Below are 56,880 nucleotides of genomic sequence, written 5' to 3' on the forward strand. Positions count from 1 at the left end.
AGCTCCGACGAGACGAGCGCTACCGCCAAACCCCGCCGCTCGAAGGGGTCAAAATTGGACGCCGATGAGGGGTCAAATTTGCAAGCCGATTGACAGTCCGTCTTCTCGTTTCAGAGATTTTGAACGCCGGCAGCACTTGGGTTGATCGGCAGGGTGTTGAGCGTCAAGTTCGGCTCGACGACATCCTGATCGTCGCCCCGTATAATGCGCAAGTCTTCGAGTTGCTTGAGCTCATTCCGGGCGCAAAGGTCGGCACTGTCGACAAATTTCAGGGCCAAGAAGCGCCGATTGTCATCTATTCCGTGACGACATCGAGCCACGCAGACGCTCCACGTGGAATGGAATTCCTCTACAGCGCGAACCGCCTCAACATCGCTACTTCGAGAGCGAAGTGCGTCTGCATCATGGTCGCTTCGCCCCGGGTTTTCGAGGCCGAGTGCCGCACTCCTGGGCAAATGCAGCTCGCTAACGCTTTTTGCAGGTATCTCGAGATGGCAGTCGAATTGCCATGTCTTTAAGCGTATCGGTGTCATCCGTCATTCGGCGTGTCGTCTAGCGGATCACCGCTCCTCCAAACTTAAACGCTTAGTCCGTTGATCCGGCATGAATTTCTTGCTGAAATTAGATCTCCTACCATCGCAGCTACGGTTGTCAGCTACGTTTGCGTCTTGACTGAGGGCTATTTCTCATACCCCTGGTTGCTCGCGAGAAGGGCGGATTGTCGTGACCCATTGGGTCCGCTACAGCCAAGAGCGAACTTGCATCCCAACTGATTTCGAGCCGGCAATCAATCTATCGCTCCCCATTAGGGGTTGCGGACTGAGGTCCGAAGTCGGGGGTAAAGCGGAAGGGCCCCACCGCTGGCCAAATCGACGCTATTGACCCGGGGCGGTCGTGGCGGAGCTCATATTGATGAGGGACATCCGCCATTTCCGGTGGTGGGAAAATCAGTCTTCGCGACTGGCCAGCCTGCGGTAAACCGCGAAATCGTCAAAGGTGGGTGCTTCGCCGCGCCGGACCTTGGAAACGATGTCGGGTCCGAGGACGATCGACGTGCCGAGCCCGGCATAGAAATATTGCGTGCCGAACGCCTTCTTCAGCGCTGTAAACGTCGGTTCGCCCGTGCAGTGTCCGGGGGCAATGTTCTCGACCTTGAACTTGTCCTTGAGGGCGGTCACGATCTTCTCAATCGCATCATCGGTGGCAACAACAAGGTGGAAGCCCCCGGCTATGAGATGGATTCTGGGGTTGATCGCTGTTGCGGCCTCTACAATGCGTTCGATTCCCGGATGCGAACAGCCGACGACAAGAACAAGGCCATCCGGCGTATTCACTGCGAGCGAGAGTTCTTTGAGTTCCTTAGTGCCGGGAAGATCGGAAACCAGGGCGATCAAGGTAATGCCGGGTGCGATCTCCGTCGTCTGATCGATCAGTTCGAATTTGGTATTGGGCCATGCTGCGCCGAACTCCATCATTTTCGGCGGTTTGCCGTCAAAATAACGCATCTCGTCAGGCAGGGAATCGTCCTTGCGATAGAAGGTGGATGGAAGCGACGAACCGTAGATCCCGAATCGTTCTTTGGGCGCGTATATCTTGACGTTCGGATTCACACTCAGCACATAGCTCAGTCCAGCCATGTGATCGGAATGCCGATGGGAGAGAACCACAAAGTCAAGCGTGGTAAGATCTACTCCCTTTGCCTTGACATTTTTCCCGAAGATCTCCGCGTTGTCTCCGGTATCAAACAGAATGCGCCTTCCTGCGACCTCCACCAGCGCGGAGAAACCCCAGTCCTTTGTCATTTCCGGGTCCGCGCCAAACGCGTCATAGAGGATCGTAATCTTGCCGTTCGGCTCGGCCGCGATGGTCGCGCAAGAACTCGCTGCTATGGCGCAGGTGACCGCGGCGGCGATGAAGCTCCATTTTCCGAATGTCATAGATGTATCTCCTTTTCGGTTGGACTTCCGCTGAAGACTGAGTTGGCGCAGTCCGAATTGACGGCCGGTGCTGCGGTATTGAGCCACCTGGGACAGTCGTGGATTACCAGGCATCCAGGGTACGCGCCCAGAGAGATCATCGGCATTTCTCTCCGCCAACGGCAATTCACTGAAATCTCCTTTCGATAGAAAGAAATCCCGACGTGGGCTGTCTGAAGATTGGGCCGCGACTAATGAGAATTGGCCCAGGACGCTATCCGTAAGATGCAGACCAACTCCTAGATTCATTTTGTCGATGTGAGCGAGTTCACACGCGCTCCACGCGTTCGGGCGTCAACTTGGGCCTTACAGAATAGATGACACTACCACATCGACAACACGGCCGGAGGTAACATGCTTCACTATTCATCCCAGACGGCAGCGTTTCTCAGAGCAAAATCGGAGAACCACGAGATCACTCCGCCACCTGTTTTGGACGAACAGGCCTACGCCAAGGCGTTAGCCGAAGGCTTGCGCGTTTCCACGAAGTTCGGACGCGTAGATGTGCTTGGACCCCGAGCGCTCCGGGAGCCAATCGACGGCGTCTATTCGTTGGCGCAATGGCAATCGGGATTCAAGCTACAGAACGACCGCGGTACCTGCTGGGCGTTTGCGGGTGCCGCGGCGCTGGAGGCGGCATACCGACGCAAGTATGGTCTGCTCATCGACGTATCCGAAGAATATATCTTTCATATGGGCAAAGCCTTTGCTTTGAACCGAGACAGCGGGGGGGCGGCAGCGCGACCGGTAGAGAACAACTCCTCTCTGACCGGATTCCAAGGAAGTGGCGATATCGCGGAGAAGATCTCAGAGAATGCTTCGCCTCCAGAGGACGCTGCGCCATACTTGCAAAATCAACAGACGCTGTTGGACATCTTGCCCGTGCTGGGATTTGCCGGCGTGGAAGCACTGGCGAGCCAAGAGGACTTCGACGCCGTCGAGTTTTGCGAGCAACACATTCCGCTCCTGGCGCGGGTGAACGCTCGCTATAGGGCGGCGGGTTGGGGTTCTCTCGGCAACAACCCGAGTATCACTGCGCTCGAGAATACCATTCTCGCGGACCGCGAAGTAATCTGCGATGTCTTTCACAAGACCCCGAACATTGGAGGTCACGTGCTTTTGCTGATCGGCTTCGACCGCAATCGGCAGGTGTTCTTCGCCAAGAACCACTGGGGCGAAGGCAAATTCATCGAGATCGCCTATAACAACGATCCGAACTGGCAGATCAATTCGGGCTGGTACATCACGGATGTCGTCGATCCAACGTTTGTGCAGAGCGAGGCTTGTTGGCTTGGCAACTGGCGTGCAAGCGTGGGCGACGCATCGTTTCGGCTGCTCCTGCGGAGGTCAGAGGATTTTCCCAACCCAGGGGCGCCGACGAAGCTTGGCACGGCATACTTGAGCGATGGGCCCCATGACGTGAACGGATTATTCCTAAACGCGGGCGCACATCTGCGTATGTTCATTGCGCCGACAACCGCCCCAGTTCCTATTGGAACACTGAGCGGGTGGCAGCTCGACGCCGATCTGAACTTTTTCGACATCTACAACGCGGCTGGGCAGGCCGGAGGGGAACCTGCTGCGCTCTCTCGCTTCAACACACGGTTCGCAGCTCTGTTCGACAAGGGCGACGGCTCGGCATGGCAAGCTCGGCACGGGATCACCCCAGAGGCTTATCAGTCGATTTTTGATTTGCTGGTCGGTCAGGGCTACCGGCTAACCAACGTATGCGGATACAGCGAGGGGACAGCCTCCCGGCTTAACGCTGTCTGGCAACTGCGCGATGGCCCCGCCTGGGAGGCCCGCCACGGCCTGACCAACGACCAGTACCAATCGACATTCGATGATCTCGTCGCGAAAGGGTACCAGCTCGTTTGCGTTAGCGGGTACGCCGAGAACGGTCAGGCTCGATATGCAGCGATCTGGGAACAGCGGGCGTCTTCTGATTGGCAAGCGCGGCACGGGATGTCGCGGAGCCAATACCAGCAGACCTTTGACCAGATGGCTGCTGACGGCTTCGCGCCCGTGCAGGTTTGCGGCTTCCGGGTCAACGTTGACGTGCGTTTCGCAGCGATCTGGGAACGGCGCCCTGGCCTCGAATGGGTGGGGCGGCACGGGTTAACGGCCAGCGAGTATCAAAAGGCCTTCGATGAGCAGAACGCTGCAGGTTTTCGTCTTGTTTCTGTGAGCGGGTACAGCGACACCGGGATCGCTCGCTATGCCGCAATTTGGCACAAGGACCAGGCAGGTGAATGGCAAGCACGGCACGGTCTGGATAGCGCCGGATATCAGCAAGCCTTCGACGATCTGTCGGGGCGAGGATTCCGTCCGGTGCAGATATGTGGATACGGTGATGGATTCTATCCTGCCTAGATCGCGGGCTGTCGCTAGTTCGGAGTAAGCAAGCTCACAAACTGCGCGGCTCGTTTTACCGATCAGAGGGGGGCGAGGTATGTACCCTCGCTCGGCTCTGATAATCACGCTGCCTGCGAGGCGGGCGGCTCTGGCTGCGATGGGTTTGGATTGGCGGCCGGCGACGGCGGCGCGAGTACCTCGGAGAACGCGCCAAAAAAGCCATTCCCGGTGTCCTGAACCAGGTTCGTCTTCGCGCAGGAACCAGCGCCGAGTAGCGGCCTCTCAACATTTGCTGGACCATCGCCGGCGTTAACCCTGTCGGCAAATGATCCGCGCGCGGCACGTCCGCTGCCGACAGATTGCCTCATTGGAGCGGAGACATTTTCAACAGCACTATCCTTGGTTAGAGCGCATCATGCTGAAACCGAGCTTCCTGGGTCTCCTCATCGTATTGGGTGTAGGAGTCCTGTCAGTCATGGAGCTGCGAGCTCCCCCGCGCCACACGGTCGCGATCGTCCAGTCGCCTGCCGCTCCGGACGCTGGCTCATCTGGCTCGCCTGATACACTGGCGAGGCGATCGCCTTGACGTCGCGCCGGAGAGCAGCGTGACACCGACCCAGGTTGCTTTGGCCGAAGCGCCTGTTGCTCTCCCAAACGATGACGGTGTCGCGTCGCCCGAGCCTTCAAGGCCGATCGCCCGCCAACGTCACAATTCGAAGACGGCCGCAGGCGCCGTACGTCCCAAACCAAAGAAGATAGCCGTTATCAAGCAAACTGCGGTTGCCGAGCGTTCAAAGCTCGCCAGCGAGATCGTGTCCTGTAGGCTCGCGGCGTTTGGCGGCTTGCGCAAGGCTCTGAATTTATCCGGCTGCGAAATTTGAAGAGGTGCGGGCTTACGCTTTACGCTACAGGACAGCGCTTCAGAAGCTGAAGCGTTGGCATGACTACACGCTCACGCGGCTCGTGAATGACGTCAGTGAACGAGCACTTCGTTCCCAGTTCGCGGAACGCACTGTTGCGGCGCAGCAAGATTGACCTGTGTCAGATTGCCATGCCGCGAAGGCGCAATCTTACAAGGCATGGCCCATCTCGTTTTCAAATGTCCCGATACATCGTTTAACGTCCAGCATTGGATCGAGGACGACGAGGACGATGCACCTGGCAACAGATATGAAAGCGTGGCCTGCCTGGCCTGCACGAGGGTGCACTTCATCAATCGAAAGACCGGGAAGTTGCTGGGTGAAAAGTAACGCGGTCAGCCTGACAAGAGGCTCTCACCTGGCGACCGCTAGAATCAGACTGAGAGTTCTGAAAGAGATCAGCGAACGCGAGCAGATTGACAGGGTTTATCAATCAAGGTGTACACCGTGCACCTCTAACAGCATTTTGGCAGACTCGAGCTGACGTCGCAGCACGCGAGACTGATAGTAGCGCAACGCATAACCGCTCAAAACGCCGGCCGTAAACACGCCGACGACGACAACTTGTGCGAAGTCTTCGCCCATCACGACCCTCCAAGCGGCGATCCGGAGCGTGTTAACAAGGCCGCCTGACGCAGGCCTTACGTCGCGCTGCTCGCACCCGCACCGTCATATGCCCTCGTTTGTTTGGTCACCCCAGAAACGCGCCAGACAATGCCAACCCATCGTGGCTCGTTGCCACCGGACTGGCGGAGGCCGGCTATGAGACGGGTATCGTTGGTAGCGCAGAGGACGCGCGCGAGGTGAGCAGAAACTTGCCCGATGTTCAGCGGGTGGAGCGCTGTCTTCGCGGTACCACGATATTGCCGTCACGATATTGCCGTCCAGTGGGCGAGCTAGGACTCGCAAGCGAGTTGAGTAGAGACATGGGGTTCTAAGCGATATGTAAGGTCCATGTCAGCGGATCCATGGCACATAATCGAAGCCCTCGGTTCAGATGCTGGATCCTTTGCCTACGTTGCCGGACACCATTCTCTTGGCGCAAGTGACATTGCCTACGAGGATAAAAAACGTCCTCACCTTCTATGGTTTCGAGACGGTGGGGGATGTTCGCTCAGCCTCAGACAGAACTTTACTAAGCCTTCCCGATTTGGGTCCAAAGTCTGTAACCTACCTTCGTGAGGTTTTTGGCCTGGTGATAGACGATAGGTAGATTGCAATGCGTCTCGTTCTTTTGCTCGCTCTTTCATTGTCGTTGATGGCGTGTCACGACGAGGAAGCAACGGGTGCAATCAACGTTCGCTGTGCAGAGAAGCTTTACTCTCCCTACAATCCTAAAAACCTAGAACAGTGTATCGCCGCTTGCAAATCATGTGAGCGAGGGACAACCGCTACTTGCACAACATCTTGCAGACTGAGAGGTGCGCGGTAAGGCGTACCAGAATGTCGCCAGCGGCCAATCTTGGATCTGGCTAGCCGGCGCCAGCAGGAGATTCAACCGCGCTACGCTCTCAGGGAAGACTGAGATTACGAGCAACATACGGGTGTTGGGAAACCGATTTCATGCGGCTTACGCCTGATCCTCAGAAGAGATTTAGCGCCTTCGATCAGGCATTTTTCTTCCTGATGTATGCGGGGGAAACGGCTGTCCTTTGCAAGGTCCCACGAAACGCACTCTATGCTATCGGAGATGCCGAGAATGCAGAGGAAATATTCGTAAGGCGACGACCGGAAATCGAACGCGTCGCGAGCGCAAAATTCCACAGCGAGCAGCTCGACGTCACAAGCGTGGTCACTGTTGACACTTGGGATTGGGATCGTTGAGTGTGGCCGTTTTTCGGATGCTGGGGGCGGCGCGCGCCAGCCTTTCGCAATTCTTCGAATTGCGAGTTAATGCGCAATGTGCTTTGGGAGGCTGCCCGCTCGTGACCGCGAAGGGTGTCTGACGAGGCACACATGCGTTTTCCGTTGCCAGCCGCTGCGGCTGCTTTGATTACCTTCTCCACCGCTGTCAATTGCCAAACCCCAGAAAACGAGTCGCTGGGCCTATCGGAGGTGATTGATGCGAGCTCCTTCGTTGACCTGCTGGCCCTTATGTCAGGGGAATGCAAAACGCTGAAGATTGCCGGACAGGACTTTGGCTGCAGGACGATCGCCTACGCGCATGCCGATAAGGGGCGCGTCAATTTCGCGGTCGTCGTCGATGATCCCTATGATAATAACCACGTCGTGTCGTTCTCCGGCGAGAACGGCAAGCGCGCCGACGACAATTCCTACGAACTGCCGATTGACCGCATGCTGCTCAACTCCAAGAACCGGCCGAAGGTCGACGGCCTGCCGGTTCCGGCTGCGCAGACCTCTACCGGCAGTTGCCGCCAGACCGGCAATTTCGCCGCCAAGAAGGTGAACGACGTCACCTGCTCTGCGACCGACAACGAAGGCCGGAAGTATGAACTCCTGTTCGTCTCCGACGGCACGCCGGTGAGCGTGCGCCGGATCCGCCAGTCGGCACCGTCTAACCAGGATCCGTTTTAACTGGCTTTGGCAGCCAAATGCCCGAAGAACGAAGGCCGCAGCGGGGGACCACTGCGGCCTCATTCTTGAAAAAATCCGGGTGAAAACGATCTGAGTGAAATATGGAGCCAGCCCCGGTAAGCAGTAGCCTACCGCAGCTCTGCTGCAGTGCAATGTCATTTAAGACACACTTGAGAACGTATTTAATTCGGAACCGGTGAGGGAGAGCCCGCCGGGGCTGGCTGCTTGGCGGGCTCTCAACCACAAGCACAAGGCCACGTATGTCCCCCACGGCCCCGTCCCAAAATCTATCCTGACCGATTCTTACTAACGGGCAGCAAAGATCTCAGCCGAATGGTTGGGGCGAGGATTTGCCATCGGATCTGCGGTGTTGGGAGGGAGGGCGGGACGCTGTTCGCCAGTTTGGTCGCGGCCATGGCACGCTGACTCTCGCTTAAAAAGCTGGCGCCCGCGTCAATGTTGATTGCGCGCGATGGTGTCGTCACCTCGTGACGACCTATGCGAACGGTGTCGATGTCTATCGAAATTTGGCAATGCCCGGCGGTGCTTGCGTTAAATCATGAAGTCAGTTGCGTGCCGGCGCCATCGCGCTGCCAAAGATGACATCTTCTCGGACAGCGGCGGCTCAGTGTAACGATTTTGCAGCCAACTTACGGCTAGCTTGCGGCTTTCCTAGCCGCCGGGTTCGAGGATTGCCATGACCTCAAAAATCGAAGGTGAAGTAGCGCACATTAAGCGGGAAATCGAAGCCAGGGGACGGTATATCGACGACCAAGCAGCGCTGATCGATGTACTTGAGCATGAGGGATACGACGTGTTCGAACAAAGGAAGGCCCTCGCAAAGGAGCGCTCGGATCTAGCCGTGCGAATCGCGCGACAGTTTCGGCTGTTAGAGCAAATTGCGAACGATGATCCGCCGGTGCACGGATGAAGAGGTGACCTCATGGAGCGTCGCGGAGTAGAGCGCACAAACTTCGATGAGATCGCTTACATTTAGAGTTTGCCCTACGCGCTTCACGCTGGCGGATCGGGCCGCCCAACCGCACCGCATTTGTCATCTGAAGCTGTCAGCGACCCGCGTCATCGCCGGATGCGTCCGGTTCTTGACCTTGATCCAGTCCTTAGAGCGGCCGCCGCTGTAACAGCGGTCGCGGCGTTTCGACACCAGGCCCTCAAGTCCCATGCGGGACGCCGCGCCGAACAGGTCCGGGCCGATTGTGCCAGGCTCAAATGGTGCGACGAACATGCCGTCAGGGCGCCCACGCAGAAGGCGCGCGAGGTTGGTCTTGCGCATCGTCAGCGGCAGCTGGCGCAAATCCTCACTGCCGAGCGCGATAATGTCGAAAGCATAGAGCTGCACTTCGGCATCGTGCTGGCGCGAGTGCAAGGCGTTGAAATCCGATACGCCATCGACGCCGAGCACAACGGCCTCGCCGTCGATGATGAATTGCTGCTCGCGGTTCTTCAGCGCTGCCTCGACGATCCAGGGAAAGCGGCTGGTCCAGTTGTGACCGCCGCGCGTGATCAGCCGTACGTCGCGGCTGTCGCGCTCGACCCGCAGGCGATAGCCGTCATATTTTATTTCGTGGATCCAGTCGGGGCCGTCGGGTACGACGTTGGCGGCGGCGGGAAGGCAAAATTCGAACGTGCGGGTCATGCGCTTCGTTAGTTCAAGGTCGGCCGGCCGATCTCCTCGGCTTTTTCATCGAACCACGGGCGTTCATCGTCCGAGAGCTGCTCGTATAGGGCGTAAGCTTCGGCCATGAGAGTGTTGAATTGAGGTGTGCTGGCATGAGCTTCCGCATCGACCAGCTTGGTCAGAAACCTCTCCATCCGGTCGGAAGCTTGTTCTGGGTCGAGGCCGAGGAAGATCATCCGCTGCTGGTCCGACTAGACCAGCCGCAGCGCTAGCTGCCGGTGGTTACCTTCGTTCCGTTCCACAAAATCCTGTAGGCCTGACGGCACGTCAGCTAGCTGCAGGTCGAAGCGCCTGCGGATCTCGCGAGCAACGTCTTCGGAGACATCCTCCGACCAACGCTCGGTTGTGTTGAAGGCGATGACGCGCAATGGGTCGTTGTACTCGCCGGCCATCAGGTCGGTAATAACAGTCTCAAGATCGGTAATCTCAGCGTCGGCTTCGCGCCAAACGGCACCAAGGTGGCCGAGATCATCCTTGACCAAGTATACTGTCTGATCGTCGCCAGCGGGCACGATCGAAGGCATCCAGTTGCGCCTGTGCATACTCAACTCCACGCTTACCGACGTGGATAAGATAGTCGCGACCGGCTGGAATTGCGAATCGCTCGTCGGCGAAGTTCTCGGCCAATCTAAAAAAGACGGTCCCGGCGCACGCGAGTAACGCCGAGACCGGACAAGCCACACTGCAGAAGCGCGGGGTCATGCGGCCGTCGTGCTAAGCTACGGGCAGCATAGAAATAGTTTCACTTTCCTACTTCCCCGCTGCGGTTTTCTGCTTGGTGTCCTAAGTTCAATTTCTAACATTTGTTGAGGACTGCTTTGCCTTGGTATGCCACCGGCTTCCTCAAACGGGGTAAGGCCAATGGAAGACATGCAGGCGCACTTAGAAAAGCTGCGCACACAGATCGCCGAGTGCGAAATGATCCGCGATCTTGCGACCGGTAAGGCTAAGCGCGATTTATTTGCCAAGGTGGCCGATCATTACCGTGTACTGGCATCAGAAATCGAGCGCGCTATTGCCGAGGCCAAGCTGACCTAGGCCGCCTCAGACGCACAGTATTCAGGCGGGCTGATCTAAAACAAAAACCCCCGCCGGGCCGCGCACGGCATGCAGGGGCTTTGTCGTCTGGGAAAGATAACGCAAGGCGAGCTTTGGCTCGGTGTTGCTCCATGGACCCACCAGAGTAATAAGCGCGAGCGACAGATTTTCGGCAAGCCGATATTGTAGGCAAACGCAGAAGAAGCGAGGGTTTCACGCCGGGCGAGGCCTTTACCGTCGGGATTGAACGACCAAGGCCCGCCGGTTCACGCTGCTGGGCCGATCCGTTGGAATCAAGAAATGCGCAGACTTGAGTGCAGCCACGGAGTGGTCCGGCTTCCTTGAGCCTGTTCCCCGAACATAGGGTGCGGAAAAGCCCGGCTCGCCAAGCCGGGCTTTTCTTTTACTTCTGTTGCTGGCTCTTCGAATGAGCCTTCTCACTCTCTTGATGGGCAGTCTGAGAGTGTTGTTTTGCGGTGTTCGAGTGCTCCATACCCTTCGCGTGATCACCTTTTCCGTGATGCTCTGCGGCTGTGCGATGGGACTTTGCCGCGTTCTCGTGATGCTCCGCTGCCTTGTTATGTTCGTCTCGAGCCATTGGGTCGCCTCATGAGTGGTTGCCCTCAGCGCAAATATAAGCGAACAGCCAAATCCTTGTTCCTATTGTTCCGCCTCGGGTTTTGTGAGCTGGTTCACAACGTAGTGTCACGTCACGGCGCTATGGTCCCGCAGAAAACTGACTGGGGCGCCGGGCGTATGATTGATCGAAGCGAATTTAGAGAGCAGGCGGCGGAGATACTACGCCGCGCGCGGCGATTGCCCATCGGCTCCGAACGAAATGACCTGCGAGAACTCGCTACTGGCTTGCTGTGGTGGCACCGTCACCGAGCGGGTGCGCTCGCGCAGCTTTCGTTTACTGATCGCGGCGGGCCGAAGCTTAGAAGCCTAGTCCTCCCGTTGGAAGGCAACCAAGCACAAGATCGGCATGTTGGCTGACATTTGAAATCGTCAGTCTAATGATTCCGGGAAAAGGGCCCCAGCTTCACCAAAGGTCAAGTGAGCTGGGGCTAAGGTTACCTTCCGGCTCAGATCACGAGCCCGAGCCTTTGGGAAAACTTGGCAGGATGCTCATCGTTCCGCTAGGCTTTCTCCCCCAGGGGAGTAGGTGGCTGCGGGGCCCGGTTTGGATTCACCTCCATTTCCGGGCCTCGGTCATCCGCACTTGTAAGAGAGCGCTAGAAATACAGGGCCTGTTCTGGATGACCCGGTTGAGCTGCTTCTTCAAGCAAAGCCTATTAAAATTGCACGTACTCTCGATCATCGTCGGTAGGATTTTTCGCCTATTAGACCAGCATCGGGGTGCTGAGAGGCGTCATGGAAAGCCTGCCTTACGACTACAAGCCGGTAGCATCGATCGGTTGGGGAGCAGCGGCCCTCGCCCTCGCGGCAACTACGCTGCTCGGGCTCGACTTCGCCGATCTCGGCAACCCGTTTGGTGACGATAGCGCTGGCAGAGTTACATATTCCGCAATAGTTGCCGCAGGCGCGACGATACAGCCAACGGAGCCCACGAGCCTTCTCCAGATTGAAGAGCAAATGCCTCCCGCAAAAGTCGTAGCGCTGCTCGATGAGCGTGCAAAGCCATAGCCCGGAGCCCTGCTAGAGGGCGGAGAGTTCTGAAAGAGATCGGCGAACGCGAGGACATTGAGCGTGTTCGTCAATCAAGGTGTATAGGCTCGACGTCGAGTTCAGTCTCTGTCACGCTAATCGGGTAGCGTCACGCGCCAAGGCAAAAATCCAATTTATCAATTGGCTCATTTGGCGAGTGGCATGGGCCGATTACCCCAGCAACCCTCGCCGTGGCATCGCGCGCGGTGGCATCGTCGCATTCGTGCGCGCTAGAAGGCGGTGTGACCAATGAACCGCATCCGCTCGCAGCGAGAGCGCGCAGGCATGACGCTGACGCAACTCGCGATTAAGGCAGGCCTGACACCCGACTACCTACGGCAGCTTGAGGATGGCGAGGAGGAACTGTGGTTAATCCGGCTCAAGCCTATTGCCGACGCGCTGGGCGTAACCGTCGAAGATCTGCTCCCGTCCGCGAGCCCAAGGCCGGTCTGATTTCGATCGACATTTCCAGTCTCTCAACACTTCCCCCGTCACACTCGGCGCCGATCAACCGCAGCAATACGTCTTCGATCCGGGAACCCCTCCGTGAGTGAAGACGAACCCGTTCGTGTCATCACACGCGAGCTGGCCAGTTGAAGATGTGGCGACGAATCTCGCTGACGGTTGATGAGGTGCGCGGCGGCGTTGGGCTCGATAATTCCGGGCCAGATAAGCGAAATAACCGACCTCAGCTCTGGAAGCGTGATGAGCTGAGTCCGCTTACACTTCGGAACGGACGGTCTAAGCTAGACCCATTCTGAGAGAAACTAAGCATCTGATCCTGCTCTGCTGCCTCCCTGCCCAGTCGCGCCCATTCCCTACCAGCTTCCTGCCACTCGATCAGCGAGCGGACGTCAGAAGAGCGAAGCGCATTCTCCTTGCAGATTCGCGCAAAAGTAAAAAAGAGTTCGGATCGAGTTGACATACAACCAAGGTGACACAAAAGGCTTGGCGAAGCTTGATCCTGGTCAATCTCCGGCGACCGCAATCAACGCCGTGAACGTTGCGGCCAACAATGGAAGTCGCCGCGAGTTGCCGAATTTCGATAAGTGTCGGTATTTCACCGGAGGTGTCAGCAAAGCCAACCAAACCTATGTTGCCGCGCCAGTGAGTGTGCGTGCGTGAGCATGAAAAGCAGCGCCCCTAAGGACAACCCTCCAATCCTCATCTGCTCTAAGTGCAGGCGTCCCATGGACTACCTAGCGCTACTGCCTAAGATCGTAAGCCTGCCGGCGGTGTACGCTTACAGATGCATACCGTGTCATCGCGTGGATACGATCGATTTGGAGTAGAACCGAGAGGTGGAGGTCGGAGCTGGAGAATGCCATGCGGCGCTGATCGCCGCCCTCTTGCTAGGCTGGCGTTACGACGCTTTCAGATTGGAAGATTTATGGGTGAGGCCAACCCTTGATTATTCCGCGCATGATCCGCGCGAACATCTTTGCCCACCCGAGGGCTTGCTCGCGAGGCACCTGACCCGGCCGTAGCCGACGCGATGGGAGATCGTCGAAATAGAAATGGGCACTGCGGCGCCCATCAGTGAAGCGCACCTCGAAACTACCAGTACCAGGCACAGCTTCGTGCTTGATGAGACGGACGGTCATGACGTCATCGAAACGCGGCGCCGACGAGAGTCAAATTGTCGATTACATCCGTCTATCGCGCCCCTGTTTTCACCGCGGGCGGATGCCAGGCTTGCCAAGTTCCGGAAATATGAACTCGATGCCAGCTTGGGTAAGTACGCGCTCAACGGCTTCCAAACCCACTTCGAGTGAATTGATTGGGCCATCGATCTGCTCATAGCGTCGAATGGTCGTCGGTGAGATCTCGGCTCTCTCGGCAAGATCCTTCACGGACCATGCAAGCATTCCTCTCGCCCCTCTTATCTGAGTTCCGGTCAATTGCTTGGGCCGGGCCGAATTGGGCGAATAGCGCTTCTCGATCTCGATGTCGGTGGACAGGCCTACCAACTCCATCGGCTCACCTCTGCGGCTGAACACCTGGACGATGATCGTGCGCGCCCACCGATAGGAGTTATCGCGCTGGCGAATACGATGGTCGAACCGGAGCGGATTTCTCGAGATAGCAGCCTGCCGCCATAGTCCTTCGACCGAACCCTGTTCGTCGGGGTGAAAAATGTCCGCCCCGCCCTCCGATTGGCGGCCAATGGGCCGTTCGGCAACCGTGTCATCGGACCTCAGTATCTTGGTAATCCTCCCGTCCTTGTCTCCGAACCAAACGATACCCTGAGCAGCGCGGACCAGAGCGTCGTAGTGACCCGTTGCGATGTCCAGAGACTGAAGCGACTCGTGCTGCTTCGTGACGTCAAACGAAATGCCAATCGATTTGACCGGACGGCCATCGGAGTCCAGAAGCAATTCGGAGTGTGTCGCGACCCAGCGAATACGACCGTTCGGACGAATGATCCGAAACTCCCACTCCGCAGGCAGGCCTTCGTTGAGAGTCCGGTTGACGGCTTCGGAGGGAGGACGATCGTCCGGATGCACCATTTGCGAGAGAAGGGCAGACGAGGGCTTGGTAGAATTGGGGTCAACGCCGAGCAGTGCAAAGAAGCCGTGCGACCACTGCATATCGCCGCTTGCGAGATCCCAACTCCATATCCCCGCGTGAAGTTTTTCTTCGATGAAGCGAAGAGTTTCCCGGGCGCCGAGGTCTCCGTCGAACAATAAGAGCATTTGATAACCGGATCGCAGATTGCGCTATCGAAAAATACAACTTGCACTTTAGCTTATTGAAGCTCTAATTTTAAGACGCTACTGGCGCGCGGCAAGTCCGCAAAGGTATGCGGCTCCGCCCCAAAGAAAAATTGGTCGATCGGCCGATCACAAGACGCAAATTTTGCTGCGCCCACGCCAGTATTATTACGGCGACAAACCAAGAATTTGGTCAGACGATCAATTTTCCCATTAATTCTTCATTAACTCTTGCTCAACGCGCTCGGCCTAGAATTTGAGGATATTGCAATCCAATTTATTCAAGGGGCAAACAAATGGCCGGAGAGAGCACGATCCAGGAGCGGCTGCGCTTCAACATGATAGATCAGGCAACAATCGCCATATTGCGAGACGCGAAGTCTTTCATCCTTGCCGAGATGCCTGCGATTTTGGATGTGTTTTACGATCATGTCGGGCGCTTCGCGGAGACTGCCAGGTTCTTCAGGGGTCGCGACCACATGATGCATGCCAAAAAAATGCAGCTTCAGCATTGGGCGATCATCATGGACGGCCGGTTCGACGACACCTACGAAACGTCCGTCACCAAGATAGGCGAGGTTCACAACAAGCTCGGCCTCGAACCGCGCTGGTACATCGGTGGCTACAACGCCCTTGTTTCAGGGCTGGTCAATGCCATAGCCGATCGCATGCCAGTCGCCAGATTCGATCGTGGTGGGGCCAGGAAGAAGACGGAACTACAAACCGCCGTCATCAAGGCCTCCATGCTCGATATGGACCTGGCGATCGCCGTCTATATCGAGGCAGGTCGACGCGACCGACGTTCGGTGCTGGAACGACTGGCCGGTGATTTCGAAAAGACCATCGGGGGCGTCGTCCAGATAGTCGCATCGGCCGCTACCGAGTTGCAGGCCGCGGCACAGACCATGACGTCCTCGGCAAACGATGCCGCATCACAGTCGTTGGCGGTAGATGCCGCTTCAAAGGATGCATCGTCCAACGTTCAATCGGTTGCGGCCGCGACGGAAGAATTGACCGGCTCAATCCAGGAGATATCCCGTCAGGTCAACGAATCTGCACGCACTTCGAGCGAAGCCGCGCGCGACGCGGATCAAACTGCCGAAAAAATGCGTCGACTCTCGGAAGGTGCGCAGAAGATCGGGACGGTGATCGACCTCATCAACAATATCGCAGGACAGACGAACCTGCTGGCGCTCAATGCGACGATCGAAGCAGCGCGTGCCGGAGAGGCGGGCCGCGGCTTTGCGGTGGTGGCTTCCGAAGTGAAGTCGCTCGCCGAGCAGACGGCCAAGGCGACTGCGGAAATTGCAGGGCAGGTCGGGGATATCCAAGGCGCGACAACGGAATCGGTTGCCGCCATCAACGCAATTACCGGCGTCATCAAAAACATGAACGATATCTCGACCGCAATCGCCGCCGCCGTCGAGCAACAGGGGTCCGCAACGAACGAGATTTCCCGCAGCGTTCAACTTGCCGCAAAGAGCACCGGGCAGGTTTCAAGCAACATTTCGAAAATAACCCAGTCGTCTGGAGAAACCGGCGCTGCGGCCTCTCAGGTTTTGACGGCGGCTTCGGAACTTTCGTGTCAATCCGAGCAGCTTCGCGTTGAAGTCGACAAATTCCTTATGACGGTGAAGGCCGCGTAGAACGTGACAGGTATCGAGTAGAAACTGAGCGCGTGGGACCAAGGGTCTTGACATCAGCCGCGCCGGTCGACCCTCGGTGGCGGAGTTTGCCAACGTTCGTCGGCGCTTACTCCACGGTTATTCGACGACTTTTGGACGCAAGTTCTAAGTCGCTGAAATTTCCGGTGTGTCGCGAGTCGCGCAGCGTTGGCGCTTTTTGGAAAAAAGCCTCAGCCGGCCAGCCCCGGGCTGGGCTTTTTGCTTTTCGGAATCAAAAACGCCGCCTGCTTGAATGATCGCAGGCGGCGGTTATCCAGCCCCAAGGGGGATGAGGACAGTGAAACTATTCCTACGCTGCCCGTAGCTTATTGCGACGGTCGCTCGAAACCCCGCGCTTCCGCAGCGGCCGTCCGGTCTCGGCGTTACTCGCGTGCGCCGTGACCGTTTCTTCACACGCGAGGCGTATTAGGATCAACTCATATCGATGTGGCGGTCGCAATCTACACCCTCACGCCTGACGCTGCGGGGCTCACCGTATCGAGGCTCGCGCGCGTGGAAATAATGGTGGACCGAAGTGCTGCTGCTTACCCGGTGCTTACCGAAGCAAATAATTCGTTCCAAAAAGGACCTACTAAAATCCAATTTCTCTAGTATTTTCAATTTGGTGAGCGCGCTGGAGCTCGAACCCAGGACCCCGTGATTAAAAGTCAGATGGAACACCAACGATGCGACGGAGTTCGCCGGCCAAGATCGTGACTACAGCGCGCTTCTCCGCCAGCATGTCGTATTTGTCGTACACGTCAGTGACATCGCCATTGACGTGATCGAGCATCGCTTTGACGTCCGGGCGCGGCGCGCCGGCGCGCCTAGCGATCGTTGCGGCGGTACGTCGCAGATCGTGGGCAGTGAAATGTGCGAGTCCTAAGAACTCGCGGATGCCGATACGGTCCTTGCGCGTGCCGTCGCGCCGCTTCTCGTCTTTCTTGCCGTTGAGAGCCTGGGCGATGGCGTCACGCCTGATCGAGATGTCACCCTTCGAGAAGCGGGACGGGAACAGCACAGTCTGCTTCTTCTCGATCGGCTCGGGCGGATTGTTGTCGCCAACGGTGGTATACGCCGGCGGCGCCATCGCCCGGTCGATGATCTTCTGCGCGAGATCGGAGAGGGGCACCAAGGCCGGCCTGAACTTCTTTACGCGCAGCGGCGGGATGTCGTAGAGCGCATTCGACGTGCCGAGATTGGAGAGCTCCGCGACCTCGACGTGGGCGGATTGGTAGGGGCGGACCATCGTGACCAAAATGAACTTGATCGCCAGGCGGACGTGCAGGTCACACGGCACATCGGGATGCTCAAGGCCCCACCACAACGTGCGTATCTCTTCGTCGCTCAGCACGCGCTCGCGCTTCTTCTCCTTGCCGCCGCGCTGATGGAGACCCGCAACGGGATTCAATGGGACGTGCTTGCGACCGGGTTGACGTCCCCAATTGAACATCGTGTGGAGGATCGATTGAGTCCGGTTGGCTGACACCGGGGCGCGTTCCGCGATCTCGTCCAGCAACTCCGCAACATCGTCGTCGGTGATCGACGCCGCCGGCAGCTTTCCCCACGCTTCGCGCGCGGACTGCAGGTAGTTGACGTCGTTTCGCCAGGAGCGCTTGTTTGGATTTGAGAGCTTCGGCCACTTACCGGTCTCGGCAAATGTCCGCACGGCCTCCTTACCGGCTTTGCCGCCGATCACATATTCGCAGATGTAGATGTCGGCAAAGGCGTCAAACGTGAGCTCCTCCTGCTTCGCTACCTTCTTACGCTCTTCGCGGGCCTCACGGCGCGGGTCTTTGTCCTCGCCCATTGTCTCGCGATGCTTTGCTACCTTCTTGCGCGCGGGGCCGAGTTTGAGGGCAGGGTAGGTGCCGAGATTCAACCCAACCGGCTTCCCCAAGACAGGTGACCAATACACAAAACGGAATGTCTTCCTGCCGCGAGTGACCCGCAGGACCAAGCCTGGGCAGGCGCTGTCGGCGATTTCGATCCTGTCCCTGCCATCCGGGCACGTGGTGGCTTTGATCGCTTGGTCTGTCAGTTTCGGCACGAGGTCCCCTGTTCGCGAACCCCCTATACCACCTTACCCACCGGGTAAGGAATTGCCGGCATGCCCCGGAAAATCATGGGACGGCCTGAAACAATAAATACAGTTAAATCAGAGAGAAAGGCCGTCCCACGAAGTCCCGCAATCATCCTCAAGACCCGTTAACGCCAGTTTTGGGTACTGCAGGTCGTTGGTTCGAATCCAGCTGCCCCGACCAGTCCCGGGTCTCGGCCTTTCTCATCTCCTGAAAGTTTCGACGCGCGGGACGTCTCTCCGCTCTGGCTCTGATCAGGCCGGCCGTCCATTGCAGCGACCTCGGATCAGCCCGGTCGACGGCGTCACCGTGGCCCATCTCAAGGACACGATCCATGCCGCGACGATCGGCGTGAACTACCACTATTGATGCGATCGGGATCGGCCGGCACGTTACAGCCAGCCAGCTCGGTCTGTCAGAACAACAGCCAGTCGACGAAGTGCCAGGCGACCCAGCCCAGCGTGCAGATCCAGCCCAACATCACGCTCGCCAGGATCCCCAGCAGGCAGAGTGAAAACACTGACGTCCGGGGCTCCTTTGCCTCGGACAATTTCTCGGTCGTCTCAACTTGGCTCACAGCGTCCCCTTGGCCAACGGCCTGCTGTCTATTGGTCTCCGGTTGCTGCTGATAATTCACCGGCTGAACTCCAGCTCACACGGACGTGAGATGGGATGACTGTTCATTCACAGCAATCGCGAGCCGATCGCGATCAGCCCGCAGGCCATTCGGGAGAGTAGAAACAACATGCAACGCGTAGCGTGGTGATTGGCTGCAAGGTAAGGAGGCCGCATTTGGCGTTTTCTGCGCCTGCTTCGCGCATTCGCCGCGTTAAAGGAGAGAACAGGGCGAACAATCGTTGCTCCGCTCCTGCAGCTCCTTTCAGGCGAGGTCCCCATGTCGATCAGTGCGATTGCTTCTTCCGCCGCCGCAGCGACGGCGACGCCGTCGAGTGCCGCAAACTCGTCCGCGTCGACATCATCAACGTCAGCGACCTCGTCGGCTTCGGCGACCTCATCGACGTCGGCAACGTCGTCGACCTCGTCGTCGCAATCGGCCGGCGGCAGCTCGGGATCGAGTGGCGGTGGCAGCTCGTCAAAGACCATCGTCAGCGAGGTCTCGACCACCATCAACGGGATCACGACAACGACGATCACCTATTCCGATGGCACCACCGAGGTGGAAACCTCAGCAGCCAGCTCGCAGGCGAACCAAGGCAACAGCCAGGCAGGCCAGAGCTATAATGCACAGGGCGCGCTGAACGCCAGCGCCACCGGCGTGGCCGCTGCGAGCAGCGGCGTTTGAGCCGGGATCCAGCTCGAGGCCGCAGGTCCGGTCGAAGGCGACGCCGAACGCTCTGCGCTTATTCTTCGCGCCACACGATCTCTGCGTGATTCATACAGAGAACCAAACGGGTTAAGTGCGCAGCATTGCCAAAGATTCATCGAACCTTTGGGCGTCGTCACAGACACATCCTTGTTGGGGATTTCAGCGCCCAATGCCTAAACGGACGCCGCCAAGCGATGATACTCCGCTTGAGCGGCGTTGCGCTTTTGCAGGACTCAGTTCGACGCGCACCAGCCCGCCGGAAACGGCAGTAACGGCCAGACGGGATAATTGTCGTTGGCGGCCTTGTTGGCGAGCCTGGGTGACGTGCCGGCGATCGGTTGGCCCGGTGGTGTTGGGGGCGGCGAAACGATCGCCAGCTGCAAATATGCACATTGCAAATTCATGATCATCAACCTGCGCAGTCAGTCGTTTGAAAATTCAGTCCGAGCTCGAAATCGGTACGTGCGCACTCCACAAATGGCGCGCTCGGTTCTCAAATTGCGCAGGCATCCTAGGAAAAACGGGCATACGTTTCAACCGGCAACGCGCTGATCTGCACACAAAGTAAGGTTGATCGGTTAGGTTAAGGACGAGCCGTCGTTGCGGCCGCTTTGACGACTGGTATCAAATCGGTCCCGGCACGCGACGACGCCCCAGCAGCGGCTCACACGAGATCACATTCGTCGCGGCGTTTCGTTTCGCGCGAGTTGTCCGTCATGGCTTCCGATCTGACTACGAAAACCCCCCGCCAACGATCGAACTGGACCGAGATCTGGCATCTCTGGACCGTGATCGTGCCGCGCCGCTCAATCAATGGGCAGCTCGTCTACGGCAAGGTCTGGCGCCGTCATGACGGCCGCGACTGGATCTACAAGAAGTTCACCGAGTACGACGGCGAGGCAGCGGCCTGAGCCGGAGCGGATTTCCTCAACCCGTGTGTCGCTCGCCCGCGGCCGCTCCCGGCGTCTGCACACGCGGCAGCGGCAATTTGAAATGACGTTTTGCGTAAGCGACGATCTCGTTGTCGGAGGGATGATCGGCTGCTTCCACCGCAGCAATTCGCTTGGCTAGGTCGGGCGCGTGAGCGCGAATGTAGCTGGCGAGCTCCGTCTTCGCATTCGCCGGACCGATGATCAGGATCTCGCCGGCATCAGTGAGGGCCTTGGTGACCTCAGCATTGAACGCCTTGTCGGGTGCAGCGTGGCCGCTGCCGATCGTGTTGGCCTTGTGATGGAGGTGCCGTGTCGCCAGCTGCGGATGCAGCGTGACCTCGTCGGAGCCGGTCAGGCCAAGATGGAAGATCCGGGCCTGCGAATGATCGATCCAGACGACGGCGTGAAAGTGAGAGGGCATGTGCTTGGGCCTTGTCCGAGGGGAACGCCGCCCACATCAGTGCGACGGCGCGTATCTTTACAACACTAGGCCGATCGGCGTCGTCGCTGGTTGACGCAGGTCAATCCGATCCCGGCAATGCCGACCATGGCAGAGGACATCGAACGCCCGCTGGAATGAGCGGGCGTTCGGAGGCTCAGGCGGCTTTTGCGGCCGGCGCGGCCGCGGGCTTTGCCGGCGGCGGCTTCAGCGGCTTGTCCTGCCGCTTCGACCAGGAGATGTAGTAGGCGACCGTCGTCATGATCGCGATGCCGGCGATGGAGACGAACAGCTGCGCGAACAGCGAGCCCGAGCTCATCGACAGCTCGAAATGGCCGACGAAGGACAGGAACACGCCGACACAGAACACGGCGAGTGATTGCTGGCCGCATACGATCACCGGATCGAAGACCTTCCACTCAAGGCCCGGCCAGTCCTTCGGCAGGAAGCGGATCACCAGGATCACGATCACGACGAAGTGGATGAAGCGGTACGGCGCGAGATTGGTCTTGTCGTTCGGGTTGAAGGCCGAGAACAGCCATTCCGGCATCATGCCGCCGAGGGCCGGGAAGCGGCCCGCCATCGTCATCACCAGTGCGAACGCCAGATAGGCGAAGCAAAACCACAGCGTGATCGGTGAGTTGATCAGCTTGCCCGAGCGGCGCGCACCACCCATCGCGCACCAGGCGCCGAACACGAACAGCACCTGCCAGCAATAGGGGTTGAAGTACCACTGGCCGGCCGGATAGGCGGTCAGGTTCAGGCCGAAGTGGCGTGCGGTCAGCCAGAGAATGATGGACAGCACCATGGTGAGATCAGGCTTGCGCAGCATGAACCACAGCACCGGCGGAAACAGGCCCATCAGCACGATGTAGAGCGGCAGCACGTCGAGATTGAGCGGCTTGAAGCGCAGGAACAGGCCCTGACGCAGCGTCTCGGTGGCGTTGTCGACGAGGCCGGCGACGTTGAACTCGTTGATCATCTCGGAATCGCCGAAGCGCAGCGCCAGATAGCTGATCGAGGCGATGTAGATCACGAACAGGATGATGTGGGCGACGTAGAGCTGCCAGACCCGCTTGGTCAGGCGCGTGGCGCCGACGATGAAGCCGCGCTCCAGCATCATCCGGGCATACACGAAGGAGGCGGTGTAGCCGGAGATGAAGACGAACAAATCGGCCGCGTCGGAAAAGCCGTAATTGCGCGTCGTGATCCAGTTCACGACGTTGTCGGGGATGTGGTCGAGGAAGATCGCCCAGTTGGCGATGCCGCGAAACAGGTCGAGCCTGAGGTCACGGCCCTTTTCGGGAAGCGTGGCATTGATGTTCAGGAAGGCCATGTGACGGAAGCTCTCGAAGAGGACAGATACGCTGAAGTCGGCGAGGCGGATGTTGGCAAGCCTTGATTGCTGGGTGGGATCCCCGGGCGGGAGGCGGGTACGCAATTGTCACAGTGCAGCATAATGTCTATACCCATCGGCAAGGACCCGGGAGGGCCGGAATCACCGATCAGTTCCCGAAAGGTGTCTCTATACTATGCCCGCGGTTTCCACCAATCGCCACCATGACGCGCTAGAATCGAACGAAAAGACGAAGAGGCCGGACCGCCAATGACCGCACGCATTTTCAAGCCCGCCAAGAACGCGATGCAATCCGGCCGCTCCAAGACCAAGGAATGGCAGCTCGACTACGAGCCGGAGCAGCCCCGTTCGGTCGAGCCGCTGATGGGTTGGACCTCGTCCGGCGACATGAAGCAGCAGATCACGCTGCGCTTCCACACCAAGGACGAGGCGGTCGCCTATTGCGAGCGCAAGGGCATCGCCTACCAGGTGATCGAGCCCAAGGAATCGCTGCACCGCCAGGTCGCCTACGCCGACAATTTCTCCTTCCGCCGCGGCGAGCCCTGGACGCACTAATCCTCGACAAACTCTATCGGGACGTCATGCCCGGGCTTGTCCCGGGCATCCACGTCTTTGGGGCCGCGTGAAAGAACGTGGATGGCCGGGACAAGCCCGGCCATGACGAGGAGAGCGAACGATCGCTCGGACGGCCCCTTGGCACTCCTTCTGCCGCGTGCTTCGCTGGCCCGCATGACGGGACCATGACGAGGTGGGGGGATGGCCGGGCGCAACCAGCTCGACGGCGTCGATCTGAAGATACTCTCTGAACTGCAGCAGGACGGGCGCGTCCGCAACAACGAGCTGGCGCTGCGCGTCGGCGTGTCTGCGCCGAACTGCCTGCGGCGGCTCAAATCGCTGTTCGGCCGCGGCGTCATCCGCGCGGTGCGCGCCGTCATCGACGAGCGGCTGCTCGGCTACGAGGTGGTGTCGTTCGTCTCGATCCAGCTCGGCAGCCAGGCCCATCCGGTGCTCGAGGCGTTCGAGCGCTCGATATCGGCGATCCCGCGTATCCAGCAGTGCTGGCGCATTTCGGGCGACACGGACTATCTCCTCAAATGCGTTGCGCCGAGCGTCGAGAGCATGCGCCAGCAGCTCCTGCATTTCGCCGCCATGCCCAACGTGAAGAATGTCCGCAGCTTTCCCGTGCTCGGCGTCGCGAAGGATGTGCCGCTACCGGTGCAGGAGATCGCGGTGGCTGCTCCGGCAGGATAGGGTCGAGCGGGCGTCGACTGCGTCCCTCAACGATACCGGCCGCGAAACTCGCGCGGGCTGGCGCCGGTCCATGTGCGGAAGGCGCGGGAAAAACTCTTTTCATTGCGGAAGCCGGCGATCTCCGCGATCCGCTTGATCGGGGTGCGGCCGCGCATCAACTCCTGCTTGGCGAGTTCGAGCTTTGCTTCCTCCTTGAGGTCGCGCAACGAGGTGGATTCCTCGCGCAGGCGGCGATGCATGGTGCGGGTGGAGAGCGCGAGCTCGCTGGCGACGTCCTCGGCGCCGAGAATGCGTCCGCGCGCCTCGCGGAGCACGCGGCGAACGCGCTCCACCAGCAAACGATCGCGACGATAGGGCAGCACCGTCAGGCGCAGCGCGCCCTTGAGCATGCTGTCAAGATCGGCGGCACTACGTGTCAGCGGCAGCGAGAGATAATGCTTGTCGAAGACGATGCGTGCCGCCTCAGCATCGAAACGGACGTGCTTGCAGAAGATGGTCGGATAGACCGAGACGTGGCCGGGCTCTGGATAAGGGAATTCCGCGGCGCTGAGCGCGATCGCTGAATCCACCGCCCAGCAGGAGAAACCCAGGACATAGCGGAGCAGGGTGACGAGGCAGAATTCGCGGCAGTCGCCGAGATCGCGCTGCTCGCGAAGGGAGATGGTCGCGGTCTCGCCGCTGACCGCAAGCTCGAACAGCACATCCTCGGTCAGCAGGCGGTGATGCCGGCACCAGCGCTTCAATGCGACCTCGAGATTGGGCGCGGTGATCGACGCCCGGCACAGCATGCCGTAGGTGCCCCACGGCAGCTTTCGGGAGAACCAGCCGAGCGCCTCGTCGTCGAGCTCGCGCATGGCATGGCCAGCCAGCGCCTCGAATTGGGCGGCTGTGACCCGGCCATCGGTCGATCCGGCGAGATCGGACTGGACCTGTCCCTTGCTCAGGGCGTCGGCGGGATCGCGCCCATGGCGGGCATAGGCCGCAACCACGCCGCGGACGAAGGCGGCGGGGGTCATGGCGCGGCGGGGCGTGGCGGTTGCGGCCTGGAAAGGCATTGGATGTCCTTTGGAAAATCCTCGCCAAACTTGGCGGAAAATGCAACCTTTTCGACCGCCAGAACGCCCGGGCGGGGGTAGGTTCGGACCCGACAAGATCCAGGAGGAATCGCCTTGAACATCCCGAGCATCGACTTCGATCTGGGCGAAGACATCGGCATGCTGCGCGACACGCTGCGCGCTTTTGTCGAGGCGGAGGTGGCGCCCCGCGCCGCCGAGATCGAGAAGGCCAATCTGTTCCCGGCCGACCTCTGGAAGCGGCTCGGCGACCTCGGCCTGCTCGGCATGACCGCACCGGAGCAATATGGCGGCTCCAACATGGGCTACCTCGCCCATATCGTCGCTATGGAGGAGATTTCGCGCGGCTCAGCGGCCGTCGGTTTGTCCTACGGGGCTCACTCCAATCTCTGCGTCAACCAGATCCGCCGCAACGGCAATGACGCGCAGCGCCAGCGCTATCTGCCAAAGCTGATCTCGGGCGAGCATGTCGGCGCGCTCGCGATGTCCGAGCCGGGTGCCGGCTCCGACGTCGTCTCGATGAAGCTGCGCGCCGACAAGCGCGGCGACCGCTATGTGCTGAACGGCTCGAAGATGTGGATCACCAATGGCGGCGACGCCGACGTGCTCGTCGTCTACGCCAAGACCGATCCCGAGGCCGGCCCGCGCGGCATGACCGCGTTCCTGATCGAGAAAGGCTTCAAGGGCTTCAGCCACGGCCAGCATCTCGACAAGCTCGGCATGCGCGGCTCCAACACCTATCCGCTGTTCTTCGACGAATGCGAGGTGCCAGCAGAGAACGTACTGGGTCAGGTCGGCGAGGGCGTCAAGGTGCTGATGTCCGGCCTCGACTATGAGCGCGCCGTGCTCTCTGGCGGCCCGCTCGGCATCATGGCGGCGTGCATGGATGCGGTCGTGCCCTACATGCATGAGCGCAAGCAGTTCGGCCAGCCGATCGGCGATTTCCAGCTGATGCAGGGCAAGCTCGCCGACATGTATTCGACCTGGCAGGCCACGCGCGCCTATGTCTATGCCGTGGGCAAGGCCTGCGATCGCGGTGGCCACGCGCGCACGCTGCGCAAGGACGCGGCGGCGGCGATCCTTTATTCCGCTGAGAAGGCGACGTGGATGGCAGGCGAGGCGATCCAGGCGCTCGGCGGGGTCGGCTATACATCCGAATTTCCGGTCGGACGGCTCTGGCGCGATGCAAAACTCTACGAAATCGGCGCGGGCACCTCGGAGGTTCGCCGCATGCTGATCGGCCGTGAGCTGATGTCCGAGACGGCCTGAGAACCTTCACCTCATTGGAATCAACATGCCGCTTCATTCCAGCATCGACGTTTCTTCATCGGACTTTGCGCGCAATTCCGAAGCCATGCGCGGCCTCGTCGCCGATTTGCGCGAGAAGCTTGCCCAGGTCGCCGGCGGCGGCGGCGAGGCCTCGCGCAACCGCCACACATCGCGTGGCAAGATGCTGGCGCGCGAGCGCGTCGATCTCCTGGTCGATCCCGGCACGTCGTTCCTGGAACTGTCGCCGCTGGCTGCCCATGGCCTCTACGGCGGCGACGTGCATTCGGCGAGCATCGTCACCGGCGTGGGCCGCATCTCGGGCCGCGAATGCGTGATCGTTGCCAACGACGCCACCATCAAGGGCGGCACCTATTATCCGATGACCGTGAAGAAGCATCTACGCGCGCAGGACATCGCGCGGCAGAACAATCTGCCCTGCGTCTACATGGTCGATTCCGGCGGCGCCTTCCTGCCCTTGCAGGACGAGATCTTTCCGGACGAGCGCCACTTCGGCCGCATCTTCTACAATCAAGCGCAGATGTCGTCCCAAGGCATTCCGCAGATCGCGATCGTGATGGGCTCCTGCACCGCCGGCGGCGCCTATGTGCCTGCCATGTCGGACGAGAGCATCATCGTGCGCAATCAAGGCACCATCTTCCTCGGCGGCCCACCGCTGGTGAAGGCGGCGACCGGCGAGGTCGTCAGCGCGGAAGAGCTTGGCGGCGCCGACGTGCATTCGCGGCAGTCCGGCGTGACCGATCACTACGCCCAGAACGATGCCCATGCGATCGGCATTGCCCGGCGCATCGTCGGCACGCTGAAGCCGTCTACGCGGCCAAATCTCAACATGCACAAGCCGCGCAATCCGCTTTTCGCAGCGGAGGAAATCTATGGCGTGGTGCCCGTTGATGGCCGCAAGCCGTTCGACGTGCGCGACATCATCGCGCGTGTGGTCGACGGTTCCGAATTCGACGAGTTCAAGAAGCTCTACGGCACGACACTGGTGTGCGGCTTCGCCCATATCTGGGGCTATCCGGTCGGCATCATCGCCAACAACGGCATTCTCTTCAGCGAGAGCTCGCTGAAGGGCGCGCATTTCATCGAGCTGTGCTGCCAGCGCGGCATTCCCTTGGTGTTCCTGCAGAACATCACCGGTTTCATGGTCGGCAAGAAATACGAGGCCGGCGGTATCGCGCGCGACGGCGCCAAGCTGGTGACGGCGGTCGCGACCGCCTCGGTGCCGAAATTCACCGTGGTGATCGGCGGCTCCTACGGCGCCGGCAATTACGGCATGTGCGGCCGCGCCTACTCGCCGCGCTTCCTCTGGATGTGGCCGAATGCGCGCATCTCGGTGATGGGCGGCGAGCAGGCCTCGATGGTGCTGAGCCAGGTCCGCCGCGACAACATCGAAGCCAAGGGCGATAGCTGGTCGAAGGAAGAAGAAGACAAGTTCCGCAAGCCGATCCGCGACCAATATGAGAGCCAGGGGCATCCCTATTACGCGACTGCGCGCCTCTGGGACGACGGCGTGATCGACCCCGCCGACACGCGGCTTGTACTCGGCCTCGGCCTCTCGGCAGCGTCGAATGCGCCGATCGAGCCGACGAAGTTCGGCCTGTTCAGGATGTGATGCGATGGACCGTTCAAAGCTCTACCGCCGTTTTCGCACGCTCCTGATCGCCAACCGCGGCGAGATCGCCTGCCGTGTCATTCGCACCGCCCGCGCCATGGGCCTGCGCACGGTCGCCGTCTATTCCGAGGCCGATCGCGACGCGATGCATGTCGCGCTCGCGGATGAAGCCGTGCTGCTCGGGCCTGCGCGGGCCCGCGATAGCTATCTCAATGTCGAGCGGCTGATCGAGGCCGCGAAGAAGACCGGCGCTGAAGCCGTGCATCCCGGTTACGGCTTCCTGTCGGAGAATGCCGAGTTCGCGCAGGCCTGTTACGATGCAGGCCTCGTCTTCGTCGGCCCGACCGCCGCGATGATGACCGCGATGGGCTCGAAGTCCGGGTCGAAGGGGCTGATGGAGAAGGCGGGCGTGCCGTTGGTGCCCGGCTATCACGGCGAGGCCCAGGACGATGCGACGCTGTCAAAGGCCGCGGACAAGATCGGCTTCCCGATCCTGGTGAAGGCCTCCGCCGGCGGCGGCGGCCGTGGCATGCGCATCGTGCGCTCGGCCGCGGAGCTTGGCCCGGCAATCGTCAGCGCCAAGCGCGAGGCCAAGGCCGCGTTCGGCGACGATCGCATGCTGATCGAGAAATATGTCGACAATCCCCGGCATATCGAGGTGCAGATCGTCGGCGACAGCCACGGCAATCTGCTCTCGCTGTTCGAGCGCGAATGCACGCTGCAGCGGCGGCACCAGAAGGTGATCGAGGAAGCACCTTCGCCGACGCTCAATGCCGCCCAGCGAGAGACGGTCTGCGCCGCCGCGCGCAAGGCGGCGGGCGCGGTGAATTACGTCGGCGCCGGCACCATCGAATTCGTCTCCGACGGCAAGGACGTGTTCTTCATCGAGATGAACACGCGCCTGCAGGTCGAGCATCCCGTGACCGAGCTGATTACGGGCATCGATCTGGTCGAATGGCAGCTGCGCGTTGCCTTCGGTGAGGCGCTGCCGCTCAAGCAGGACGAGATCAAGCTCAACGGCCACGCCGTCGAGGCGCGCGTCTACGCCGAGAACCCGACCAAGAATTTCATGCCGTCGGTCGGCCGGATCTCGACCTGGCGGCTGCCGGCGGAGACCGGTGGCTTGCGCATCGATGCCGGCTACCGCGAGGGCGATACGGTCTCGCCGTATTACGATGCAATGTTGGCAAAAATGATCGCATGGGCGCCGACGCGCGATGTGGCGATCGACCGGCTCAATCGCGGGCTGGAAGACTCCGACGTCCGTGGCATCGTCACCAACATCCCGTTCCTGTCGGCGCTGATCACGCATCCGAAGGTGCGGGCCAATGCGATCGACACCGGTTTCATCGAGCGCGAGCTTTCGGCCCTGACCTCGGCGGCAGCAGCACCCGGCGAGCTCGAACTCTGTGCCGCGGTTGCCGCAATCGTCGCTGACGAGCGGCAGGCGGACGCGAGTTCACCGTGGCACACCTTCGGCTGGCAGCCGGTCGGCCGCCGCCAACGCAACTTTGCGTTCCGCGTCGGCCATGGTCCCGAGCAGAAAATCGCCCTGAACTATGGCAGCGGGCCATCTACGCTCGTGATCGGCGAGCGCGAGCTGGCGTTCGCGATCGTGCCAAAGGATGGTGGCTTCGACCTGACGCTGGATGGCATCAAATCGCCCGTCGCCGCCGTGATCGACGGTCACGAGCTGTACCTACGCACACGCAATGGCCGCTTCGACCTGCACTGGGTCGATCCGTTCGGCGGTGAGACCGAGGAGCAAACCGGCGCGGACAAGATCGCGGCGCCTCTGCCGGGTACGGTCGTCGCCGTGCTGGCCGAGGAGGGCGCTAAGCTCGAAAAGGGCGCGCCGATCCTCACCCTGGAGGTGATGAAGATGGAGCAGACGCTGCGCGCACCCTATGCAGGGGTGCTGAAGTCCATCAAGTGCAGGGTCGGCGACATCGTGCAGGAAGGCATCGAGCTTGCCGTGGTCGAGCCTTCGGAAGAATGACTTTTCGGAAGAATGGCTTTTCGGAAGAATGACTCGGGGAGAGTGACATGAGCGATCGCGTCCGCATCATCGAGATGGGGCCGCGCGACGGCCTCCAGAACGAGAAGACGCCCGTGAGCGTCGAGGCCCGTATCTCCTTCATCGAGGCGCTTGTCGCGGCCGGTCTCGATACGGTCGAGGTCGGCGCCTTCGTCTCGCCGAAGGCGATCCCGCAGATGGCGAGCTCGGATGCCGTGCTGCGCGGCGTCAGCCACGTCAAGGGTGCTGAATTCCACGTGCTGGTACCGAACGAAAAAGGCTACGACGCGGCGCGAGCTGCCGGCGCGAAGGTGGTGTCCGTGTTCGCTGCAGTGTCCGAAGGTTTCTCGCGCGCCAACATCAATTGCACGGTCGCGGAGTCGATCGAGCGGTTCAAGCCGGTGCTGGCACGGGCCAGGGCCGACGGCGTGCCGGTGCGCGGCTATATCTCTTGCGTGCTCGGCTGTCCCTTCGACGGCGAGATCAAGCCGAAGGCGGTCGCCGATCTCGCCAGGACGCTGTGGGACCTCGGCTGCTACGAGATCTCGCTCGGCGACACCATCGGCGTCGGCACGCCTGATAAGGCCAAGGAGATGCTGCGCGCCGTGGCCGCCAACATTCCCGCCGCAAAACTGGCGATGCATTTCCACGACACCTACGGGCAGGCGCTCGCCAATCTCTATGCCGGCCTGGAGGAGGGCGTTCGTGTGATCGATGCCGCCGCGGGTGGCCTCGGCGGTTGCCCCTATGCGCCCGGCGCCACGGGTAACGTCGCGACCGAGGACGTCGTCTACATGCTGGAAGGCATGGGCGAGAGAACTGGCGTCGACATGGACAAGCTGCTGGCCGCGACGAACGCGATGAGCGTCGTGCTCGGCAAAGCGCCCGTGAGTCGCGTCGCGACGGCGCTGAACGCAAAGAACAAGCGGGCGAGTTCGTAGCTACCGTAGGGTGGGTTACGCCCTGCGGTCGCGCTTTGCGCAGCCACAGGTCTAACCAACCTACGGTAACCGTGCTTGGCTCTACCTGCTCCCGTCCGGCCCCATCACCAGATCCGGCAGCCAGGTCGAGATGTCAGGCACCAGACACAGCAGCAGCACGGCGCCCATCATCAGGAGCACGAAGGGCAGCGTGCCCCAGATCACTTCGCTCAAGGGAATATCAGGCGCAACGTTGCGGATGACGAAGATGTTGAGGCCGACGGGGGGATGGATCAGCCCCATCTCCATCACGATGGTCATGACCACGCCGAACCAGATGATGTCGAAATTCGCAGCGCGGAGCGGCGGCAGGATGATCGGCGCGGTCATCAGGATGATTGAGACCGGCGGCAGGAAAAAGCCGAGCACGACGACCATGACCAGGATCGCAAACAGCAGCCCCCAGCGCGGCAGATGCATCGCAACGACGGATTCGGCTGCCGATTGCGAGATGTGCAGATAGCTCATCACGTAGGAATAGAGCAGCGACATGCCGATGATCATCATCAGCATGGTCGATTCCCGAATCGTCGATTTCATGATCGGGCCGAGGTCTTCCGGCCGCCAGACGCCGTAGATCGCCGCGATCAGCCCCAGCGCCAGGAGGCCGCCGAGGCCGGCCGTTTCCGACGGCGTGGCAAAGCCGCCATAGAGCGCCGCCATGACGCCGGTGAGCAGCAGCACGAACGGGATCACGCGCGGCAGCACGCTGAAGCGTTCGGCGAGCGTGTACTCGTCACGGGCGAGGATGGCCGCTTCCGGACCGCCGTTCTTGTAGATCGCTTCCGCCGCGGCATATTCCTTGCGGAAGCGGAACACCGCATAGAAACCGAACAGCGTGACCAGCAGCAGGCCGGGACCGATGCCGGCGAGGAACAGGCGTCCCAGTGACTTCTCGGCGGCAACAGCAAACAGGATCATGGTGATCGAGGGCGGCAGCAGGATGCCGAGCGTGCCGCCGGCGGCGATGATGCCGGCAGCAAAACCGCCAGAATAGCCGCGCTTGCGCATCTCGGGGATACCGGCCGAGCCGATCGCAGAGCAAGTCGCAGGCGAGGAGCCCGCCATCGCTGCGAACAGCGCGCAGGCGAACACGTTGGCGACGCCGAGGCCGCCGGGCACGCGATGCAGCCACGCATGCAGGGCCGAATAGAGATCCTGGCCGGCGCGCGATTTGCCGATGGCGGCACCCTTGAGGATGAAGAGCGGGATCGACAGCAGGGTGATCGAGGCCATCTCCTCGTAGACGTTCTGAGTCACCGTATCGAGCGAGGCCGAGGGCATGTAGATGCCCATGAACACGACTGCGACGGCGCCGAGCGCGAACGCGATCGGCATGCCCGAAAACATCACGAGCAGCGTTGCGACGCCATAAGCGATGCCGATCCCGAAAACGCTCATGAGCGCCTGGCTCCCGCGAAAGGCAGCGCCAGCTGCACGAGGATCTGGATACAGAGCAGGCTCATGCCGACCGCCATCAGGGAATAGGGAATCGCGAGTGGCGGCGACCACATCGAATTGGAGACCTGGCCGTCGACATAGGCCTCATGTGTCAGCGTCCAGGACTTCCAGGTGAAGAACGCGCAGAACAGGAACGTCACGGCGTCGACGATCCAGAGCCTGATCCGGTTCGCAAGCGGCGACAGCAGGCCGACAAAAGCCTCGATGCCGATATGGCCGCGGTTCTGCTGCACGTAGGCCGCGGTCATGAAGGTCGCGCCGACCAGCAGGAACACTGCGGCCTCGTCCTGCCAGTAATTGGCGGCCTTGAACAAGGCACGGCTGAGCACGCTGTAGCTCAGGATGGCGCAGGCCGCGACCAGCGCCAGCGCTGCGAATACGACGATGATGCGGTTGAGGATGGTGAGGCCGCGATCGAGCGCTGCCGCAAGGCCGGTCCTTGCGGCAGCATTCGCCTGACCGTCACGATCAGGAAGCGGACCGTGGCTCATGCAGCGACGTCGGAGGCGAGCTTGAGCAGGTTCGCGGCGGTTGCGGTCTTGGCGCCGTAATCCTTCCACGCGGTGTCGCGGGCGATGTCGCGCCATTTGCCGACGGTCGCGGCATCCAGCACTGCGACCTTGGCGCCGGCCTTCTCGTAGACCTTGGCGACCTCGACGTCGTCGTCCTGCGCGCCCTTGCGGCCGAAGGCCTCGAGCTCTTCGCCCACAGTGAGGAGGATGTCCTGCTGGTTCTTCGGCAGCTTGTCGAAGATCGCCTTCGACATCATCAGCGGCTCGAGCATGAACCAGTAGGATGCGCCCGCGCCCGAGGTCAGCGATTTCGCGACCTCTTCGAGGCGGAACGAGATCAGACTGGTGGAGGAGGTGATGCCGGCATCGCAGGCGCCGGTCTGCATCGCGGCGTAGATTTCGTTGGAAGGCACCGACAGTACCGAAGCGCCGGCGGTCTGCAGCACCATGTCCATCTCGCGCGAGCCGCCGCGCACCTTCATGCCCTTGGCGTCTTCAGGAGCAACGATGGCCTTGGAGCGGCTGGCGACGCCGCCGGCCTGCCATACCCAGGAGAGCAGGATAATGCCCTTGTCGGCGAGGAAGTCGGACAGCGCCTTGCCGACCGGCTCCTTCTTCCAGCGCATGCCCTGGTCGTAGGTCGTCACGAGGCCGGGCATCAGGCCGATATTGGTCTCGGGCAATTCGCCGCCGGCATAGGGCATCGGATACAGCGAGATGTCGAGCGCGCCCTTGCGCATCGCGGAGAACTGCGCGTTGGTCTTGATCAGCGAGGAGTTCGGGTAGATCTCGGCGGCGATGTCGCCATTGCTGCGCTTGGCAATCTCGGCGGCAAACATGCGGCAGAGCCGGTCGCGGAAATCGCCCTTGTCGATGCTGCCACCCGGGAATTGGTGCGAGATCTTCAGCGTGGTCGCGGCATGCGCGGTGCCGATGCCGAAGCGGAGAATGGCGGGTGCGGCGACGGCGGTCGCGAGCAGATGGCGGCGGGTAAGCATGACGTGATCCCCTTGGACTGTTCTTGTTGGCGCGATCGAATTTTGAGCCGGCCTGGCCCATCCTAGCCGGTCTTCCACCCGATATTCTCTAGTCTGATAGTTCGAGATCGAAGGCGGCTGCAAGTCGCGGCCTTGCTGCGCCGCACACCCGCCCGTGATCCGTTCCAGAGGTTAACGCTGCTCACATCCGGAAGGCGACGATGAGGCGGGGACAGGTCGGTTGCGAAAAAATCTGCAAGGCAGAGTAACAAGCATAGGCAGCGATCCGTCGAGAATGGATAGCGGCATCCGTCGCTGGCCATTTCAACTCGAAGGAAGATGAACCATGACCACTCGTTCCCGCATCGTGCTCGGCGTCTCGGCTGCCGCTCTCTCGCTCAGCCTGGCCTTTGCACCTGCCGCTTTCGCCCAGGACAAGATGGGCAAAGATGACGGCATGAAGAAGGACACGATGTCCAAGGACGGCATGAAGAAGGATACCATGTCCAAGGACGACGGCATGAAGAAGGACGACCACATGTCGAAGGACGGCATGAAGAAAGACGACGGGATGATGAAGAAGAACTGATCTTCATCCGTCGTCTCTGTCGTGCGCCAGCGAATGCGCGCACGCGAAAATCCGGGGGGCGGTCACGTGGACCGCCCCGGAAGCGTCGTCTCGGTTCAAATTCATTTGAACGTGAAGCGAATGCGTTACTTGCGCTTGGCCTTGCGGGCAGCGTAGCGCGCGTCGCGCTTGGCCTTCTGCTCGGCCTCGAGCTCAGCCTGCTTGGCGACCGCTTCTTCAGCTTCGCGGGCGACCCGCGCAGCCTCCGCCGCTGCAGCCTCTTCCGCGACACGCTTCTGCTCGGCCTTTTCAGCCTCGCGGGCGGCCTTTGCCTCGGCGCGCTTGGCTGCGAGTGCCTCGCGCTCGGCACGCTTCGCCACAACCGCGGGATCGTCGTGCCCCGGCTGCGACTTGAATTTGTTCAAAAGATTCTTGCGCGCTTCCTGCGCCGCCTTCTGCCGGTCTGTGAAGCCTGGTTCCCTAAATCCACTCACGGGCCTTGCCTTCCTCGCTTTCAATCCTACATGGCTGACTGTTGGTACGTCGGCTGGGCACAAGCAGGCACCACACGACGCAGAAGCGTGTACATCGCCACGCGCCGTGAAGCCACCCATAATCGCAGCCGATCAGGTCCACGAAATCGCTGACCAGCCGATCCTTCGTAGCCCGGAAAAACTGCCGAATTGTGATGTCCCTCATAAGGGCAGCCCAGCGGCGGCGCCTAGCGTCCGCCCGGATACGAGACGGAGCACGGGCATGACGTTTTTCCGGCGGAGCCTGAAGGCCCTCGTAATTGCGGTCGCAATGGCGGCTGTCGCGGGAGCGGTGCTGCTGGCCGCCCGCCCACAACCGATCGAGAGCACCGTTCTGGGGGCCGCATGGGAATGCACCCAGACCGCGTTCATTCTGACGAGCTGCGCGCCACGCACGCACGTGATTCCAGCGGTCGAGACCTCGGGCAAGGAGGCGCTGAGGCCGTCCAGGGGTTGATCGGCAAAGGCCGTGCAGGGATGTGACGCGACGTCGCAGAGGTGATAAAGGGCCTCGCCGAGTGACAAGGTTTCCATGTCCAATCCCGAGTGCAAGCCCGAGTCAAAGCCTGATCCTGCCGCGAAGCCTAAAGCTTCACCCAAGCCGCAATCCGGTGACAACCGTCGCGGCGCGATCGCGGGGCTGATCATTGCCGCCGTGCTGCTCGCCGTCGGCGTGTGGCTTGCGCGGGACCTCACCGCCGCCAGCAAGATGCAGGATTGCCTGATGTCGGGGCGACGCAATTGCGACGTGATCGAGCCGGCGCGCTAGACCCGTCTCGCGGTCCGCCTGGACGAAAATTTGCCGTGATCTTAAACATTTGTAACGGGACATGGCCGGCTTCTGCAGGTCATTTGTCAGCCGGCATCAGCCAGGCACGATTGCCGTCGTCGATCGCGCCTGGACCACGGCAATTTTCTGAAAGTTGAGGGGGAGGCACCCATGAGCGCGCCCAGCCGCATGAAGATCATCATTTCCGTGGTTTCGGCCGTATCGTTGCTGGCATTGTCCGCGCAGGCGCAGGACGCAGGTCCACCTAAGGGCGCCGGCCAGCCGCCGGGACAGGGTGCTGGTAGCCCGCCTCTGTCCAATCAGAACATACGCAAGGGTCCTTCTCCGCAGGCAGGGCACCCCGCGCCCCCAGCTGGCGGTCAGGCCCATATGGCTCCGGGGCCGGGTCCCGGTCCGCACGGTGCCGGCGGGCCGCCGCCCGGCCGCACTATGGCGCGCGGTCCGGCGCCCGCGCGCGACTGGGGCGGACAGCCCTATCGCGGCAATTTTGCCTGGGACGGCGGACGCTGGCGTCACGAGGTCCATAATGGCCGTCCGGGCTGGTGGTGGGATGTCGGCGGCGTCTGGTACTATTATCCGCAGCGGATGGACGGCCCACCTGCCTATATCTCCGAGGACTATGTGGACGATGTGCCGGTGGCCTACGCGCCGCCGGGCCCGCCGGTTGCCTATGAGCCGCCGCCTCCGCCGCCCCCCGCAGATCCCGGCGCAAGCGCGCTCGGTGGGGCCATCGTCGGCGGTGTGCTCGGTGGTCTGATCTCCGGCAATGCCACGGGTGCGGCCGCAGGCGCGGTCATCGGCGGCGCGACCGGCGCCATCGCCGGCGCCACGGCTGCCGCGCGTCCCGGCTACTATCTCGCCCAGGGCAATTGCTACTACCGCTATCCAAACGGCCAGTATGTGCAGGCCGATCCGCGCGCCTGTTACTGAACCTGACGCGCAACCTAACTTAAATGAGGCGGGCCCGGTGCCCGCCTCATTTGCATTTGCGCATCGGGGTGTGTCGTGATCAGCGGCGCTCGGACGCAGCGACGTTCTTGCGGCGACGCACAACAACTGCCCTAAATTTTAGCTGGCGCTCTTTGTCGCACCACGCATTGATCAAAGAAAAAACGAACAGGTGAGTCGCAGGGGACAGAAACACATGCTGGATGCGATCCAGATCAGCTTGGCGCTGTGGGCCATGATCGTTTGCGGAGGGGTCAAGGCAGTGCAACTGGTGCACTACCTGTTTTAGCGGGGACGACCGGCGAGCTCGCTAGGAAACGAGCCAGTTCAGGAACGCTATCAAGGCCCAGACCAGGCCGCCGATCCAGGCCGTCATGGCCAGGATGATGGTGGCGAGAAGGGCGAGGCCAATCGCGTCCGCCTTGCGCGGCGATGCGTCCGGCTGTGCCGCACTTTCGGCCTTCTGTGTCATGACTCGATCAGCCCATCTGTGGCGCGATCTTGCGTCGCGCCTGATGTTGTTTAGCGAATGCGCTGGAGTTCGGCTGTGACCCAATTCACAGATCGGACCGAACGAGAGGCGGCTTCACCGTTTTGTGCGCGCGGTATCCAAAACAGTCGCTCGGCCAGGCGGCGGAGGTCGACGTCTTTGACTACGGAAAATACGAAGTCCGGCGTGAGGGGCTTGTCGCGCCTGATCGTTGTGCCTCTGACGCAAGATCGTCTCCAAGAGGAGAGCTCGCGCAGCTTCCGGTCGCGACAAAATTCGCCGCGGTAACATCGTGCTGAAATGCGCAGGCCATTGCGACTTTCGTCCACCGCAATCATACGGACGAAATTGCCACGCACTTGTCAATATCGGCCGGCTAAAGTTGGCCTCATGTGTACCAAGTACGATCCACAGCATGAAGCCGAGGCCGCAATGAAGCGCGCCGCGGCGTCCGAAGGCCCCGACCGGCAACTCCTCATCGAACTGGCCCTGGCGTGGCATCAGCTCGCGCGCGATCGGCGCGACGAGGAGCGCCGGGACTGATTGCATTCAGCCTGTGGCTGCCGTCGGCTCCGAGCCGGATCTTTGAATATCTGCGAAGCGATTCAGGAGCTGGCCCCAATCACTCGACCGCTGACGGCGGCCTCGGATGGCCGCGATGCACCGAGGCGTGGACGCCGGAGGCGAGTTGATGCTGGGACATGCCTGCATCGGCAATCGACGCCTGCGCCATCTCGATCCGATTTGTGATTGTGCTGGAGTTGACGTCCACGACTGCGTCGAGCGCCAGAAACGACATCGCGATGACGGCGATAACGCCGGCAATCCCCATTCTCGTCAGTTCGGCCCGCGACATCGAAAGTCCCTTTCGAGCGCAATTCGCTCGCCGCCGATACATGGGGGGCGCCTGCCAAGTTCAAAGGCTGCGGCAAGGCAACCCACGCGTTCGTGAAAGACGACAGATTTGCGATGGGCAGACGCGTGAGGCGTTAATCATGAACGCCGGCGCGAGCCGACAAGATCTGGGGATTGGCGATCCCGGCAGGAATCGAACCTGCAACCCTCAGAGTAGAAATCTGATGCTCTATCCAGTTGAGCTACGGGACCGTCCTGGCCGCCCCCGGTTTGGGGGCGGCTGTTCATATAGCATGGCAATATGAAAAATCTGGTCTTTCGCCAAGCCTGAACCGAACCGTTTTCCTCAGTGCGGCGACAAACCGGAACGGCGGAGTGTCAGGGTGCCGGGTTGAGCGGCAGCGGACTGGACGATGGATAACGTCGCCGGCAACGCTGGCCAGCTTCCGGGACACGGTCGCCGGTTGACGGGTCCGTATTGGCTGCGCCACAGGACGGCGTGCGCGGCGATATCTGGATCGGTCCCCTCTGGGCGTGGCTTGCCATGGCGAATGCGACGTTTTGCACCTTCAGTTCCATCGCCATGAGTCCGTCACCTTTCCGCACACATTATTGCCGCCGCGGCGCTCGACCGCGATTTCCGGGAGTCCTTTCATGATTGGTCTGGTTCGCGCCGTCGCTCTCTGCGCCACGCTGGCGTTTGGTCTTTGCGCTGCGCAGGCAGCCGACAAGGCTTTCAAGCGTGACGATCTCGCCGATTCCGCCATCAAGCTCGAGGCACAGATCAAGAGCGAGGCGGGGCCGGTGGCCAAGTCCGGCGCGAGCCTGCGCACCGACGCCGACGCGGCCTTCAAGCGCAGTGATCTCCGCACCGGGCTCTCGATCCTCGGCCAGATCGCCACCACCACGCCCGAGGACGCCGGCAACTGGCTGCGGCTGGCAAAAGTCATCTTCCAGATCACGCCGAAGAGCTCGAGCGAGCAGACCTTTCTCTTGGAGCGTGCCTCGACCGCCGCCTACATCGCCTACCAGCGCGCCGGCAATCAGGGCGAGGAGGCGGACGCGCTCGCCGTGCTCGGCAAGTCGCTCGCCGAACGCAAGCTGTGGCGGCCGGCGCTGGATGCGCTGCGGCTGTCGCTCGATATGCGCGAGGTTGCCGACGTTCGCGGGAACTACGAAAAGCTGCGCGACGAGCACGGTTTCCGGCTGCTCGATTACACCGTGGACTCGGATTCGGCGAGCCCGCGCGCCTGCTTCCAGTTCTCGGAAGAACTCGCCAAGCGCACCGATTTCGCGCCGTTCCTGGCGCTCGCTGGCCAGGACAAGCCGGCGCTATCGGCTGAAGGCAAGCAGCTCTGCGTCGACGGGCTGAAGCATGGCGAGCGCTACAACATCAATTTGCGTGCCGGCCTGCCGTCGACCGTCAAGGAAGGCCTGCCGAAATCGGCCGAGTTCAACGTCTATGTGCGCGACCGCAAGCCGTTCGTGCGCTTCACCAGCCGCGCTTATGTGCTGCCGCGGACCGGCCAGCGGGGCATCCCCGTGGTCAGCGTCAACACGCCCGCGGTGAACATCGACGTGTTCCGCATCGGCGACCGCAACCTCATCAACACGGTGGTCGACAGCGACTTCCAGAAGACGCTGTCGAAATATCAGCTCTCCGATCTCGGCGACGAGCGGGGCATGAAGGTCTGGTCCGGCGAACTCGCGACCGCGATGACCCTGAACCAGGACGTCATCACGGCATTCCCGGTCGACCAGGCGCTGGGTGAACTTCAGCCCGGCGTCTATGTGATGACGGCGGCCGCCAAAGGCCCGGGCAGCGACGATGGATATCAGCTCGCCACCCAATGGTTCATCGTCTCCGATCTCGGTGTAGCAGCCTATTCCGGAAATGACGGCATTCATGTCTTCGTCAATTCGCTGGCCTCGACCGATCCGGTCGGCAAAGCCGAGGTGCGGCTGGTCGCCCGCAACAACGAGATCCTGGCGACGCGCAAGACCGACGATGCCGGCCACGTGCTGTTCGAGGCGGGGCTTGCGCGCGGCGAGGGCGGCCTGTCGCCGGCGATGCTGACGGTCGCGGGCGAGAAGGCCGACTATGCCTTCCTCAGCCTGAAGACCTCGGCCTTCGATCTGTCCGACCGCGGCGTCGCGGGTCGTGCGGTGCCTGCGGGCGCCGACGCCTTCGTCTATGCCGAGCGCGGGGTCTACCGCTCCAACGAGACCGTCTATCTCACCGCGCTGCTGCGCGACGGGCAGGGCAATGCCGTCAATGGCGGGCCGCTGACGCTGGTGATCGAGCGCCCCGACGGCGTCGAATTCCGCCGCGCGGTGCTGGCTGACCAGGGCGCCGGCGGTCGCACGCTGTCTGTGCCGCTGAACTCGGCCGTGCCGACCGGGACCTGGCGGGTGCGCGCCTTCACCGATCCGAAGGGCTCGTCGGTCGGCGAGACCACGTTCATGGTCGAGGACTATGTCCCCGATCGGATCGAATTCGACTTGTCCGCCAAGGACAAGCTGATCAAAGCTAACGCTCCTGTGGAGCTTAAGGCGGACGGCCATTTCCTCTATGGCGCGCCGGCCTCGGGCCTCCAGCTCGAGGGCGACATGCTGATCGCGCCGGCTGCCGGGCGGCCGGGCTTTGCCGGCTACCAGTTTGGCGTCGATGACGAGCAGACCACCTCGAACGAGCGCACGCCGCTGGAGAACCTGCCCGAGGCCGACGCAAACGGTGTCGCGACCTTCCCGGTAACACTGGAAAAACAGCCAGCTTCGACACGTCCGCAGGAAGCGCAGATCTTCGTGCGCATGGTCGAGACCGGCGGCCGCGCCGTCGAGCGCAAGCTGGTGCTGCCGGTCGCGCCTGCGACCGCGCTGATCGGCATCAAGCCGCTGTTCGGCGACAAGAACGTCGCGGAGGGCGACAAGGCCGAGTTCGAAATCGTGTTCGTCTCGCCCGAGGGCAAGACGCTGCCGCGTGACGGCCTGCGCTACGAGCTCCTGAAAATGGAGTCGCGCTACCAATGGTATCGCCAGAACAATTACTGGGAGTACGAACCCGTCAAGTCGACATCGCGCGTCGCAGATGGTGACGTCACGATCGCGGCCGACAAGCCGTTCCGGATCTCGCTGGCGCCACGCCCCGGCCGCTATCGGCTGGACGTGAAATCGAACGACGCCGAAGGCCCGGTGACTTCGGTGCAGTTCGATGTCGGCTGGTATTCCGACGGCAGCGCCGACACGCCGGACCTCCTGGAAACCTCGATCGACAAGCCGCAATACGCCTCCGGCGACACCATGACCGTCTCGGTCAACGTCCGCTCCGCCGGCAAGCTGACCGTCAATGTGGTCGGCGACCGCCTGCTGACGACGCAGACCGTCGACGTCAAGGAAGGCACCGCGCAGGTGAAGATCCCGGTCGGCAAGGACTGGGGCACCGGTGCCTATGTGGTGGCGACCTTGCGCCGTCCGCTGGATGCGGCTGCGCAGCGCATGCCGGGCCGCGCGATCGGCCTGAAATGGTTCGGGATCGACAAGCAGGCGCGCACGCTTGCTGTGAAGCTTTCGCCGCCCGATCTGATCCGGCCGAATGCGATGCTGAAGATCCCGGTCAAGCTCGAGGGGCTCAATCCCGGTGAGGATGCCAAGGTCGTAATATCAGCGGTCGATGTCGGCATTCTCAACCTCACCAATTACAAGCCGCCGGCGCCGGACGATTATTATCTCGGCCAGCGCCAGCTGAGCGCGGAGATCCGCGATCTCTACGGGCAACTGATTGACGGCATGTCGGGCACGCGCGGCCAGATCAAGTCCGGCGGTGACGCCGGCGCTGCCGAGCTGCAGGGCTCGCCGCCCGCGCAGAAACCGCTCGCGCTCTATTCGGGCATCGTCACCGTCGGCGCCGACGGCACGGCTGAAATCAGCTTCGACATTCCCGAGTTCGCCGGCACCGCGCGCGTGATGGCGGTGGCGTGGACGGCGACCAAGCTCGGCCGCGCCAACACCGATGTCGTGATCCGCGATCCCGTGGTGCTGACCACGACCTTGCCGCGCTTCCTGCTCAACGGCGACCACGGCACGGTCAATCTCGAGATCGACAATGTCGAGGGCCAGGCCGGCGACTACGTTATTAATGTCAAGACCGGCGGCCCGGTGAAAATGACCGGCAATCCCGCCACCACCGTCAAGCTCGCGGCCAGGCAGCGCAATTCGTTCGCGCTGGCGGTCGACGCGACCGCGGCGGGGCCGGCGACGCTCGACGTCGACATCAAGGGGCCGAACGGGCTTACGCTCGCGCGCCACTATGCGCTCGACGTCAAGGCGGCGACCCAAGTCCTGGCGCGGCGCTCGATCCGCACGCTGGCGAAAGGCGAGAGCCTGACGCTGACCTCGGACATGTTCTCCGACCTCGTGCCGGGCACCGGCAGCGTCTCGGTCTCGGCGAGCCTGTCCACCGCGCTCGATGCAGCGACAATCCTCAAAGCGCTCGATCGCTATCCCTATGGCTGCTCGGAGCAGATCACCAGCCGCGCCATGCCGCTGCTCTACGTCAACGACCTCGCTGCCGGCGCACATCTCGCCATGGACAGCGAGGTCGACCAGCGCATCCGCGACGCGATCGAGCGACTTTTGGCGCGTCAGGGCTCGAACGGCTCGTTCGGCCTGTGGTCGGCGGGCGGCGACGATGCCTGGCTCGATGCGTACGTGACTGACTTCCTCACCCGCGCCCGCGAGAAGGGTTTCGTGGTGCCTGACGTCCTGTTCAAGAACGCGCTCGATCGTATCCGCAACTCCGTCGTCAACGGCAACGAGCCGGAGAAGGACGGCGGCCGCGATCTCGCTTACGGCCTCTACGTGCTCGCCCGCAACGGCGCGGCACCGATCGGCGACCTCCGCTATCTCGCCGACACCAAGCTGAACAATTTGGCGACGCCGATCGCCAAATCTCAGCTTGCGGCGGCGCTCGCTTTGGTCGGCGACCGCAACCGCGCCGAGCGGGTCTATGGAGCAGCGCTCGACTCGCTTGCGCCCAAGCCGGTGCTGGAGTTCGGTCGCAGCGATTATGGCTCGCAGCTCCGCGATGCCGCGGCGCTCGTCTCGCTCGCCAGCGAAGGCAACGCGCCGAAAGCGACGCTGACACAGGCCGTGGCACGGGTCGAGACCGCGCGCGGGCTAACTCCCTACACCTCCACGCAGGAGAATGCGTGGCTGGTGCTGGCGGCGCGGGCGCTGGCCAAGGAGAACCTCTCGATCGAGGTCGACGGCCAGCCGGTCAAGACCGCGCTCTATCGAAGCTACAAGGCGGACACTTTGAGCGGCAAGCCGCTGAAGATTACCAATACCGGCGATGCACCGGTGCAGGCGGTGATCTCGGTGTCGGGCTCGCCGGTCACGCCGGAGCCGGCCGCGTCCAACGGCTTCAAGATCGAGCGGAACTACTTCACGCTCGACGGCAAGCCTGCCGATATCAGCAAGGTCAAGCAGAACGATCGCTTCGCCGTGGTGTTGAAGATTACGGAGGCCAAGCCCGAGTACGGCCACATCATGGTGTCCGACTATCTGCCGGCGGGCCTGGAGATCGACAATCCGAAGCTGGTGTCGTCGGGCGATAGCGGCACGCTGGACTGGATCGAGGACGGCGCGGAGCCCAAGGATACCGAGTTCCGCGACGACCGCTTCACGGCGGCCGTTGACCGGGCCTCGGATTCCAAGGCGGTGTTCACCGTCGCCTATGTCGTGCGCGTGGTCTCGCCCGGCAAATACGTGCTGCCGCAGGCCTATGTCGAAGACATGTACAATCCCTCGCGCTACGGCCGCACCGGCACGGGCACGGTTGAGGTGCGGGCGGCGAAGTGAGCGCTTTGGATGACTAGCTTTCCGAACGAGCCGCAATCTCCGTCGTCATGCCCGGGCTTGTCCCGGGCATCCTCGGACTGTGGTTCGGCAAGCAAGAACGTGGATGGCCGGGACAAGCCCGGCCATGACGGAGCGTGGGACTGGGGCCGTCGTGTTCTATCGGTCGCAGCTTTCACCTTCATTCTCGCCATTATCGGCTTTGTCGGCTGGGTCTATTCCCTCGGTCCGCTCCCGCTCGACGAAGCGCGGCGCGTCTCGACCACCATTGTCGATCGTAACGGCAAGCTGCTGCGCGCTTATGCGATGGCGGACGGCCGCTGGCGTCTGCCGGTCGACGCCAAGGCCAATGTCGATCCGACCTATCTGAAATTGCTGTTCGCGTATGAAGACCAGCGCTTCTATGCCCATGACGGCATCGATCCGCTGGCGCTGGGCCGCGCGGCGTTGCAGCTCTCCACACGTGGTCACATCGTGTCCGGTGGCTCGACCATCTCGATGCAGCTCGCGCGGCTCATGGAACCACGGCGGCAGCGCTCGCTCTACGCCAAACTGCACCAGATCGTCCGCGCGATCGAGCTGGAGCGAACGCTGAGCAAGGACGAGATCCTCAACCTCTACCTCGCACTCGCACCTTATGGCGGCAATCTCGAGGGCATCCGTGCCGCATCGATTGCCTATCTCGGCAGGGAGCCGAAGCGGCTGTCGCTGGCGGAGGCTGCACTGCTGGTCGCGCTGCCGCAGTCGCCGGAGACGCGCCGGCTCGACCGCTATCCGGAGGCCGCGCGCATCGCCCGCAATCGCGTGCTCGACCGCATGGTCGAAGAGCATGTGGTCAGCCTCGATGACGCGAAGCAGGCCAAGGCGGTGCCGGTGCCGACACTGCGCAAGCCGATGCCGATCCTGGCGCCGCATGCGTCCGACAGCGCGCTGGCCACGGTCAAGGATGCGCCGGTCATCAAGCTGACGCTGGATTCGAGCCTGCAGAAGGTGCTGGAGCCGCTGGCGCATGACCGCGCCATTGCGCTAGGGCCGAACATTTCGGTTGGCATCATCGTCGTCGACATCGAGAGCGGCGACGTGCTCGCGCGCGTCGGCTCGGCGGATTATTTCGACGACAGCCGGGCAGGGCAGGTCGACATGACTCGTGCCATCCGTTCGCCGGGCTCGACCCTCAAGCCGTTCATCTACGGCCTCGCTTTCGAGGATGGTTTTGTTCATCCCGACAGTCTGATCGACGACCGCCCGGTGCGCTTCGGCTCCTACGCGCCTGAGAATTTCGACATGACGTTCCAGGGCACGGTGCCGGTGAAGAAGGCGCTGCAATTGTCGCTCAACGTGCCGGCGATCGTGCTGCTCGACCGCGTCGGCGCGAGCCGGCTGGCGTCGCGGCTGCGGCAGGCCGGCGGCAATCTCATTCTGCCCAAGGACGAGGCACCGGGGCTCGCGATGGGCCTCGGCGGTGTCGGTGTGACGCTGCAGGATCTCGTGCAGCTTTATGCGGGATTCGCCCGGCTCGGCACCACCAAGCCGCTGCGGGAGATCATGGCTGCCAGGGATGATCGCGAGCCGCTGCGGCTCTTGGACCCGGTCGCGGCCTGGCAGGTCGGGAATGTGCTCCTGGGAACTCCGCCGCCGGAGAACGCGGCCCACAACCGCATTGCCTTCAAGACCGGCACCTCCTACGGCTATCGCGACGCTTGGTCGGTCGGGTTCGACGGTCGTATGGCCATCGGCGTCTGGGTCGGCCGGCCCGATGGCGCGCCGGTTCCCGGCCTGATCGGCCGCGTGGCCGCAGCCCCCATCCTGTTCGATGCCCTCGCGCGGACCGGCAAGACCTTGACCCCGCTCCCGAAGCCGCCGAAGGGAACCCTGGTGGCGAGCAACGCGAAGTTGCCATTGCCCCTGAAGCGGTTCCGCCCCGTCGGGGAACTGGTCCGCACCGGCGGCGAGCAGGCGCTCCACATCCAGTTCCCGCTCAACGGCAGCAGGATCGACGTCGATCGCTCAGGCGGCACGGAAGCCGCCGCCATGCCGGTCAAGGTCGCCGGCGGGGTGTTGCCGATGACCGTCATGGTCAACGGTACGGCGCTCGGCGAGATCGATGGCCGCCGGCAGCGCCTGATCGATCCGCCCGGCCCGGGCTTTGCACGGCTCACCGTGATCGACGCCACGGGCGCCGCGGACACAGTCGTCATTCGAATTCAATGAGAGCGGCTTAAGCGGTTGTGGCGATGGCGGTTTCAGCGTAAGCGGAACCAATGGCCGAGACCTATCCCACTCCCCGATTTGGAGCGCCCCGAGAGCCGAAAACGCCGGTGAATCCGGGCAGCCGGCTCGTGCTGATGCTCGACTATGTCACTGCCAGCCACGCCCGCGCCGTGAGCTTTCTGGTGCTTTGCGCACTGCTGCTCTTTCTGCCCGGCTTCTTCACCATCCCGCCGGTCGATCGCGACGAGGCGCGCTTCGCGCAGGCCACCAAGCAGATGGTCGAGACCGGCGATTATGTCGACATCCGCTTCCAGGAGGACGTCCGCTACAAGAAGCCGGTCGGCATCTACTGGTTGCAATCGGCTGCGGTCGAAGCCGCGACGGCGCTGAAGCTGCCGAAGGCCGAACTGCGGATCTGGGTCTATCGGCTGCCGTCGCTGTTAGGTGCGATCGGCGCAGTGCTGATGACCTATTGGACTGCGCTGGGCTTCGTGACGCGGCGCGCCGCGGTCCTCGCCGCGCTGTTGATGTCCGCCTCCGTGCTGCTCGGTGTCGAGGCGCGTCTCGCCAAGACCGACGCCGTGCTGCTGTTCTCAGTGGTCGCCGCGATGGGGGCGATGGCGCGGGCCTATCTATCCTGGCAGCGCGCCGAGGACGAGACCCATCCGCCCTGGAGCTGGCCCGCGATCTTCTGGACCGCGCTCGCCGTGGGCATCCTGATCAAGGGCCCGCTGATCCTGATGTTCGCAGGCCTGACCATCGTCGCGCTCGCGATCCAGGATCGCGATGCCTCCTGGCTGTGGAAGCTGCGTCCGGTCTGGGGCCTGATGTGGATGCTGGTGCTGGTGCTGCCCTGGTTCATCGCGATCTTCTGGCGCGCGGGCGACGCCTTCTTTGCCGACTCCGTCGGCGGCGACATGCTGAGCAAGATCGGCGCGCAGGAATCCCATGGTGCGCCGCCCGGGGTCTATCTGGCGCTGTTCTGGGTCACCTTCTGGCCCGGCGCGCCGCTTGCGGCCATGGCCGCGCCTGCGGTGTGGCGAGCGCGGCGTGAGCCCGGTGCGCAATTCCTGCTGGCCTGGCTGATCCCGTCCTGGATCGTGTTCGAGGCGGTGCTGACCAAGCTGCCGCATTACGTGCTGCCGCTCTATCCCGCGATCGCGATCCTCACCGCCGGCGCACTCGAGCGACGCGTGCTGTCGCGCTCCTGGCTGATGCGCGGCTCGGCCTGGTGGTTCGCGATCCCCGCGGCCGGCTCGATCGTCGCGGTCGTCGGCGCGGTGATGCTGACGCGACAGCCGGCTTTCGTCGCTTGGCCCTTCATCGCAGCCTCGCTGATTTTCGGCCTGTTCGCCTGGTGGCTGTTCGATACCAACCGCGCCGAGCGATCGGTGCTCAACGCCCTGGTTGCTGCGCTGATGCTGGCGGTGGTGGTCTATGGCATCGTGTTGCCGTCGTTGACACCGCTGTTTCCGAGCATCGAGATCGCGCGCGCGCTGCGCAATGTGACCTGCGTCGGACCGAGGGCGGCCTCGGCCGGCTACGCCGAGCCGAGCCTTGTCTTCCTGACCGGCACCCAGACGCTGCTGACCGACGGATCGGGAGCTGCCGATTTCCTCAGGCAGGGGAGTTGCCGTTTCGCGCTGGTCGAGCAGCGCTCGGAGCGCAGCTTCGTGCAGCGTGCCGAGGCGATCGGGCTACGCTACAAGGTCGGCGCGCGCATCGACGGCTATAATTTCTCGCAAGGACGCGCGATCTCTATCTCGATCTTCCGCTCCGAAGGCACCGAGTAGGATGTCTGCGACGCCGACCATCGCCCCGCGTGCCAGCTACCCAGCACAGTTGTTTGCTGTCGCGGGGACAGCCCTGGCGCAGCTCGTGCGCGCTCCCTCGCATTCGCGGCGCGCCGCAGCTGCGCGAAAGCTGGCGCGGCATTCGCTGTGGCTCAGCGCGGCGGGTGCGGCTCTGGTCATCGTGCTGATGCTTGCGCTCGATCAGACCGAGATCCAGCTGATGCCGGCGCGCGGCACGGCCTGGCTGTGGCCGATCCGCATTCTCACCGATTTCGGCAAGGACGAATATGTCCTCGTCGCGCTTGCCATCGCGCTCGTCGCCGTCGCGCTCGTTGCGGCGGGGCTGCATGACACACGCCGCAGGCTGCTGCTCGGTCTTGGGACCCGGCTGCAATATGTGTTTCTTTCCGTTGCCGTGTCGGTGTTCGTCGCCGAGATCCTGAAATTCGTCATCGGGCGCGGCAGGCCCTTCGTCGGCGGCAAGGCCAATCCGTTCAACTTCGTTCCGTTCCAGGGCACGGAGGCCTATTTCAGCCTGCCGTCTGCGCATGCGGTCACGGCGTTCGCACTTGCCTTTGCGGTCTCTGCGCTCTGGCCGCGCCTGCGCGTGTTCATGTTCATCTACGCTGCTCTGATCCTGCTGACGCGGCTGGTATTGCTTGCGCACCATCCGAGTGACGTCACGGCCGGCGCCCTGGTCGGGATGGTCAGCGCCATGGCCGTGCGCTACTGGTTTGCGGCCCGCAGGCTCGGCTTTGCCATCCGCGCCGACGGCACCATCGTGCCGCTTCCAGGACCGCTTCCAGGGGGCCTCAAAAGGGTTGCCCGCGGCCCAGCCGCCCCATAAAAGCGGCTGCTTCCCGGGCCAAGGGTTCCCGGGCCAGGCCCAATCCAACCACGAGCTTTCGATTTGTCGTCGTCCCAGCCTTCGGTTTCCATCGTCGTCCCCGTACGCAACGAAGCCGACAACATTGCGCCTCTGGTCGAGGAGATCACCGCCGCGCTCGATGGCCGCTGGGCCTATGAGATCATCTATGTCAACGACGGCTCGACGGATGCGACCGGCGAGCGGCTCGCGCAGATCATGAAGCAGCGCGGCAATCTGCGGCAGCTTCGTCATGCCAAATCCGGCGGCCAGTCGGCCGCGGTGCGCAGTGGCGTGCGAGCGGCACGTGGCGCGATCGTTGCAACGCTCGATGGCGACGGACAGAACAATCCGGCCTTCCTGCCGGACTTGATCGCGGCGGTGGAGAAGGGCGCGAATGTCGGGCTTGCTGCAGGACAGCGTGTGGGTCGCAAGGACACCGGCTTCAAGAAATTCCAGTCGCGGGTGGCCAACAAGGTCCGCAACGCCATCCTGCAGGACGGCACGCGCGACACCGGCTGCGGGCTGAAGGCGTTCCGGCGCGAGGTCTTCCTGATGATGCCCTATTTCGACGGGCTGCATCGTTTCCTGCCGGCGCTGATGCGCCGCGAAGGTTTCGACATCGCCTATGTCGATGTGATCGACCGGCCGCGTCATTCCGGCGTGTCCAATTACGGCTTTTTCGACCGGCTGTGGATCGGGATCATGGATCTCGCCGGCGTGTGGTGGCTGATCCGTCGGAAGAAGCCGACACCAGAGGCGACTGAGGTGGAGGCATGATCATTCAGTACGGCCAGGCCGTGAGCAACTATTTCTACGACGTCTTCGTCGCCAAGTTCGACTTCTGGCTCGCCTTCGGCCTGGTTGCGCAATTGTTCTTCACCGCACGCTTCCTGGTGCAGTGGATCGCAAGCGAGCGCGCCGGCAACAGCGTGGTGCCGATGGCGTTTTGGTTCTGCTCGATGGGCGGCGGCCTGATGACGCTGGTCTACGGCGTCGTCAAGCGCGAGCCCATCATCATCCTCGGGCAGCTGTTTGCGACCATCATCTATCTGCGCAACATCATGCTGATCTGGAAGAACCGGGGCACGGCGTCGAAGACTCTGGATCGCTGATCCCTAGTCTAGCTAGCTAATTCTCTGGCGCCAGCCAACGCGGCGCCAGGTCTGATGCCGCTTCGGTAGGCTCACATGGCTGCTTTGAGCGCCGCGAAGCCGCGATCGAGATCGGCCTTGAGATCGTCGACGCTCTCGAGCCCGATGTGGAGTCGCAACGTCGGGCCGCCCGGTGCCCACTTGGTCGCGGTGCGATAGGCATCGCAATCGAAGGGGATCGCGAGGCTCTCGAAGCCGCCCCATGAGAAGCCCATGCCGAACAGCTTGAGCGTGTTGAGCATGGTGTCGACCGCCTTCTGCGGCGCCGGCTTCAGCACGATGCTGAAAAGGCCCGACGCGCCGGTGAAGTCGCGCTTCCAGATCGCGTGGCCCGGATCTGTCTCGAGCCCGGGATGCAGGACGCGCGCGACCTCGGGCCGCGCCGCAAGCCAGCGCGCCATGTCCAGGCCCGAACGGTGATGCTGCGCGAGCCGCACCGACAGCGTGCGCAGGCCGCGCAGCGCGAGGAAGACGTCATCGGGGCCGGCGCAGACGCCGAGCAGTCGGATGCCTTCGGTGATTTGCGGCCAGGCCTTGGCATTGGCCGAGATCGTGCCGAACATGATGTCGGAATGGCCGCCGATATATTTGGTGGCGGCCTGCATGCTGATGTCGACGCCCTGTTCGAGCGAGCGATGATAGAGCGGCGTCGCCCAGGTGTTGTCGTCGATGACGAGCGCATCGCGCGCATGCGCGACATGGGCGATGGCGCGAATGTCGGGCATCTCGAAGGATTGCGAGCCGGGCGCCTCGACCAGCACCGCGCGGGTGTTCGGCTTGAACAGTTTCTCGATACCTGCGCCGATCAGCGGATCGTAATAGGTGGTCTCGACGCCGTAACGGGCAAGCATGCCGTTGCAGAAATTGCGCGTGGGACGATAGACGTTGTCGCACACCAGGAGGTGGTCGCCCGTCTTCAGCACCGCGAGCAGGGTGGTCGAGATCGCCGACAGGCCCGAGGGCACGATGCCGATGCCGGCGCATTGCGGCCCCTCCAGCGCCATCAGCGTGTCCTGGAACGCCCGCGTGGTCGGGGTGCCGTGGCGGCCATAGGTGAACTCGCCGCGATGGGCGTGCAGGTCCTCGGCGGTCGGATAGAGCACGGTCGAGCCGTGGAACACCGGCGGATTGACGAACCCCTTCTGCGCCTTGGTGTCGCGGCCGGAGGTGACCAGCCGGGTTTCGGCTTGCTGCTGTGCGGGGTGCGAGGAATCCATGCGTCTGCTTTCAAAAAAGCGTTTCCGTCCAACGCGGGTCGGCGCCGTCGGGCCGGCCGGGAGGCCGCGAACGTTAATAACAGAACACAGAAGAGTCCCGTCAACCCCTTGACCCGGCTCGCCAGTCGTTCTGTGATGCGCAGGTGCTATTCAGTCGCCGCATGTTGAGGGGCCTGCCGCGACCTTCGATCCATCGTCTGACCGGACCTTGCGTGACAGCCATAACGGCGGGCGCCTGCGGCGGGGATTAAGGTATGGCCTCCTTGGGATCGGCGATTGTCCGGCAAGGTTTTCCAGCATGACTCTTGCAAGGAGATCCTTGCAGAGATTCAGTTCCCGACCTTGAGATGACTTTGAAAGGCTCCAAGCCCATGAAACGCGTAACCCTGGCTCTCTCCCTTGCTCTCGCCGCCGGCCTCTCTGCCCAGGCTTCCGACGCGCAAACGCTCAAGACCGTCAAGGACCGGGGCATGTTGTCCTGCGGCGTCAGCCAGGGCCTGCCGGGCTTCTCATCGCCCGACGACAAGGGTAACTGGACCGGCCTCGACGTCGACGTCTGCCGCGCGATCGCGGCCGCCATCTTCAACGACCCGACCAAGGTCAAGTTCGTGCCGACCTCGGCCAAGGACCGCTTCACCGCGCTGCAATCCGGCGAGATCGACGTGCTCTCGCGCAACACCACCTGGACCATCTCGCGCGACACCTCGCTCGGCGCCAATTTTACCGGCGTGACCTATTATGACGGGCAGGGCTTCATGGTGAAGAAGTCGCTCAAGGTGAATTCCGCGCTGGAACTGAACAGCGCCTCGGTCTGTGTCCAGACCGGCACCACCACCGAACAGAATCTCGCCGACTACTTCAAAGCCAACAACATGAAGTACGAGGTGATCGCGTTCGGCACCAACGACGAAACCGTCAAGGCCTATGAAGCAGGGCGCTGCGATGTCTTCACCACCGACCAGTCGGGCCTCTACGCCAACCGCCTGAAGCTCGCAAATCCCAACGACCACATGGTTCTCCCCGAGATCATCTCGAAGGAGCCGCTCGGACCGATGGTGCGCCATGGCGATGATCAGTGGTTCGACCTGGTGAAATGGACGCTGTATGCGATGGTTACCGCCGAGGAGCTCGGCATCACCTCGAAGAACGTCGACGAGAAAGCCAAGATGGAGAATCCGGAGCTGAAACGCGTCCTTGGCTCTGACGGCAATTTTGGCGAGCAACTCGGCGTGACCAAGGACTGGGTGATCCGGATCATCAAGGCCGAGGGCAATTACGGCGAGATGTTCGATCGCAACGTCGGCGCGGGCTCGCCGCTCGGCATCAGCCGCGGTCTGAACAATCTCTGGAACAAAGGTGGTCTCCAGTACGCGCCGCCGATCCGCTGATCCCGATCGAGCGGCCGGCATACGGCAATGAGCACCGAGGCTCGTAAACCGCCACTCCAGATCGCCCTGAAGATCAGGCGCCTTCTGGGTGGCAAGGCAGGCTGGAACGGCGTCGCCGTCCAGTTTGCCTTCGCGGCAGTGCTGGGCTGGATCGCCTATGAGATCGTCTCGAACGCCCGCGCCAACCTCGAAAACCAGCACATTGCCGCCGGCTTTGGTTTCCTCAGGAATAACGCCGGCTTCGACGTCAACCAGACCCTGATCTCCTACACCGGCTCCGACACGTTCCTGCGGGTGTTCGTGGTCGGTCTCCTGAACACGCTCGTGGTCTCCGTGGTGGGCATCGTGTTCTCCACCTTGATCGGCTTCATCGTCGCGCTATGTCGGCTGTCGCCGAACTGGCTGGTGTCGCGCGTCGGCGAACTCTATGTCGAGCTGATCCGCAATTTGCCGCTGCTGTTCCAGATCCTGTTCTGGTACCTGGCGGTGCTCGCGGCGCTGCCCAACCCGCGGCAGAGCATCTCGCTGTTCGGCATCGCCTTCATCAGCAATCGCGGCCTCGTCATTCCGCAGCCGATCGGTCAGGCCGGACTCGATCCGTTCCTGGTGGTGCTGGCCTTCGGCGCCGTCGCGGCACTTGCGCTTCGCATCTACGCACGGCGGGCGCTGTTCTTGCGCGGGCAGAGGATCCACATCTGGCCCTGGGTGCTGGGCCTCGTCATCGGGCTGCCGCTGGTCACGATGGCGGTGTTCGGTTTGCCCTTCACGGTCGAGCTGCCGCAGCTCAAGGGTTTCAATTTTGCCGGCGGCGCGCGGATCATTCCGGAATTCGTGGCGCTGACGCTGGCGTTGTCGACCTATACCGCGGCCTTCATCGCGGAAATCGTACGCGCCGGTATCCTGTCCGTCCATGCGGGACAGATGGAGGCCGGAGCCTCGCTCGGCCTCAGCCGGGGCACCACGCTGCGGCTGATCGTGGTGCCACAGGCAATGCGCGTGATCGTGCCGCCGCTGACCAACCAGTACCTCAACCTTACCAAGAACTCGTCGCTCGCGGTTGCGATCGGTTATCCCGACCTCGTCTCGGTGTTCGCCGGAACCTCGCTGAGCCAGACCGGGCAGGCGATCGAGATCATCGCCATGACGATGGGCGTCTATCTCCTGATCTCGCTCGTCACCAGCGGCGCCATGAGCATTTACGGTTGGCGGATCAGCCGGAGCCTCGGTGCATGACCGATATCACCGCGTCATCCTTTGTCCGTCAGGACCTGGTCGCCGAGCGTCCCGCGCCGATCAAGACCACGGGCGTCATCGGCCTGCTGCGCACGCGCCTGCTCAATTCGCCGACCAATATCCTGCTCACCATCGTCGGTGCGTTGCTGCTCTGGTTCACGATCATTCCGTCGGTCAAGTTCCTGATTGTCGATGCGGTCTGGACCGGCAACGATCGCGCGGCTTGCCTGCCCGAGAATGCTGGCTTTGCGGTGGGGGCCTGCTGGCCCTACATCCAAGCCAAGCTGCCGCAGCTCATCTACGGCTTCTATCCTGAATCCGAGCGCTGGCGGGTCAATTTGGCGCTGATCCTGGCGGCGGCCTTGCTGCTGCCCCTGCTGATTCCGCGCCTGCCGGCGAAGGGCCTGAACTCCACCCTGTTCTTCTTCGCCTTTCCGGTGGTTGCATTCTTCCTGCTGCATGGCGGCGGCATCAGCGGCTTCGGGGTCAGCTGGGCGGCCGGCCTGGGTGAACTGTTCGACGACAGCATCGTGAGCGCCGGAAAGATCCTGGTCAGCCTGAGCAAGACATCGGCCATCGCGCCGTTGCTCTGGGTTGTCGGCAATATCATCGTGCTGGTCGGGACTGCGATTCATTGGCTGATTTTCCCGCTGACCTGGCTGCGCGACCAGATCCAGGCGACGAGCCAGTCGGTCTGGCTCGATTTTGTCATCACGACGGCATTCGTCTCGCTGATTGCTTTCTTCCTCGGCGGCGGTATGCGCAGCGGCGGGCGCGCGCTTGCATGGAGCATCGCCACCTTTGTGGCCATTGCGGTCGTCATCAAGCTGATGGGACTCGACCACGGCGGCCTGCCGATCGTTGGCACGAACCTCTGGGGCGGCCTGCTGGTGACGCTGGTCGTGTCCGTGACAGGCATCGTCACCTCGCTGCCGATCGGCATTGCGCTGGCGCTCGGCCGGCGCGCCTCGATCCCGCTGATCCGGATCTTCTCGATTGCCTTCATCGAGTTCTGGCGCGGCGTGCCGCTGATCACCGTGCTGTTCTTCGCCACCTATATGCTGCCGCTGTTCCTGCCCGGCAATTTCAGCGTCGACGGCCTGGTCCGCGCGCTGATCGGAATCGCGCTGTTCACGGGCGCTTATCAGGCCGAGAACGTTCGCGGCGGTCTCGCTGCGATCCCGCGCGGGCAGAGCGAGGCGGCGGCGGCGCTCGGCCTGTCCTGGTGGAGGACGACGTCGCTGATCGTGCTGCCGCAGGCGCTACGCCACGTCATTCCGAACCTCGTCAACAGCTTCATCTCGCTGTTCAAGGACACCTCGCTGGTCTCGATCGTGGCGCTGTTCGACTTGCTCGGCTCGCTGCGGGCCTCGTTCTCGGACCCGAAATGGTCGACGCCCTCGACGGCGTTCACCGGCTTCGCCTTCGCCGGCGTCATCTACTTTCTGTTCTGCTTTGGAATGTCGCGCTACTCGCTCTTCGTCGAGCGCCGCCTCAATGCTCACCGCCGCAACTGATCGAGCTCGCCATGTCCGCTGATCCCATCGTCAACATTTCCGGCCTCAACAAATGGTACGGCGAGTTTCACGTGCTGCGCGACATCGACCTCGCAGTCAGCAAGGGCGAGCGCATCGTGATCTGCGGCCCTTCGGGCTCGGGCAAGTCGACCTTGATCCGCTGCATCAATGCGCTCGAGGAGTTCCAGGAGGGCGAGATCGTCGTTGACGGCATCGCGCTCGGGCCGAACCTCAAGCATGTCGACGCCGTGCGCCGCGAAGTCGGCATGGTGTTCCAGAGTTTTAACCTGTTCCCGCATCTCACCGTGCTCGACAATTGCACGCTGGCGCCGATCTGGGTGCGCAACATCCCCAAGAAGGATGCCGAGGCGGCCGCGATGAAATTCCTGGAGCGGGTCAAGATCCCGCACCAGGCCAACAAATTCCCGGGGCAAATGTCCGGCGGCCAGCAACAGCGCGTCGCCATCGCACGCGCCCTGACCATGAACCCGAAGGTGATGCTGTTCGACGAGCCGACCTCGGCGCTCGATCCTGAAATGGTCAAGGAGGTGCTCGACACCATGGTTGACCTCGCGGAGGAGGGCATGACCATGCTGGTCGTCACCCACGAAATGGGCTTTGCCCGCGAGGTCGCCAACCGCGTCGTGTTCATGGACGCCGGCCAGATCATCGAGGCGAACACGCCGAATGAGTTCTTCGCCGCGCCCCAGCACGCCCGCACCAAACTGTTCCTGAGCCAGATCCTGCGCTGATCTCCCGGGAGATCCCGGAGGCGCCGCCGAGCGGCCGGGGGCCCGAGCGAATCAGTTAGACTCTCCCTCAGCCATCCCTTCGGAGAGCGACCTTGCAGAGCAGCGCCGGTGCGCGCGCGTTCCAGAACGCGCGATTGCAGAAGAAATTCAAGAAGCAGGCGGAGGCGATCATCACCGCCGCGAACACGGCCTATGGCCAGGGCCGGTATGCGGAGGCCGAGGCGCTGTGCCGCCAGATCCTGAATGAGCTGCCGGAGCATTTCAGCGCCCTGCACCTGCTCGGATTGTGCGCTTTTGCGGCTCAGCAGTTCGAAGCAGCGAAACAGGCCCTCAAGCAAGCCGTGACCGTCGACCCGCGCTCGGCACAGGCGTTTTCCGATCTGGGAGCGACGCATTTTGCGCTCGGGCAATATGAGGACGCGCGCACCTGTCTGGAGAAGGCCATCGCGCTGAAGCCGAACTTCCCGATGGCCCTGGCCAACCTCGGCAATGCCCTGCTGCACCTGAACTGCGTCGAGCAGGCGATTGACGTCTACGATCGCGCGATCAAGCTGAAGCCCGACCATGTCGATGCGCTGTGCAATCGCGGCCTCGCGGAGCTGGCCGTGCAACGGTTCGAGCGCGCCAGACAGAGTTTTGAGCGTACCCTGTTGTTCCAGCCGCGACACGTGGAGGCGCAGGTCGGCAAGGGCCTGGTCAATATCGAGCTGAAGAACTACGACGAGGCCAGGAGCGCGCTGGAAACGGCGCTCGCGCTCAGGCCGGGCTCGGCGAAGATCCTGGCGAACCGCGGGCGTCTCAATCTCGAATTGTCGCGGCTGGACCAGGCGGCGGC

The 56,880-nt window shown here is 62.1% G+C and carries 51 protein-coding genes, 1 tRNA gene and 1 pseudogene (1 of these 53 only partly in view); 34 read left to right on the top strand and 19 right to left on the bottom strand.

All coding sequences use genetic code 11. The features are described 5' to 3' along the window. Positions 1-93: pseudogene (locus M2427_RS42160) on the top strand (IS21-like element helper ATPase IstB); the annotation flags it as partial. Positions 94-110: 17 nt separating this feature from the next. On the opposite strand, the gene M2427_RS42165 reads toward M2427_RS42160, so the two are convergent. Beyond that, the gene (locus M2427_RS42165; RefSeq protein WP_348521967.1) at positions 111-278 is read right to left on the bottom strand and encodes a hypothetical protein; all 168 of its coding nucleotides are present in this window, start codon (positions 276-278) and stop codon (positions 111-113) included. On the opposite strand from M2427_RS42165, the gene M2427_RS36305 reads away from it, so the two are divergent. Further along, entirely contained in the window at positions 222-518 is a 297-nt protein-coding gene (locus M2427_RS36305; RefSeq protein ID WP_348521966.1) for an AAA domain-containing protein, read from the top strand. The two genes, M2427_RS42165 and M2427_RS36305, sit on opposite strands and share 57 nt — an antisense overlap. Positions 519-947: 429 nt before the next feature. Here M2427_RS36305 and M2427_RS36310 read toward each other — a convergent pair whose 3' ends face one another. Further along, a complete protein-coding gene (locus tag M2427_RS36310) occupies positions 948-1,937 on the bottom strand; it encodes an MBL fold metallo-hydrolase (RefSeq protein WP_280711608.1) in 990 nt (329 codons plus the stop codon). A gap of 393 nt (positions 1,938-2,330) precedes the next feature. On the opposite strand from M2427_RS36310, the gene M2427_RS36315 reads away from it, so the two are divergent. Beyond that, the gene (locus M2427_RS36315; RefSeq protein WP_280711609.1) at positions 2,331-4,349 is read left to right on the top strand and encodes a hypothetical protein; all 2,019 of its coding nucleotides are present in this window, start codon (positions 2,331-2,333) and stop codon (positions 4,347-4,349) included. 587 nt (positions 4,350-4,936) lie between these two features. After that, positions 4,937-5,212 (top strand): hypothetical protein, encoded by a 276-nt coding sequence (locus M2427_RS36320; protein ID WP_280711610.1) that lies wholly within the window; start codon positions 4,937-4,939, stop codon positions 5,210-5,212. Between the two features lie 468 nt (positions 5,213-5,680). On the opposite strand, the gene M2427_RS36325 is transcribed toward M2427_RS36320, so the two are convergent. Further along, positions 5,681-5,836, bottom strand: coding sequence for a hypothetical protein (locus tag M2427_RS36325; RefSeq protein ID WP_280711611.1), 156 nt, complete (start codon positions 5,834-5,836; stop codon positions 5,681-5,683). A gap of 978 nt (positions 5,837-6,814) precedes the next feature. Here M2427_RS36325 and M2427_RS36330 point away from each other — a divergent pair. The 3 genes from M2427_RS36330 (at position 6,815) to M2427_RS36340 (ending at position 8,717) form a co-directional block, all read left to right on the top strand. Next, positions 6,815-7,075, top strand: a complete 261-nt coding sequence (locus M2427_RS36330; RefSeq protein WP_280711612.1) for a DUF1488 family protein — start codon at positions 6,815-6,817, stop codon at positions 7,073-7,075. A gap of 270 nt (positions 7,076-7,345) precedes the next feature. After that, the gene (locus tag M2427_RS36335; RefSeq protein ID WP_280711671.1) at positions 7,346-7,786 is read left to right on the top strand and encodes a hypothetical protein; all 441 of its coding nucleotides are present in this window, start codon (positions 7,346-7,348) and stop codon (positions 7,784-7,786) included. A gap of 697 nt (positions 7,787-8,483) precedes the next feature. After that, positions 8,484-8,717, top strand: coding sequence for a hypothetical protein (locus tag M2427_RS36340; protein WP_280711613.1), 234 nt, complete (start codon positions 8,484-8,486; stop codon positions 8,715-8,717). 123 nt (positions 8,718-8,840) lie between these two features. Here the strand turns inward: M2427_RS36340 and M2427_RS36345 are convergent, their stop codons facing one another. The 3 genes from M2427_RS36345 to M2427_RS36355 are packed head-to-tail and all read right to left on the bottom strand — an operon-like array spanning position 8,841 to position 10,027. Beyond that, a complete protein-coding gene (locus M2427_RS36345) occupies positions 8,841-9,443 on the bottom strand; it encodes an RNA ligase family protein (protein WP_280711614.1) in 603 nt (200 codons plus the stop codon). Between the two features lie 8 nt (positions 9,444-9,451). Beyond that, positions 9,452-9,661 (bottom strand): hypothetical protein, encoded by a 210-nt coding sequence (locus M2427_RS36350; RefSeq protein WP_280711615.1) that lies wholly within the window; start codon positions 9,659-9,661, stop codon positions 9,452-9,454. A gap of 15 nt (positions 9,662-9,676) precedes the next feature. Next, on the bottom strand, positions 9,677-10,027 hold the full coding sequence (locus tag M2427_RS36355; protein ID WP_280711616.1) for a hypothetical protein: 351 nt from the start codon (positions 10,025-10,027) through the stop codon (positions 9,677-9,679). 319 nt (positions 10,028-10,346) lie between these two features. Here M2427_RS36355 and M2427_RS36360 point away from each other — a divergent pair, with 319 nt between their 5' ends. The 3 genes from M2427_RS36360 to M2427_RS36370 all read left to right on the top strand — a co-directional run bounded on the left by M2427_RS36360 (position 10,347) and on the right by M2427_RS36370 (position 12,644). Beyond that, positions 10,347-10,523 carry a hypothetical protein gene (locus M2427_RS36360; RefSeq protein WP_280711617.1) on the top strand — a complete coding sequence of 59 codons (177 nt, stop codon included), beginning with the start codon at positions 10,347-10,349 and terminating at the stop codon, positions 10,521-10,523. A 1,374-nt stretch (positions 10,524-11,897) separates the two neighbouring features. Continuing rightward, complete coding sequence (locus M2427_RS36365; protein ID WP_280711618.1) at positions 11,898-12,170, top strand: hypothetical protein; 273 nt, start codon at positions 11,898-11,900, stop codon at positions 12,168-12,170. Positions 12,171-12,440: 270 nt separating this feature from the next. After that, positions 12,441-12,644, top strand: coding sequence for a helix-turn-helix domain-containing protein (locus M2427_RS36370; protein ID WP_146015823.1), 204 nt, complete (start codon positions 12,441-12,443; stop codon positions 12,642-12,644). Between the two features lie 1,220 nt (positions 12,645-13,864). Here M2427_RS36370 and M2427_RS36375 read toward each other — a convergent pair. Then, a complete protein-coding gene (locus M2427_RS36375; protein WP_280711619.1) occupies positions 13,865-14,887 on the bottom strand; it encodes a PAS domain-containing protein in 1,023 nt (340 codons plus the stop codon). Between the two features lie 314 nt (positions 14,888-15,201). On the opposite strand from M2427_RS36375, the gene M2427_RS36380 reads away from it, so the two are divergent. Continuing rightward, the gene (locus M2427_RS36380; RefSeq protein WP_280711620.1) at positions 15,202-16,551 is read left to right on the top strand and encodes a globin-coupled sensor protein; all 1,350 of its coding nucleotides are present in this window, start codon (positions 15,202-15,204) and stop codon (positions 16,549-16,551) included. Positions 16,552-17,230: 679 nt separating this feature from the next. Here M2427_RS36380 and M2427_RS36385 read toward each other — a convergent pair. Further along, positions 17,231-18,619 carry an integrase arm-type DNA-binding domain-containing protein gene (locus M2427_RS36385; RefSeq protein WP_280711621.1) on the bottom strand — a complete coding sequence of 463 codons (1,389 nt, stop codon included), beginning with the start codon at positions 18,617-18,619 and terminating at the stop codon, positions 17,231-17,233. Positions 18,620-19,545: 926 nt separating this feature from the next. Here M2427_RS36385 and M2427_RS36390 point away from each other — a divergent pair. Both M2427_RS36390 and M2427_RS36395 read left to right on the top strand, forming a co-directional pair. Further along, positions 19,546-19,953: a hypothetical protein gene (locus tag M2427_RS36390; protein ID WP_280711622.1), complete on the top strand. Its 408-nt coding sequence runs from the start codon at positions 19,546-19,548 to the stop codon at positions 19,951-19,953. A 740-nt stretch (positions 19,954-20,693) separates the two neighbouring features. Beyond that, positions 20,694-20,888: a hypothetical protein gene (locus M2427_RS36395; protein ID WP_280711623.1), complete on the top strand. Its 195-nt coding sequence runs from the start codon at positions 20,694-20,696 to the stop codon at positions 20,886-20,888. A gap of 16 nt (positions 20,889-20,904) precedes the next feature. Here M2427_RS36395 and M2427_RS36400 read toward each other — a convergent pair whose 3' ends face one another. Continuing rightward, positions 20,905-21,330: a translational machinery protein gene (locus M2427_RS36400; protein WP_280711624.1), complete on the bottom strand. Its 426-nt coding sequence runs from the start codon at positions 21,328-21,330 to the stop codon at positions 20,905-20,907. Positions 21,331-21,505: 175 nt separating this feature from the next. Continuing rightward, positions 21,506-22,684 (bottom strand): OpgC domain-containing protein, encoded by a 1,179-nt coding sequence (locus M2427_RS36405; RefSeq protein WP_280711672.1) that lies wholly within the window; start codon positions 22,682-22,684, stop codon positions 21,506-21,508. Positions 22,685-22,954: 270 nt separating this feature from the next. Here M2427_RS36405 and M2427_RS36410 point away from each other — a divergent pair, with 270 nt between their 5' ends. Further along, entirely contained in the window at positions 22,955-23,260 is a 306-nt protein-coding gene (locus M2427_RS36410; RefSeq protein WP_280711625.1) for an ETC complex I subunit, read from the top strand. A 201-nt stretch (positions 23,261-23,461) separates the two neighbouring features. Beyond that, positions 23,462-23,956 carry an Lrp/AsnC family transcriptional regulator gene (locus M2427_RS36415; RefSeq protein WP_280711626.1) on the top strand — a complete coding sequence of 165 codons (495 nt, stop codon included), beginning with the start codon at positions 23,462-23,464 and terminating at the stop codon, positions 23,954-23,956. A gap of 26 nt (positions 23,957-23,982) precedes the next feature. Here the strand turns inward: M2427_RS36415 and M2427_RS36420 are convergent, their stop codons facing one another. Further along, positions 23,983-25,011: an AraC family transcriptional regulator gene (locus M2427_RS36420; protein ID WP_280711627.1), complete on the bottom strand. Its 1,029-nt coding sequence runs from the start codon at positions 25,009-25,011 to the stop codon at positions 23,983-23,985. A 114-nt stretch (positions 25,012-25,125) separates the two neighbouring features. Here M2427_RS36420 and M2427_RS36425 point away from each other — a divergent pair, with 114 nt between their 5' ends. Genes M2427_RS36425 through M2427_RS36440 form a run of 4 tightly spaced genes read left to right on the top strand, consistent with a single transcriptional unit; the run spans position 25,126 to position 30,886 of the window. After that, a complete protein-coding gene (locus tag M2427_RS36425) occupies positions 25,126-26,298 on the top strand; it encodes an isovaleryl-CoA dehydrogenase (RefSeq protein WP_348521965.1) in 1,173 nt (390 codons plus the stop codon). Positions 26,299-26,323: 25 nt separating this feature from the next. Next, entirely contained in the window at positions 26,324-27,928 is a 1,605-nt protein-coding gene (locus M2427_RS36430) for a carboxyl transferase domain-containing protein (protein WP_280711628.1), read from the top strand. Positions 27,929-27,932: 4 nt separating this feature from the next. Further along, positions 27,933-29,927, top strand: a complete 1,995-nt coding sequence (locus M2427_RS36435) for an acetyl/propionyl/methylcrotonyl-CoA carboxylase subunit alpha (RefSeq protein WP_280711629.1) — start codon at positions 27,933-27,935, stop codon at positions 29,925-29,927. Between the two features lie 47 nt (positions 29,928-29,974). Then, positions 29,975-30,886, top strand: coding sequence for a hydroxymethylglutaryl-CoA lyase (locus M2427_RS36440; RefSeq protein WP_280711630.1), 912 nt, complete (start codon positions 29,975-29,977; stop codon positions 30,884-30,886). An 81-nt stretch (positions 30,887-30,967) separates the two neighbouring features. Here the strand turns inward: M2427_RS36440 and M2427_RS36445 are convergent, their stop codons facing one another. From M2427_RS36445 to dctP, 3 genes are read right to left on the bottom strand one after another with little or no spacing between them, the layout of a single operon-like run. Continuing rightward, a complete protein-coding gene (locus M2427_RS36445) occupies positions 30,968-32,326 on the bottom strand; it encodes a TRAP transporter large permease (protein WP_280711631.1) in 1,359 nt (452 codons plus the stop codon). Continuing rightward, the gene (locus M2427_RS36450) at positions 32,323-32,877 is read right to left on the bottom strand and encodes a TRAP transporter small permease (protein ID WP_280711632.1); all 555 of its coding nucleotides are present in this window, start codon (positions 32,875-32,877) and stop codon (positions 32,323-32,325) included. Before M2427_RS36450 ends, M2427_RS36445 begins: the two co-directional genes overlap by 4 nt. Beyond that, entirely contained in the window at positions 32,874-33,896 is a 1,023-nt protein-coding gene (dctP, locus tag M2427_RS36455; RefSeq protein ID WP_280711633.1) for a TRAP transporter substrate-binding protein DctP, read from the bottom strand. Before dctP ends, M2427_RS36450 begins: the two co-directional genes overlap by 4 nt. Before the next feature lie 325 nt (positions 33,897-34,221). Between dctP and M2427_RS36460 the strand changes: the two genes are divergently transcribed. Next, entirely contained in the window at positions 34,222-34,464 is a 243-nt protein-coding gene (locus tag M2427_RS36460) for a pentapeptide MXKDX repeat protein (RefSeq protein WP_280711634.1), read from the top strand. Positions 34,465-34,589: 125 nt separating this feature from the next. Here M2427_RS36460 and M2427_RS36465 read toward each other — a convergent pair whose 3' ends face one another. Then, the gene (locus tag M2427_RS36465; RefSeq protein ID WP_280711635.1) at positions 34,590-34,937 is read right to left on the bottom strand and encodes a DUF6481 family protein; all 348 of its coding nucleotides are present in this window, start codon (positions 34,935-34,937) and stop codon (positions 34,590-34,592) included. A gap of 262 nt (positions 34,938-35,199) precedes the next feature. On the opposite strand from M2427_RS36465, the gene M2427_RS36470 reads away from it, so the two are divergent. The 3 genes from M2427_RS36470 to M2427_RS36480 all read left to right on the top strand — a co-directional run bounded on the left by M2427_RS36470 (position 35,200) and on the right by M2427_RS36480 (position 36,696). Further along, entirely contained in the window at positions 35,200-35,433 is a 234-nt protein-coding gene (locus tag M2427_RS36470) for a hypothetical protein (protein ID WP_280711636.1), read from the top strand. A 75-nt stretch (positions 35,434-35,508) separates the two neighbouring features. Continuing rightward, positions 35,509-35,745 carry a hypothetical protein gene (locus M2427_RS36475; RefSeq protein ID WP_280711637.1) on the top strand — a complete coding sequence of 79 codons (237 nt, stop codon included), beginning with the start codon at positions 35,509-35,511 and terminating at the stop codon, positions 35,743-35,745. 171 nt (positions 35,746-35,916) lie between these two features. Continuing rightward, positions 35,917-36,696 carry a hypothetical protein gene (locus M2427_RS36480; RefSeq protein WP_280711638.1) on the top strand — a complete coding sequence of 260 codons (780 nt, stop codon included), beginning with the start codon at positions 35,917-35,919 and terminating at the stop codon, positions 36,694-36,696. A 328-nt stretch (positions 36,697-37,024) separates the two neighbouring features. Here M2427_RS36480 and M2427_RS36485 read toward each other — a convergent pair whose 3' ends face one another. The 3 genes from M2427_RS36485 to M2427_RS36495 form a co-directional block, all read right to left on the bottom strand. Continuing rightward, entirely contained in the window at positions 37,025-37,186 is a 162-nt protein-coding gene (locus M2427_RS36485; protein WP_280711639.1) for a hypothetical protein, read from the bottom strand. Between the two features lie 640 nt (positions 37,187-37,826). Beyond that, positions 37,827-38,060 (bottom strand): hypothetical protein, encoded by a 234-nt coding sequence (locus M2427_RS36490; protein ID WP_280711640.1) that lies wholly within the window; start codon positions 38,058-38,060, stop codon positions 37,827-37,829. 174 nt (positions 38,061-38,234) lie between these two features. Then, positions 38,235-38,311, bottom strand: a tRNA-Arg gene (locus M2427_RS36495). A 402-nt stretch (positions 38,312-38,713) separates the two neighbouring features. On the opposite strand from M2427_RS36495, the gene M2427_RS36500 reads away from it, so the two are divergent. From M2427_RS36500 to M2427_RS36525, 6 genes are all read left to right on the top strand, one after another. Next, the gene (locus tag M2427_RS36500; RefSeq protein ID WP_280711641.1) at positions 38,714-43,918 is read left to right on the top strand and encodes an alpha-2-macroglobulin; all 5,205 of its coding nucleotides are present in this window, start codon (positions 38,714-38,716) and stop codon (positions 43,916-43,918) included. Between the two features lie 99 nt (positions 43,919-44,017). Then, complete coding sequence (gene pbpC, locus M2427_RS36505) at positions 44,018-46,126, top strand: penicillin-binding protein 1C (RefSeq protein WP_280711642.1); 2,109 nt, start codon at positions 44,018-44,020, stop codon at positions 46,124-46,126. A 50-nt stretch (positions 46,127-46,176) separates the two neighbouring features. Next, complete coding sequence (locus M2427_RS36510) at positions 46,177-47,919, top strand: glycosyltransferase family 39 protein (protein WP_280711643.1); 1,743 nt, start codon at positions 46,177-46,179, stop codon at positions 47,917-47,919. A gap of 1 nt (position 47,920) precedes the next feature. After that, complete coding sequence (locus M2427_RS36515; RefSeq protein ID WP_280711644.1) at positions 47,921-48,766, top strand: phosphatase PAP2 family protein; 846 nt, start codon at positions 47,921-47,923, stop codon at positions 48,764-48,766. A 63-nt stretch (positions 48,767-48,829) separates the two neighbouring features. Beyond that, positions 48,830-49,564 carry a glycosyltransferase family 2 protein gene (locus tag M2427_RS36520; protein WP_280711645.1) on the top strand — a complete coding sequence of 245 codons (735 nt, stop codon included), beginning with the start codon at positions 48,830-48,832 and terminating at the stop codon, positions 49,562-49,564. After that, positions 49,561-49,899: a lipid-A-disaccharide synthase N-terminal domain-containing protein gene (locus M2427_RS36525; protein WP_280711646.1), complete on the top strand. Its 339-nt coding sequence runs from the start codon at positions 49,561-49,563 to the stop codon at positions 49,897-49,899. The genes M2427_RS36520 and M2427_RS36525 overlap by 4 nt, the downstream gene beginning before the upstream one ends. Before the next feature lie 71 nt (positions 49,900-49,970). On the opposite strand, the gene metC is transcribed toward M2427_RS36525, so the two are convergent. Beyond that, complete coding sequence (metC, locus tag M2427_RS36530) at positions 49,971-51,155, bottom strand: cystathionine beta-lyase (protein ID WP_280711647.1); 1,185 nt, start codon at positions 51,153-51,155, stop codon at positions 49,971-49,973. A 371-nt stretch (positions 51,156-51,526) separates the two neighbouring features. Here metC and M2427_RS36535 point away from each other — a divergent pair, with 371 nt between their 5' ends. From M2427_RS36535 to M2427_RS36555, 5 genes are all read left to right on the top strand, one after another. Beyond that, positions 51,527-52,543 (top strand): amino acid ABC transporter substrate-binding protein, encoded by a 1,017-nt coding sequence (locus M2427_RS36535; protein WP_280711648.1) that lies wholly within the window; start codon positions 51,527-51,529, stop codon positions 52,541-52,543. Between the two features lie 27 nt (positions 52,544-52,570). Then, a complete protein-coding gene (locus tag M2427_RS36540; protein WP_280711649.1) occupies positions 52,571-53,776 on the top strand; it encodes an ABC transporter permease subunit in 1,206 nt (401 codons plus the stop codon). Continuing rightward, positions 53,773-55,293, top strand: coding sequence for an amino acid ABC transporter permease (locus M2427_RS36545; RefSeq protein WP_280711650.1), 1,521 nt, complete (start codon positions 53,773-53,775; stop codon positions 55,291-55,293). Before M2427_RS36540 ends, M2427_RS36545 begins: the two co-directional genes overlap by 4 nt. Positions 55,294-55,304: 11 nt before the next feature. Then, entirely contained in the window at positions 55,305-56,045 is a 741-nt protein-coding gene (locus M2427_RS36550; protein ID WP_280711651.1) for an amino acid ABC transporter ATP-binding protein, read from the top strand. Between the two features lie 92 nt (positions 56,046-56,137). Beyond that, on the top strand, positions 56,138-56,880 hold the beginning of the coding sequence (locus M2427_RS36555) for a tetratricopeptide repeat protein (RefSeq protein WP_280711652.1). It continues 1,501 nt past the right edge of the window; only the first 743 of its 2,244 coding nucleotides appear in the window; its start codon is at positions 56,138-56,140; its stop codon lies off the right edge, out of view.

Origin of the sequence: Bradyrhizobium sp. BR13661, from assembly GCF_029892425.1 — a bacterium.
Taxonomy (GTDB): Bacteria; Pseudomonadota; Alphaproteobacteria; order Rhizobiales; family Xanthobacteraceae; genus Bradyrhizobium.

Bases quoted from the DNA above. Each gene is read 5' to 3' on its own strand.
- M2427_RS36335 (WP_280711671.1), top strand. From the start codon at position 7,346: ATGTCAGGGGAATGCAAAACGCTGAAGATTGCCGGACAGGACTTTGGC.
- M2427_RS36375 (WP_280711619.1), bottom strand. From the start codon at position 14,887: ATGCTCTTATTGTTCGACGGAGACCTCGGCGCCCGGGAAACTCTTCGC.
- M2427_RS36490 (WP_280711640.1), bottom strand. From the start codon at position 38,060: ATGTCGCGGGCCGAACTGACGAGAATGGGGATTGCCGGCGTTATCGCC.
- M2427_RS36550 (WP_280711651.1), top strand. From the start codon at position 55,305: ATGTCCGCTGATCCCATCGTCAACATTTCCGGCCTCAACAAATGGTAC.
- M2427_RS36545 (WP_280711650.1), top strand. From the start codon at position 53,773: ATGACCGATATCACCGCGTCATCCTTTGTCCGTCAGGACCTGGTCGCC.
- M2427_RS36395 (WP_280711623.1), top strand. From the start codon at position 20,694: ATGGCTTCCGATCTGACTACGAAAACCCCCCGCCAACGATCGAACTGG.
- M2427_RS36380 (WP_280711620.1), top strand. From the start codon at position 15,202: ATGGCCGGAGAGAGCACGATCCAGGAGCGGCTGCGCTTCAACATGATA.
- M2427_RS36330 (WP_280711612.1), top strand. From the start codon at position 6,815: ATGCGGCTTACGCCTGATCCTCAGAAGAGATTTAGCGCCTTCGATCAG.
- M2427_RS36365 (WP_280711618.1), top strand. From the start codon at position 11,898: ATGGAAAGCCTGCCTTACGACTACAAGCCGGTAGCATCGATCGGTTGG.
- M2427_RS36460 (WP_280711634.1), top strand. From the start codon at position 34,222: ATGACCACTCGTTCCCGCATCGTGCTCGGCGTCTCGGCTGCCGCTCTC.
- M2427_RS36410 (WP_280711625.1), top strand. From the start codon at position 22,955: ATGACCGCACGCATTTTCAAGCCCGCCAAGAACGCGATGCAATCCGGC.
- M2427_RS36340 (WP_280711613.1), top strand. From the start codon at position 8,484: ATGACCTCAAAAATCGAAGGTGAAGTAGCGCACATTAAGCGGGAAATC.
- M2427_RS36525 (WP_280711646.1), top strand. From the start codon at position 49,561: ATGATCATTCAGTACGGCCAGGCCGTGAGCAACTATTTCTACGACGTC.
- M2427_RS36420 (WP_280711627.1), bottom strand. From the start codon at position 25,011: ATGCCTTTCCAGGCCGCAACCGCCACGCCCCGCCGCGCCATGACCCCC.
- M2427_RS36515 (WP_280711644.1), top strand. From the start codon at position 47,921: ATGTCTGCGACGCCGACCATCGCCCCGCGTGCCAGCTACCCAGCACAG.
- M2427_RS36450 (WP_280711632.1), bottom strand. From the start codon at position 32,877: ATGAGCCACGGTCCGCTTCCTGATCGTGACGGTCAGGCGAATGCTGCC.
- M2427_RS36500 (WP_280711641.1), top strand. From the start codon at position 38,714: ATGATTGGTCTGGTTCGCGCCGTCGCTCTCTGCGCCACGCTGGCGTTT.
- M2427_RS36310 (WP_280711608.1), bottom strand. From the start codon at position 1,937: ATGACATTCGGAAAATGGAGCTTCATCGCCGCCGCGGTCACCTGCGCC.
- dctP (WP_280711633.1), bottom strand. From the start codon at position 33,896: ATGCTTACCCGCCGCCATCTGCTCGCGACCGCCGTCGCCGCACCCGCC.
- M2427_RS36355 (WP_280711616.1), bottom strand. From the start codon at position 10,027: ATGCACAGGCGCAACTGGATGCCTTCGATCGTGCCCGCTGGCGACGAT.
- M2427_RS36400 (WP_280711624.1), bottom strand. From the start codon at position 21,330: ATGCCCTCTCACTTTCACGCCGTCGTCTGGATCGATCATTCGCAGGCC.
- M2427_RS36475 (WP_280711637.1), top strand. From the start codon at position 35,509: ATGTCCAATCCCGAGTGCAAGCCCGAGTCAAAGCCTGATCCTGCCGCG.
- M2427_RS36345 (WP_280711614.1), bottom strand. From the start codon at position 9,443: ATGACCCGCACGTTCGAATTTTGCCTTCCCGCCGCCGCCAACGTCGTA.
- M2427_RS36510 (WP_280711643.1), top strand. From the start codon at position 46,177: ATGGCCGAGACCTATCCCACTCCCCGATTTGGAGCGCCCCGAGAGCCG.
- M2427_RS36535 (WP_280711648.1), top strand. From the start codon at position 51,527: ATGAAACGCGTAACCCTGGCTCTCTCCCTTGCTCTCGCCGCCGGCCTC.
- M2427_RS36485 (WP_280711639.1), bottom strand. From the start codon at position 37,186: ATGACACAGAAGGCCGAAAGTGCGGCACAGCCGGACGCATCGCCGCGC.
- M2427_RS36435 (WP_280711629.1), top strand. From the start codon at position 27,933: ATGGACCGTTCAAAGCTCTACCGCCGTTTTCGCACGCTCCTGATCGCC.
- M2427_RS36470 (WP_280711636.1), top strand. From the start codon at position 35,200: ATGACGTTTTTCCGGCGGAGCCTGAAGGCCCTCGTAATTGCGGTCGCA.
- M2427_RS36480 (WP_280711638.1), top strand. From the start codon at position 35,917: ATGAGCGCGCCCAGCCGCATGAAGATCATCATTTCCGTGGTTTCGGCC.
- metC (WP_280711647.1), bottom strand. From the start codon at position 51,155: ATGGATTCCTCGCACCCCGCACAGCAGCAAGCCGAAACCCGGCTGGTC.
- M2427_RS36325 (WP_280711611.1), bottom strand. From the start codon at position 5,836: ATGGGCGAAGACTTCGCACAAGTTGTCGTCGTCGGCGTGTTTACGGCC.
- M2427_RS36440 (WP_280711630.1), top strand. From the start codon at position 29,975: ATGAGCGATCGCGTCCGCATCATCGAGATGGGGCCGCGCGACGGCCTC.
- M2427_RS36415 (WP_280711626.1), top strand. From the start codon at position 23,462: ATGGCCGGGCGCAACCAGCTCGACGGCGTCGATCTGAAGATACTCTCT.
- M2427_RS36405 (WP_280711672.1), bottom strand. From the start codon at position 22,684: ATGGCCTTCCTGAACATCAATGCCACGCTTCCCGAAAAGGGCCGTGAC.
- M2427_RS36445 (WP_280711631.1), bottom strand. From the start codon at position 32,326: ATGAGCGTTTTCGGGATCGGCATCGCTTATGGCGTCGCAACGCTGCTC.
- M2427_RS36360 (WP_280711617.1), top strand. From the start codon at position 10,347: ATGGAAGACATGCAGGCGCACTTAGAAAAGCTGCGCACACAGATCGCC.
- M2427_RS36540 (WP_280711649.1), top strand. From the start codon at position 52,571: ATGAGCACCGAGGCTCGTAAACCGCCACTCCAGATCGCCCTGAAGATC.
- M2427_RS36390 (WP_280711622.1), top strand. From the start codon at position 19,546: ATGTCGATCAGTGCGATTGCTTCTTCCGCCGCCGCAGCGACGGCGACG.
- M2427_RS36315 (WP_280711609.1), top strand. From the start codon at position 2,331: ATGCTTCACTATTCATCCCAGACGGCAGCGTTTCTCAGAGCAAAATCG.
- M2427_RS36350 (WP_280711615.1), bottom strand. From the start codon at position 9,661: ATGATCTTCCTCGGCCTCGACCCAGAACAAGCTTCCGACCGGATGGAG.
- M2427_RS36430 (WP_280711628.1), top strand. From the start codon at position 26,324: ATGCCGCTTCATTCCAGCATCGACGTTTCTTCATCGGACTTTGCGCGC.
- M2427_RS36370 (WP_146015823.1), top strand. From the start codon at position 12,441: ATGAACCGCATCCGCTCGCAGCGAGAGCGCGCAGGCATGACGCTGACG.